General features: G+C 73.3%; 43 protein-coding genes (1 of these 43 running past the window's edge). 23 read left to right on the top strand and 20 right to left on the bottom strand.

Going from position 1 to position 57,671, the window contains the following annotated elements; all coding sequences use genetic code 11:
• A partial coding sequence (locus IH45_RS01000000143465; RefSeq protein ID WP_199810655.1) for an amino acid adenylation domain-containing protein occupies positions 1–3,162 on the bottom strand: 3,162 nt, incomplete at its 3' end.
• A gap of 148 nt (positions 3,163–3,310) precedes the next feature.
• On the opposite strand from IH45_RS01000000143465, the gene IH45_RS0111600 reads away from it, so the two are divergent.
• Positions 3,311–4,540, top strand: coding sequence for an amidohydrolase (locus IH45_RS0111600; RefSeq protein ID WP_030665619.1), 1,230 nt, complete (start codon positions 3,311–3,313; stop codon positions 4,538–4,540).
• 99 nt (positions 4,541–4,639) lie between these two features.
• Here IH45_RS0111600 and IH45_RS0111605 read toward each other — a convergent pair whose 3' ends face one another.
• The gene (locus IH45_RS0111605) at positions 4,640–5,641 is read right to left on the bottom strand and encodes an ABC transporter substrate-binding protein (RefSeq protein WP_030665621.1); all 1,002 of its coding nucleotides are present in this window, start codon (positions 5,639–5,641) and stop codon (positions 4,640–4,642) included.
• Between the two features lie 169 nt (positions 5,642–5,810).
• Between IH45_RS0111605 and IH45_RS0111610 the strand changes: the two genes are divergently transcribed.
• Positions 5,811–6,605 (top strand): ABC transporter ATP-binding protein, encoded by a 795-nt coding sequence (locus tag IH45_RS0111610; protein ID WP_030665624.1) that lies wholly within the window; start codon positions 5,811–5,813, stop codon positions 6,603–6,605.
• 78 nt (positions 6,606–6,683) lie between these two features.
• Here the strand turns inward: IH45_RS0111610 and IH45_RS0111615 are convergent, their stop codons facing one another.
• On the bottom strand, positions 6,684–7,904 hold the full coding sequence (locus IH45_RS0111615; RefSeq protein WP_030665627.1) for a glycosyltransferase: 1,221 nt from the start codon (positions 7,902–7,904) through the stop codon (positions 6,684–6,686).
• A 378-nt stretch (positions 7,905–8,282) separates the two neighbouring features.
• Between IH45_RS0111615 and IH45_RS0111620 the strand changes: the two genes are divergently transcribed.
• From IH45_RS0111620 to IH45_RS0111630, 3 genes are all read left to right on the top strand, one after another.
• Positions 8,283–9,050, top strand: a complete 768-nt coding sequence (locus tag IH45_RS0111620) for a 2OG-Fe dioxygenase family protein (protein ID WP_107058622.1) — start codon at positions 8,283–8,285, stop codon at positions 9,048–9,050.
• A 174-nt stretch (positions 9,051–9,224) separates the two neighbouring features.
• Positions 9,225–9,887, top strand: coding sequence for a HemK2/MTQ2 family protein methyltransferase (locus tag IH45_RS0111625; protein WP_030665632.1), 663 nt, complete (start codon positions 9,225–9,227; stop codon positions 9,885–9,887).
• Entirely contained in the window at positions 9,868–10,158 is a 291-nt protein-coding gene (locus IH45_RS0111630; protein WP_030665634.1) for a CDGSH iron-sulfur domain-containing protein, read from the top strand. Before IH45_RS0111625 ends, IH45_RS0111630 begins: the two co-directional genes overlap by 20 nt.
• A 60-nt stretch (positions 10,159–10,218) precedes the next feature.
• On the opposite strand, the gene IH45_RS0111635 is transcribed toward IH45_RS0111630, so the two are convergent.
• Entirely contained in the window at positions 10,219–11,196 is a 978-nt protein-coding gene (locus tag IH45_RS0111635) for an iron-containing redox enzyme family protein (RefSeq protein ID WP_030665637.1), read from the bottom strand.
• A 230-nt stretch (positions 11,197–11,426) separates the two neighbouring features.
• Positions 11,427–12,620 carry an FUSC family protein gene (locus tag IH45_RS0111640; protein WP_050514755.1) on the bottom strand — a complete coding sequence of 398 codons (1,194 nt, stop codon included), beginning with the start codon at positions 12,618–12,620 and terminating at the stop codon, positions 11,427–11,429.
• Between the two features lie 337 nt (positions 12,621–12,957).
• Here IH45_RS0111640 and IH45_RS0111645 point away from each other — a divergent pair, with 337 nt between their 5' ends.
• Together IH45_RS0111645 and IH45_RS0111650 are read left to right on the top strand one after the other, a co-directional pair.
• Positions 12,958–13,200, top strand: a complete 243-nt coding sequence (locus tag IH45_RS0111645) for a hypothetical protein (protein ID WP_030665643.1) — start codon at positions 12,958–12,960, stop codon at positions 13,198–13,200.
• A gap of 139 nt (positions 13,201–13,339) precedes the next feature.
• A complete protein-coding gene (locus IH45_RS0111650; RefSeq protein WP_030665646.1) occupies positions 13,340–13,996 on the top strand; it encodes a hypothetical protein in 657 nt (218 codons plus the stop codon).
• An 85-nt stretch (positions 13,997–14,081) separates the two neighbouring features.
• On the opposite strand, the gene IH45_RS0111655 is transcribed toward IH45_RS0111650, so the two are convergent.
• Together IH45_RS0111655 and IH45_RS1000000150990 are read right to left on the bottom strand one after the other, a co-directional pair.
• Positions 14,082–15,146, bottom strand: coding sequence for a cytochrome P450 (locus IH45_RS0111655; protein ID WP_030665649.1), 1,065 nt, complete (start codon positions 15,144–15,146; stop codon positions 14,082–14,084).
• 49 nt (positions 15,147–15,195) lie between these two features.
• Positions 15,196–15,276, bottom strand: a complete 81-nt coding sequence (locus IH45_RS1000000150990; RefSeq protein WP_226048792.1) for a tryptorubin family RiPP precursor — start codon at positions 15,274–15,276, stop codon at positions 15,196–15,198.
• Positions 15,277–15,671: 395 nt separating this feature from the next.
• On the opposite strand from IH45_RS1000000150990, the gene IH45_RS0111665 reads away from it, so the two are divergent.
• The 4 genes from IH45_RS0111665 (at position 15,672) to IH45_RS0111680 (ending at position 20,336) form a co-directional block, all read left to right on the top strand.
• Positions 15,672–17,114, top strand: coding sequence for an MFS transporter (locus tag IH45_RS0111665; RefSeq protein WP_030665651.1), 1,443 nt, complete (start codon positions 15,672–15,674; stop codon positions 17,112–17,114).
• Positions 17,115–17,329: 215 nt separating this feature from the next.
• Positions 17,330–17,557 (top strand): hypothetical protein, encoded by a 228-nt coding sequence (locus tag IH45_RS0111670; protein WP_030665656.1) that lies wholly within the window; start codon positions 17,330–17,332, stop codon positions 17,555–17,557.
• Between the two features lie 563 nt (positions 17,558–18,120).
• Complete coding sequence (locus IH45_RS0111675) at positions 18,121–19,095, top strand: tryptophan dimethylallyltransferase family protein (RefSeq protein ID WP_030665658.1); 975 nt, start codon at positions 18,121–18,123, stop codon at positions 19,093–19,095.
• A gap of 5 nt (positions 19,096–19,100) precedes the next feature.
• Positions 19,101–20,336, top strand: a complete 1,236-nt coding sequence (locus tag IH45_RS0111680) for a pyridoxal phosphate-dependent aminotransferase (protein ID WP_234440508.1) — start codon at positions 19,101–19,103, stop codon at positions 20,334–20,336.
• Between the two features lie 39 nt (positions 20,337–20,375).
• Here the strand turns inward: IH45_RS0111680 and IH45_RS0111685 are convergent, their stop codons facing one another.
• The 8 genes from IH45_RS0111685 to IH45_RS0111720 all read right to left on the bottom strand — a co-directional run bounded on the left by IH45_RS0111685 (position 20,376) and on the right by IH45_RS0111720 (position 27,914).
• Positions 20,376–21,839: a cytochrome P450 gene (locus IH45_RS0111685; RefSeq protein ID WP_030665664.1), complete on the bottom strand. Its 1,464-nt coding sequence runs from the start codon at positions 21,837–21,839 to the stop codon at positions 20,376–20,378.
• Positions 21,836–22,459, bottom strand: a complete 624-nt coding sequence (locus IH45_RS0111690) for a GTP-binding protein (protein WP_030665666.1) — start codon at positions 22,457–22,459, stop codon at positions 21,836–21,838. Before IH45_RS0111690 ends, IH45_RS0111685 begins: the two co-directional genes overlap by 4 nt.
• Entirely contained in the window at positions 22,440–22,811 is a 372-nt protein-coding gene (locus tag IH45_RS0111695) for a DUF742 domain-containing protein (RefSeq protein WP_030665680.1), read from the bottom strand. The genes IH45_RS0111690 and IH45_RS0111695 overlap by 20 nt, the downstream gene beginning before the upstream one ends.
• The gene (locus IH45_RS0111700) at positions 22,808–23,194 is read right to left on the bottom strand and encodes a roadblock/LC7 domain-containing protein (RefSeq protein ID WP_030665683.1); all 387 of its coding nucleotides are present in this window, start codon (positions 23,192–23,194) and stop codon (positions 22,808–22,810) included. Before IH45_RS0111700 ends, IH45_RS0111695 begins: the two co-directional genes overlap by 4 nt.
• Before the next feature lie 54 nt (positions 23,195–23,248).
• Positions 23,249–24,721, bottom strand: a complete 1,473-nt coding sequence (locus tag IH45_RS0111705; protein ID WP_158813013.1) for an ATP-binding protein — start codon at positions 24,719–24,721, stop codon at positions 23,249–23,251.
• Positions 24,722–25,188: 467 nt separating this feature from the next.
• A complete protein-coding gene (locus IH45_RS1000000149260; RefSeq protein ID WP_234440509.1) occupies positions 25,189–26,130 on the bottom strand; it encodes a DUF2637 domain-containing protein in 942 nt (313 codons plus the stop codon).
• An 80-nt stretch (positions 26,131–26,210) separates the two neighbouring features.
• Positions 26,211–26,405: a hypothetical protein gene (locus IH45_RS0111715; RefSeq protein WP_030665691.1), complete on the bottom strand. Its 195-nt coding sequence runs from the start codon at positions 26,403–26,405 to the stop codon at positions 26,211–26,213.
• A gap of 645 nt (positions 26,406–27,050) precedes the next feature.
• A complete protein-coding gene (locus tag IH45_RS0111720) occupies positions 27,051–27,914 on the bottom strand; it encodes a helix-turn-helix domain-containing protein (protein ID WP_030665693.1) in 864 nt (287 codons plus the stop codon).
• 419 nt (positions 27,915–28,333) lie between these two features.
• Here IH45_RS0111720 and IH45_RS0111725 point away from each other — a divergent pair, with 419 nt between their 5' ends.
• Both IH45_RS0111725 and IH45_RS0111730 read left to right on the top strand, forming a co-directional pair.
• A complete protein-coding gene (locus tag IH45_RS0111725; protein ID WP_050514741.1) occupies positions 28,334–29,236 on the top strand; it encodes a helix-turn-helix domain-containing protein in 903 nt (300 codons plus the stop codon).
• A 191-nt stretch (positions 29,237–29,427) separates the two neighbouring features.
• Entirely contained in the window at positions 29,428–30,147 is a 720-nt protein-coding gene (locus IH45_RS0111730) for an ATP-binding cassette domain-containing protein (RefSeq protein ID WP_078897468.1), read from the top strand.
• A gap of 40 nt (positions 30,148–30,187) precedes the next feature.
• On the opposite strand, the gene IH45_RS1000000145175 is transcribed toward IH45_RS0111730, so the two are convergent.
• Positions 30,188–30,838: a hypothetical protein gene (locus IH45_RS1000000145175; RefSeq protein WP_050514742.1), complete on the bottom strand. Its 651-nt coding sequence runs from the start codon at positions 30,836–30,838 to the stop codon at positions 30,188–30,190.
• A gap of 591 nt (positions 30,839–31,429) precedes the next feature.
• Positions 31,430–31,864 (bottom strand): hypothetical protein, encoded by a 435-nt coding sequence (locus IH45_RS0111745; RefSeq protein WP_050514743.1) that lies wholly within the window; start codon positions 31,862–31,864, stop codon positions 31,430–31,432.
• A gap of 292 nt (positions 31,865–32,156) precedes the next feature.
• On the opposite strand from IH45_RS0111745, the gene leuC reads away from it, so the two are divergent.
• The 5 genes from leuC to IH45_RS0111770 are packed head-to-tail and all read left to right on the top strand — an operon-like array spanning position 32,157 to position 37,729.
• Entirely contained in the window at positions 32,157–33,557 is a 1,401-nt protein-coding gene (gene leuC, locus IH45_RS0111750; RefSeq protein WP_030665706.1) for a 3-isopropylmalate dehydratase large subunit, read from the top strand.
• Between the two features lie 14 nt (positions 33,558–33,571).
• Positions 33,572–34,198 (top strand): 3-isopropylmalate dehydratase small subunit, encoded by a 627-nt coding sequence (gene leuD, locus IH45_RS0111755; protein WP_030665708.1) that lies wholly within the window; start codon positions 33,572–33,574, stop codon positions 34,196–34,198.
• Positions 34,198–35,409 (top strand): pyridoxal phosphate-dependent aminotransferase, encoded by a 1,212-nt coding sequence (locus IH45_RS0111760; RefSeq protein ID WP_032917238.1) that lies wholly within the window; start codon positions 34,198–34,200, stop codon positions 35,407–35,409. The genes leuD and IH45_RS0111760 overlap by 1 nt, the downstream gene beginning before the upstream one ends.
• Entirely contained in the window at positions 35,406–36,434 is a 1,029-nt protein-coding gene (locus tag IH45_RS0111765) for a TauD/TfdA family dioxygenase (protein WP_158813017.1), read from the top strand. The genes IH45_RS0111760 and IH45_RS0111765 overlap by 4 nt, the downstream gene beginning before the upstream one ends.
• On the top strand, positions 36,431–37,729 hold the full coding sequence (locus tag IH45_RS0111770; protein ID WP_158813019.1) for an MFS transporter: 1,299 nt from the start codon (positions 36,431–36,433) through the stop codon (positions 37,727–37,729). The genes IH45_RS0111765 and IH45_RS0111770 overlap by 4 nt, the downstream gene beginning before the upstream one ends.
• A 44-nt stretch (positions 37,730–37,773) precedes the next feature.
• Here the strand turns inward: IH45_RS0111770 and IH45_RS0111775 are convergent, their stop codons facing one another.
• The 3 genes from IH45_RS0111775 to IH45_RS0111785 form a co-directional block, all read right to left on the bottom strand.
• On the bottom strand, positions 37,774–38,160 hold the full coding sequence (locus IH45_RS0111775) for a tautomerase family protein (protein ID WP_030665717.1): 387 nt from the start codon (positions 38,158–38,160) through the stop codon (positions 37,774–37,776).
• 143 nt (positions 38,161–38,303) lie between these two features.
• A complete protein-coding gene (locus IH45_RS0111780; RefSeq protein WP_030373232.1) occupies positions 38,304–38,948 on the bottom strand; it encodes a LuxR C-terminal-related transcriptional regulator in 645 nt (214 codons plus the stop codon).
• A complete protein-coding gene (locus tag IH45_RS0111785) occupies positions 38,936–40,192 on the bottom strand; it encodes a sensor histidine kinase (RefSeq protein WP_030665720.1) in 1,257 nt (418 codons plus the stop codon). The genes IH45_RS0111780 and IH45_RS0111785 overlap by 13 nt, the downstream gene beginning before the upstream one ends.
• Before the next feature lie 339 nt (positions 40,193–40,531).
• On the opposite strand from IH45_RS0111785, the gene IH45_RS0111790 reads away from it, so the two are divergent.
• The 5 genes from IH45_RS0111790 to IH45_RS1000000145185 all read left to right on the top strand — a co-directional run.
• A complete protein-coding gene (locus IH45_RS0111790; protein WP_050514757.1) occupies positions 40,532–41,290 on the top strand; it encodes an ABC transporter ATP-binding protein in 759 nt (252 codons plus the stop codon).
• Positions 41,291–41,294: 4 nt separating this feature from the next.
• Complete coding sequence (locus IH45_RS0111795) at positions 41,295–43,874, top strand: ABC transporter permease (RefSeq protein WP_030665725.1); 2,580 nt, start codon at positions 41,295–41,297, stop codon at positions 43,872–43,874.
• Positions 43,875–44,147: 273 nt separating this feature from the next.
• The gene (locus IH45_RS0111800; protein ID WP_158813034.1) at positions 44,148–45,455 is read left to right on the top strand and encodes a serine hydrolase domain-containing protein; all 1,308 of its coding nucleotides are present in this window, start codon (positions 44,148–44,150) and stop codon (positions 45,453–45,455) included.
• Positions 45,456–45,528: 73 nt separating this feature from the next.
• On the top strand, positions 45,529–52,062 hold the full coding sequence (locus IH45_RS1000000145180; RefSeq protein ID WP_078897472.1) for a non-ribosomal peptide synthetase: 6,534 nt from the start codon (positions 45,529–45,531) through the stop codon (positions 52,060–52,062).
• A 3-nt stretch (positions 52,063–52,065) separates the two neighbouring features.
• A protein-coding gene (locus IH45_RS1000000145185) for a non-ribosomal peptide synthetase (RefSeq protein ID WP_050514748.1) crosses the window boundary here: on the top strand, positions 52,066–57,671 show its 5' portion. It continues 6,919 nt past the right edge of the window; the window shows 5,606 of its 12,525 coding nt (coding positions 1–5,606); it begins with the start codon at positions 52,066–52,068; its stop codon lies beyond the right edge, outside the window.

A 57,671-nucleotide genomic window follows, 5' to 3' on the forward strand; every position in this document is an offset into this window, starting at 1 on the left:
CCCGGCCCCCTCAGCCGCCCCACCACACCCGTCCGGACCGGCAACTGCCACCCCGACACGCCCGCCCGGACCGGCAACTGCCACCCCACCACACCCGCCCGGACCGGCAACTGCCTCCCCGACACGCCCATCCGGACTGGCAACCGCCTCCCCGACACGCCCATCCGGACCGGCAACCGCCGCCCGCAGCACCGCATAAGCCTGCAACCGCTTGCCCTGAGGGGTGTCCCGGGCGATCACCGCGGCCTGCGCCACGGCCGGATGCCGGGCCAGGACGGCCTGGATCTCGCCGAGTTCGATGCGGAAGCCGCGGATCTTGACCTGGTCGTCGGTGCGGCCGAGGAACTCGACCGTGCCGTCCGTCCGGCGCCGCACCAGGTCCCCGGTGCGGTACATCCGGGCGCCCGGCTCGCCGTGCAGCGCACCGTACGGGTCCGCGACGAAGCGTTCGGCGCTCAGGTCCGGCCGCCCGAGGTAGCCGCGGGCCAGGCAGGCGCCCGCCACGTACAGTTCGCCGGTCACGCCGTCCGGCGTGGGCCGCAGGCAGGAGTCGAGGACGTAGACCCGGGAGCCGCGCACCGGCCGTCCCTCGGGGGCCCGCCCGGTGGCACCGCTGCCGGCCAGGTCCCCGTCCCCGGCTCCGTCCCCGGCTCCGTCCCCAGCACCGCCCCCGGCCTCAGGCGCCGTCCAGTAATACGCGTCCACGGTCGTCTCCGTAGGCCCGTAGAGGTTGACCGCGTGCAGCCCCTCGGTCGCGGTCAGCCGCTCCCACAGCGGTACGGGTACGGCCTCCCCGCCGACGACGAGCACGGCCGGGTGGTGCCGGCCGTCGTCCAGCAGGCCCTCGGCCAGCAGGGCTTCCGCGTAGGAGGGCGTGACATCCAGGTAGTCGATGCGGTGCTCGTCCACGTACCGGGCGAGCGCGGCGGGGTCGCGGTACGCCACGTCGTCCAGCAGGTGCAGCTCGTGCCCGTGCACCATCCACAGCACCGGGTCCCAGGACGCGTCGAAGGCGAACGACGCGCTGTGCGCGACCCGGAGCCGTTCCCGGCCGGTGCGGGCGACGGCGGGTGCGACGTGGTCGCCGCCGTGCCCCGCGTACAGGTTGGCGAGCGAGGCGTGGCCGACCACGACGCCCTTGGGGCGCCCGGTCGAGCCGGAGGTGTGGATGACGTAGGCGGCCTGGCCGGGCGCGGGCGGCGAGGCGGGCGCGTCGGCGGGCTGCGCGGCGAGCGAGGCGGCCGTTCCGGGGTCGTCCAGCGTGACGACGGGCAGGCCGTGCGCCGGAAGTCCGGCGAGCGTCGCGGCCGTACCGATGACGCACACGGGCCGGCCGTCTTCCAGTACGGCCAGTGTCCGGGCCGCCGGGTGCCCCAGGTCGAGCGGCTGGCAGACGCCGCCCGCCTTCAGAACGGCGAGCAGCGCCGCCATCATGTCGGTGCCGCGCGGCAGCGCGAGGGCGACGGGCCGCTCCGGTCCGGCGCCGAGTCCGGCCAGCAGATGGGCCAGCCGGTTGGCGGCGGCGTCCAGTTCGGCGAAGGTCAGCGCGCTGTCGCCGGTGCGGACGGCCACCGCTCGCGGGGTGCGGGCGGCCTGCTCGGCGAAGTACTCGGGGAGGGTACGGGTGGCCGGCGCCTCGGTACGCCCGGCCGTGACCCGGCGCACTTCGGCCGGGTCCAGCAGATCGACGGTACCGATGGGGCGGTCCGGGTCGGCCAGCAGGAGGTCGGTGAGACCGTCGAGGTAGCGCAGGAACGTCGCCTGGTGTCCGGCGAGTTCGGCGGGCGCGTACCGGTCCGCGTGGGCGTCGAGGCTGATGCGCAGCCCGCCGTCGGCGGCGGGTACGGCGGTGACGGCCAGGTCCTCCACCGGTCCGGCGGCGAGGTTGTGGACGGTGCCGGGCAGCCCCGCGAAGTCCAGGTCGCCGTCGAACGGCTTGATGTTGACCATGGGTCCGGTCAGCGGCGTACCGGCGGAGGAGAGCGCGAGGTCGCGGCGGATGCCCGCCTGCGGGTAGCGCTGGTGGCGGCGGACCGCGCGGAATTCGAGGACGACGCGGCGCAGTAGTTGGGCGGCGGTGTCCTGGGGGCGTACGGCGATGCGCAACGGCAGCACATTGACGGTCATGGCCGGGGTGCGCAGCGCGGCGGGGCCGCGCCGGTTGGTCAGCGGCAGGCCGAGGACGACGTCCTCGGTGCCGGTGGCGCGGTGCAGGTGGCCCGCGGCCGCGGCGACGATCAGTTCGGCCCAGGTGGCCTTGGCCGCTTCGGCGGCCCGGGTGAGCCGGTCCAGGGTCGCGGCGGGCAGTCCGGTACGGGCGCGCAGCACGTCGCCCGCGGCGATGGCGTCGGCGAGGGAGGCCGCGGCGGCTTCCGGCGTACCGGCGGCGGCACCGGCCGTACGCCCCTCCCTCTCGCTCTCCCCGCCGCCCGGCACCCCGCCCGCGAGCGTCACCGGCTCCGGCCGCCCCGCCATCCGTCCGGCCCAGAACTCCCGGTCGGCCGTGTACTGCTCGCTGTCCAGGTACCGCTGCTCGTCGGCGACCAGGTCGCGCAGCGGTGCAAACCGGGTGGCCGGGGGCTCCTGTCCGGCGGCGAGGGCGGTGTAGACCTCGGCGACCCGCTGTCCGACCAGCTGGAGGGCGTACGCATCGACCGCGATGTGGTGCACGCGCTGGTACCACCAGTACCGGTCGTCGGCGACGCGGAACAGCGCCTGCGTCATCAGCTGTCCGGCCTCGCCCGGGTCGGCGGCGCGGGTGAGGTCGTCGCGCATCCAGTCGCGTGCCGTGGCCTCGGCGGGCCGGTTCCCGCCGCGCAGGTCGGCACGGTGCAGCAGTTGGTCGGCGGCGGGCGGTACGACGTGCTGCGCGGGTACGCCGTCCGTCTCGCGTACGCAGACGCCCAGCGTCTCGGCCTCGGTGACCGTGCGCAGCAGGGCGCGCTCGAACAGCGCCTCGTCCAGCGGCCCCTGGATCTCCACGACGTCCGCGGTGTTCAGCGCGGGGCTCTTGGGGTCGAGTTGACTCGCGTAATGAATGCCGGCCTGCGCGGTGAGGAGGGGGAACTCCTCGGGTCCCGCGGACCCGGGAACGCCCGGCGAAGGGGTGCCGGGGCGCGGCGTCGCCGCGGGGGCTGCCTGGTCGAGCGGACGCTGATGCATGTGTGTGACAACTCCCGGGGAGAAATCCGACCTCCGCGCACCGGCCGGCAGCCCGCGCGCAAACTTAGGGAAGCCTAAGTTATTTTTTACTCTTCTGTGGTGCCGCCGACCGCCGCGGGCACCGGCCACCGAGCCCGAAGAGGAGACGATGACGTCCGCCACCACCCCCACCCCCGGTCCCGCCGCCGCAATGGACGCCGTGAAGGGCGCTGCGAAGGACACCGCGAAGGACTCCGTGAAGGACACCGTGAAGGACGCCGTACGACGGCACATCACGGACCGGCGCGACGCCCTGCTGGACCTCAGCCGCCGCATCCACGGCCATCCGGAGACGGCCTTCGCCGAGCACCGCGCCGCGGCCTGGTGCGCGGAGCTGCTGCGCGAGCACGGTTTCGCCGTGACCGCGCCCGCCCACGGCCTGGACACCGCCTTCGTGGCCACCGCCGGGGCCGGCCCGGTCACGGTGGCGATCGCCTGCGAGTACGACGCGCTGCCGGACCTCGGCCACGCCTGCGGCCACAACCTGATCGCCGCGGCCGGTGTCGGCGCGGCGCTGGGCCTGGCCCCGCTCGCGGCGGAACTGGGCCTGACCGTACGGGTCGTGGGCACGCCGGCCGAGGAGCGCGGCGCCGGCAAGGCGCTGCTCCTGGAGGCCGGGGCGTTCGACGGGGTGGACGCGGCGATGATGGTGCACCCGTGCCCGTTCGAGATGTCCGACTTCCGGTCGTTCGCGCTGGGCACGCTGTCCGTCACGTACACCGGCCGCACCGCCCACCCCAGCCTCAACCCGCACGAGGGCCGTAACGCGGCCGACGCGCTGACCGTCGCCCAGGTCGCCCTGGGCCTGCTGCGGCAGCAGTTGCCGCCGCAGTGGCGGGTGCACGGCATCACGACCTCGGCGGGCTCCGCGCCCAACGCGATACCGGACCGCGCTACGGCCGAGTACGAGATCCGCGCGGAGGCCGCCGAGGACCTGCGCGAGCTGCGGGAGCGGGTGGAGGCCTGCTTCCGGGGCGGCGCGCTGGCGACCGGCTGCGAAGTGACCCTGGAGCGCCCGGAGCCCGACTACCTGGACTTCCGCGGCGATCCCGGGCTGATCGCCCTGTGGGAGGCGAACGCGCGCGCCCTGGGCCGGCCGGAGCCGGTCGTACGCGGGCCCTTCGCCTGTACGGACATGGGCAACGTGTCGCACGTGGTGCCCTCGATCCATCCCGTACTGGACATCAGCGGGGGCGCCTGCGGGCCGCACGAGCCGGAGTTCGCCGCGGCGGCGGTGTCACCGGCGGCCGAACAGGCCCTGCTGGACGGCGCGGTGGGCCTGGCCTGGACGGCCGCGGACTTCGCGTACGGCAGGAACGCGGGCGCGGCCGGGGCGTGACGGAGCGCCGGTGGCACCCGGGGGTGTCACCGGCGTCCGGACGGACGGCCCGACGGCCCGACGGCCCGACGGCCCGACGGCCGGACGGGCCGCCGCCGCTCAGGACTTGGTCAGCGCCTTGCTGATGTCGTTCATGACGACATCGCTGGCCAGCGGGCCGCCGCGGGTGGACCAGACGGAACCGTCGACGGTCGCCACGTGGTTCTTCCCGACCGCGCCCAGCTCCTTGTAGGCGGGCTTGGTCTGCACGTCCTTGAGGGCCTTCTCGCCGTCGGAGGTCAGCGTGGACAGGAACAGCCAGTCGCCGTCGATCTCGTTGATCTTCTCCAGGCTGAGCGACGGGGTGTGCGCGTTGCCGTCCTTGTTCTGGTTGGCGGGCCGCTTCAGGCCCATCTCCAGGGCGACGCCACTGGCGAACTGCTTGCGCTCCATCCAGCTCGGGCCGTCCTGGTTCCAGCGCACGATGGAGACGGCGGCGCCCTTGTTGGCGCCCAGCTTCTCGCCCGCCGCCTTGGCGGCCGCCTCGTGGTCGGCGATGACCTTGTTGGCGTCGTTCAGCTTGTTGACGGCGTTGCCGATGCCGCGGAAAGAGATCTTCCAGTCGTCGGTGGGCGCCATCGTCACCAGGGTGGCGGGGGTGATCTCGCGCAGCTGCTTGAGCACCTGCTCGTCCTGCATGTCACCGGCGAGGATCAGGTCCGGCTTGGCCGCGATGACCTTGTCCATGACGGGCTTGAGCAGGCCGCCGACGACGTCGATGCCCTTGACCTTGTCGGCCAGGTAGGCGGGCGGCTTGTCCAGCCCCTGCCCGTTGGTGATGCCGACCGGCTTGATCTTCAGCGCGAGCACCGCGTCCAGGTCCTCCTGGGTCAGCGTGACGATCCGCTGCGGGTGGGCGGGAACCTGGACGACCTTGCCGGTGGCGTCCTTGACCGTACGGGTCTCGCCGGACGCCGCCGCGTCCTTGCCGTCCTTGTCCTTGGCGTCCGCGCCGGCGTCCGAGCCGCAGCCGGTCAGCAGCAGCGCCGCGGCCCCGAGGCCGGCGACGGCCGCGGCGGCACGGCGTCGGGTGGTCAGAAGTGGGCGGCGGGACACGGTCATCGGGGACTCCGGGTTCAATGGGACACACAGTGCGGACGGCGTACAACGGGCTGCCGGAGGCAGCCCCATCTTGGCCGATTCGCGTTAAGGTTAGCCTTACCTTATGACAAATTGGCAAGAGGTGTGACCTGCCTGTGACCACCCTTGCCCCGGAGAAAGGCCGGCCGCAGTGGAACTCCGCGTCGAGCAGCTCACCGCCGGATACGCCGGACACCCGGTCGTCGACCGGGTGGACCTGACGGTCGGGTCGGGCACGGTGGTGGCGGTGGTCGGCCCCAACGGCTGCGGCAAGTCCACTTTGCTGCGCTGCATGGCCCGCCTCCACGAGCCGGAATCGGGGCGGGTGTTCGCGGGCGACGCGGACGTGTGGCGGCTCCGGCAGCGGGAGGCCGCCCACCGCATCGCCCTGCTCCCCCAGTCCCCGCAGGCTCCCGAGGCGGTCACCGTCGCCGGGCTCGTACGATACGGACGCCACCCGCACCAGGGCCTGTTCCGCCAGTGGTCGCGCGAGGACGAACGGGCCGTGACCCGCGCCCTGGAGCAGACCGGCACCAGCGGCCTGGCCGGCCGGCGCCTCGACCAGCTCTCCGGCGGCCAGCGCCAGCGCTGCTGGCTGGCCATGGCGCTCGCCCAGGAGACCCCCGTCGTCCTGCTGGACGAGCCGACCAGCGCCCTGGACATCGGCCATGCCGTGGAGGTGCTGGACCTGGTGCGCGAGGTCGCGACGGGCGGGCGCACCATCGTCATGGTCGTCCACGACCTCGCGGCGGCGGCCCGCTACGCCGACACGGTCGTCGCGATGCGCTCGGGCCGGGTGGTCGCCGCCGGCCCGCCGCGCGAGATCATCGACGCCGCCCTCGTGAAGGAGCTGTACGGCGTGGACGCGGAGATCCTGGCCGCGCCCTCCGACGGCTCCCCCGTGGTCGTACCGACGGCCCGCGCGGTGGAACCCGTACGGTCCTGACGGAGCGGCCACGGCCACGGTCACACACGGACGGGCCCGCCGTACGGCGGGCCCGTCCGTGTGTGACCGGAAAACGCCTCAGGCCACCAGCTTCTCCAGGTCGGCGACGACCTGCCCGATGTCCGGCAGGGCGAGGCTGGCGAGCTGCGCCCGACGGCAGCGCGCCGCCGTCTCGCGGTCGGCCAGCAGCTCCCGGCACACGGCGGCCACGGCGTCCGGGTCGGTGTCGGTGAGGTGCCGGCCGAGTCCCAGTTCCTGCACGCGTGCGGCGTTGGGCAGTTGGTCGCCGAAGTTCGGCAGCACCGCCATGGGCGTGCCCGTGCGCACCGCTTCGCGGATGCTGTTGTAGCCGCCGTGGGTGACGAACAGGTCGGCGCATTCCAGCAGCAGCGGCTGCGCGAGGCGGTCCGTCAGGTGGACGTGCGGCGCGGGCTCGACGCCGCCGGCCGGCTCGACGCCGCCGGTCGCCACCACGGCCGTGCACTCCAGCCGGGACAGACCCGCGACGATGGTGGCCAGCAGCTCGGCCGGGTCGGTCATGCCCACCGGCAGCGGGGCGCCCGGGGGCAGCACCTCGCGGAACATCGGCAGCGCGGTGCCCAGCGCGGCGAACACCAGCGGCCGGTCGGCGGGGAGTTCGGCGACCCAGCCGGGCAGTCCGGCGGTGCGGTCCACCACGGTGGTCTGGCGGTAGGCCAGCACGGTGGCCGGGAACTGCGCGAAGGAGTACGCGGCGGGCAGGTAGTCGAAGCGGCCGTGCGGGTAGAGCGACCCGGGCTCCTCCTGTACGGGCAGCCCCAGCTCCTCGCGCAGCCGGTTCAGCGCCGGGAGCAGCGCTGCCGGGTCGAGGATGTTGACGGTGCCCGCGGGAATGGGCAGCTGCGGGATGCCGAGCTGTTCGGCGAGCAGGCAGGCGCCGACGTCCATGCCGTCCCGGATGATCGCGTCGGGGCGGAAGTCCCGGGCCAGCTCCGCCAGGACGCGGTGGCATTCCAGGGCCAGGTCGCCGGTGAGGCGGTCGACCAGGATCTGCAGGTGCGCCTCGGGGTCGCCGTCCGGCGTGTCGGCACCCGCCGCCTCGGCGGCCTCGGCCGCCTCGGCCGAGGCCTGCCCCATCGCGCTGAAGTCGATGCGCGGCAGGATGGCCTCGACCGTCACGGCGTCGGCGGCGAAGACCGGCGCCACCTCGGCCGTCGTGACGACCGTGACCTCGTGCCCGGCGGCGGCCAGCGCACGGGCCAGCGGCAGCAGGGCTCGGCCGTGCGAGGGGGATCCGGTGGCGGTGCACAGGACGCGCATGGTGTTCCTCATTTCTGGGCCGGGGGGAGGTTCGATCACCGTAGAAAGCCGCGAAAACGCGTGTCAAAGACGGGTGACGGTATTCGGCGACATTGAGTCATTCCCGGGAGAAAGGGCTTGTGAAAGTGGGGTCGGTGTGAGCAATGGCGTACCGGGGGCGGGGCCGTCCCGCGCTCCGGAACGGCCCCGCCCCATGCCCCGCCCCGGGCTCGGTCCCACGCTCCGCCCCATGCCCCGCCCCGGGCTCGGTCCCGCGCTCCGCCCCATGCCCGGCCCCACGCTCCGCCCCCCGCAAGATGCGATCAGCGGCGGCCCGCCACACGATGGGACCACGCAGGCGCCGCGGCGCACGGCCGGCAAGGAAGGCGGACATCCGACGTGGAGCACATCGAAGAGCGCTCGGCGCCGTCCGGAACCGGCGGAGCGGCCGGGGCCGCGTCCCCGGTCGAGGCCGCCCGCTCGTGCCTGACCCACTCCGCCGTCTGCCTGATGTCCCCGGCCTCGGTACGGGAGCAGCTGGGCGCGGACGAGGAGGCCTGGGCGCGGTTCGCCGCGCACTGGGACGAGCTGGGCGAGGACCGGTACGCGGCCGAACGCGGCACCCGCAGGCTGCGCCGCTACGGCCAGTTCTCCCTCACCCCGGCCACCGGGGAGCTGGAGCGGCTGCCCCACACGCCGTTCGTCCAGCCGAAGGACACCAACCCGCTGTACGAGACGGTGGACCGGAACTTCGAACCGCTGACCGACGCGTTCGCCGCCGACCCGCTGCTGCGCCCGCTGTTCGACCTGCTGGCGCAGGCGGCGGCCGCGCTGGACGGCGCCGGGCGGTGGATCGTCAAGGTGCACCCGTTCCGGGTCGTCGCGACCGCCGACGACCCGGGCGACCCGACCCCGGAGGGGCGGCACAAGGACGGTGTGACGCTGGTGTCCTCACTGCTCGTCAACCGGGAGAACGCGGTCGGCGGCCAGAGCTGCGTCTACACGGACGACGGGCGCGAGTTGCTGTGCACCACCCTGCACCGGCCGGGCAGCCTGCTGCTGTCGGACGACCGGGACTCGCTGCACTGCGTCTCCCCGATCCAGCCGATGGACCGCTCGGAGCCCGCCTACCGCGACGTGCTGGTGACCACGCTCACCGCCGCATAGCCGGCACCTGCTGCCGGCCGGGGTACGTCCTCGTAACCTGTACGTCCTGGTAGCCGGTACCTCCTGCGGCCGGTACGCCCTGGTAAGCCGGTACGTCCTGCCTTCCCGCCCCGCGCTCAGCTGCGGCTTCATTCCGCGCTGCAAGAAAAGGTGTGACGGGGGTACCCGTGGCGGGTGTTCTTCATCAGACCGCCGGGCGTGTACGCGCCGCAGGAAGACACCGGGATGCTGGCCGCGGCACTCCGGCGGGAGACCCTGCGTCCGGGTGCGGAAGTGCTGGACGTGGGGGCGGGCAGCGGGGCCCTGGCGGTCGCCGCGGCCCGGCACGGGGCCGGGCGGGTCACCGCCGTGGACGCCGCGCTCGCCGCCGTACTCACCACCCGGTTGAACGCCTGGTTCGCCGGGCACCGGGACCGGGTGCGCGCGTACCAGGGCGACCTGCTGCGCCCGGTGGCCGGGCGCACCTTCGACCTGATCATGGCGAACCCGCCGTACGTGCCCTGCGCCAGGCCGGACCCGCCGCGCGGCGGCCGGGCGCGGGCGTGGGACGCCGGACCGGACGGCCGGGCCGTACTGGACCGGCTGTGTGCCCAGGCGCCCACGCTGCTCGCCCCGGACGGCGTGCTGCTGCTGGTCCATTCCGGCATCTGCGCTCCCTCCCGGACCGTGGAACTGCTGGCCGGGGCCGGGCTGAAGGCCGCCGTCACCGACCGGCGGTCCGTCCCCTTCGGGCCCGTGCTGCGGCAGCGCGCGCCCTGGCTGGAGGCCCAGGGGCTGACGGCTCCGGGCCAGGACAAGGAAGAGCTGGTGGTGATCCGTGCCCAGCGCCCCTCATGAGGAGCAGGAGCCGGTACGTGAACGCGCGGACGGCGGGCGCCGGGACGCGCGCCGGGTCGTGCAGGACCCCGGGGGCCCGGTGCTCATCGAGGGCCCCGTCGAGGTGGAACTCGACGACGGTACGACGGCCCGTTCGGACCGCCCCTTCGTAGCGCTGTGCAGGTGCCGCCGCAGCCGCTCCTACCCCTGGTGCGACACCAGCCACCGCGGGCGCAAGCGGCCTGCGGGGACACGCGCCCGGACCACCGGAGGCCCGGAAGGCAGCGGTTAGCCCCGCGTCACCACCCCGTCGCCACCCCGCGTCACCGACGATCAGGACACGCTCAGGGCATCACAGCGGGGCGAACAGCGAGGACTCCCCGGCCGCCCACGCGCCGAGCAGGTGCTCGCCCAGCCGCTCCTCCAGCAGGTCGGTGGCGGCGATGCCGAAGGCGACGTCCGGTGCGAGGGCGGGCTCCTCGCGCAGCAGCCCCCGTACGACCTGGTGGCGCACCAGCTGTTCGTGCACGGCGTCGGCCTCGACGTGCTCGGCGTAGAAGTGCACAGCGGCCGGTCCGGCGCCCAGCCGTTCCAGCGCCTGCGCGAGGCGGCGCGAGCCGGGTGACGAGGTGACCTCCACCCAGGCGAAGTGGCCGACCAGGGAGCCCCGGTGCGCGCGGTGCAGCCCGAAGAGCGACATGAGGTTGTTGACGGCGAGCATCTGCCGCGGACAGACGCCCAGGTAGCGGCCGTAGGCGGGGTCCAGGCCGAGATCGGCCAGAAGATCGGCGAAGAGCCGGGAGTGCACCCGCTCCGCGCGGCCCGCCCCGAACTCGTCGTACTCCACCGCCATCATCCCGGCCTTGGCCTGGCCCCACAGGCGCGGCACCACCCACAGGTGGGGGTCGGCCTCCTTGAGGTGGTACAGGGACCGCTGGGCCGCGTACTCGCGCAGGTGCCACAGCTCGCCCTCGTCGCGCAGGAAGTACGAGACGCCGGTACCGTCGGCCGGCTCCACCAGCAGACCGTCGAGCAGCTCGGTCACTTCGCCCGGCCGCGGCAGGTCCGCGCGCAGCGCGCCGAGGAAGCCCTTCTCCAGGGACGCCCGGAAACGCAGCAGCTCCGGGTCCCACTCCCAGGTGTCGGGCACGGCGTCGAAGCCGCGGTAGTGCAGCTCGTAGCAGAGGGCCAGGGCGAGGTGCAGATCGTCGCCGTACGGATCGGCCGCGGCCACCGTACGGGCGTCCGGCAGCCGTACGGTGCCGGGCAGCCGCTCCAGCGCGGAGACGACCGCCGCCGACAGTTCTCCGCGTGCCGGAGGGCGTTGCACGTCGCGGTCCTTCCCTTCACCCGACCGGGGGCACGGTGTGCGCGGTGTGGCCGTGGGCCGTGGGCCTTCAGGTGGCATGCCGTCGGGCCGTGTGCCGGATGCCGTGTGGCTCACGGGTGCCCCGGGCGTTCCGGGGAAAACGCGGGGCCCGCCCGTACGCGCGACGGGTGACCTGCCCGTACGCGCGGCAGGTGCCCCTCGCCCGCCTCGCCTCCCCTCCGCCGCGAAGGTCACCCGGCCCGCCGCTTCTCCTCCTCCAGTTCCCCGGACACGTCCGTCCGGGCGAAGTTGGTCAGCTCGTACAGCAGCTGCTTCATCTCCACGAGCAGTTCGCCGCCGGCCGCGGCGGCCGCGGGGTCGCCCAGCCGCCGGAACTCGTCCGCCAGCTCGTCGTACAGCTCCTGGGAGCGGCGGCGGGCCGCGCGGTAGCGCTTCACCGCTTCCGCCCGCTCGTGGTCGGCGAGCAGGTCCGCCTCGGCCTCGCAGAGCGTCGCCGCCTCGTCCGCGAGGTCGGCGTAGCGCCGCAGGAACACGGCGCCGGGCGTGGTCAGACGGGCCCGTTCCCCGGAGGTGCCCGACAGGGTGCGGGTGATGGCCGCGAGGTGGTCGGTGGCGCGTTCCCACACGGTGTCGGCCTTCTCGGGCGGCGGCGGGGGCGGTCCGGTACGGCGCAGCCGGAAGCCGGGGTTGAAGCGGGAACTCTCGGCGTTCCACTGCCGCGCGCTGGCCAGCGCTTGCAGCACCTGGCCGAGGCGGCGCGCGCGGTCGTGCCAGCCGGCCGCGTCCGTCGCGGTCCACTCCCCGTCGCGCAGGCCCCCGGCCATCGTCCGCAGCAGCGCGGCGGACTCCCGGGGCAGGCGCCGGAGCTGGTCGTGCACGTTGCGCAGGTGCACCGGCGGCAGGACCAGGGCGTTGACGGCGACGCCGATGACCGCGCCGATCATGGTCTCGACGAGCCGGTGGCCGACCTCGGTCAGGGAATAGGCGCCGTAGGTGATGACGAACAGGGCGGTGGTCGCCCCGTAGATGCCCTGGGCGCCCAGTCTGCGGTGGGTGCCGGCCAGCGTCATCACCGGCAGCGCGAGGAGCATGGCGCCCAGCGTGCTGCCGTCCGTCGCGGCCATCGCGGCGGACGCGAGCAGCGCGCCGAGCACGATCATCACGAGCTGCTGGAGGCCGGACCGCAGCGAGCGGTAGACGGTCGCGTCGACCAGCGCCAGCGCCGTCCAGGGGGCCATCAGGGCCAGCGGCGCGTTCAGCCACCAGCCCGTCAGCGCCCAGGCGACGGTCGCCGCGCCGGCTGCCTTCAGCGACTGGACGACGGTGTCCCGCTCCGGCCCGGAGTGCCGTACCGCGGCCCGCACCGTCCGGCCGACCGCCGTCACCTCCCACCACAGCCACTGCCACGCGGCCGCGCCCCGCACCTTCGCCAACTCCGCCTCCCGGGCCACTCCCGCGCTGGTCAGGGCCGGGCGGCGCCCGGCGGTACGGCGCGCTGGGTACCCATGATCGGCGGGAGTAGTCGTGCGGCGGCGCCGCGCGGACGCGCCGCCTTCGAACACGTCCGCCGCCCTCTCGGCCGCCCGGGTGATCCCCCGCCCCCGTAAGGGTGGTCACACGGACCGGAGCGCTTCGCGAGCGCGTCCGTCCGCATTGACTTGGGTGCGCACCCACCGCGCTCCCGTTTGCCCGCCTCCCGCCTCCCGCCTCCCGCCTCCGTCTCCGTCACCCGTCTCCGACCCTCGTGGAAGTCTCGTTCTGATGCGTATTCGTTCCGCCGTCATCACCGCGGTCGCCGCGGCCGGTGCCGCCGCCCTGGTTCCGCAGCCCGCCGTCGCCTCCTCGGCTTCGAGCCCGGCGGTCTCCTCGCTGACCGACTCCAAGGCCGTGCAGCTGCTGCGCATCCCGTTGAGCGAGCGCAACGTCGAGCTGGCCCTGGACAGCGTCGAGACGCTCGCCCGGCCGCTGAACATGGAGAAGGGCGCTTCGTTCACCGGGCGGTGACGTCCGGCGCCCGCAGGGCGCACACACGTACGAGTCGCCGCGCGCGTGTGCGCCCCCGTCTGCGCCTGTCCGCCCCCTCGCCCCGGCGGGACCGTGGTGGACGAGACCGGTTCACCGGCCCGTCGACGAGGAGAGCGAAGTGATCCACATCAGTGAGACGCTCATGCTGCAGACGGTCGAGGAGTTCTTGACCACGGAGGAGATCTCCCGGCTGGTCAAGATCATGGACAGCGAGGCGGCCGGCTGGCGGCCCCGCCACCAGGCCGAGGTGCTCGTGGCCCCGGCGACCGCGCACGAGGTGCTGGCCGAGGCCACCCTGCGGGCGCTGCCCGCGATCCGGCGCAGCATGCCGTCGATCGCCGGGTCCGGGCACTGGGGATACACCGAACTCGCCGTGGGCCAGGGCGTGCCGACCCACCTCGACGGGATCAGCAGCCCGCGGACCCCGCCCCGGCGCATCGGCCGGATCGGTGTGACGATCGCGGACGCGACGGAAGGCGGCCGGTTCTACATCGAGACGACGTCGGACAGCGCGCCCTGGACCGACACGCTGCTGGGCACGGCCGACGGGTACGAGCCGGGCACGCCGCTGAGCCGCAGCCTGCCGCACGGCCCCGCGGCCCACGAGGGGACGCCGCAGTGGCTGAGCGCGCCGCGCAAGAGCCGGTGGCTGACCGACGCCGGGCCGGGGGTGGCCGTCGCGTACGGGGCCCAGGTCATCCACGGCGTGACGCCGGTGCTCCGCGGCCGGGTGCGCAAGTTCGTCACCGATCTGGTGGACACGGCGGCGGCCTGACGGCACACGGTCCGGGTGCGTGCGGGTTCGCGGAGCCCGCACGGGGCCGCTCCAACGACCGGTGCGGGGCCCGCCGTTCGCCGGTTCAGCGGCGTACGACCGATACCCGCGACACCCCGAGCAGGCCGGCCAGCGGCACCTCCGCGGACTTCTGCTCCGGGCTCACCGCCAGCCCCTGCTCGCGCACCATGTCCAGCAGCCGTTCGGCCAGCGGCATGACCATGTGCCGTCCCCAGCACCGCTCGTTGGCGTGCCCGAATGGCAGGTAGCCGGGCTGGTCGTCGGCGTCGAGGGCCGCCCAGCGCTCGGGGCGGAACTCGTCCGGCGCGTCCCACAGGCGCGGATCGCGGTGGCTGAGCAGCGGGAGCAGCAGTACGTCGTCGCTCGCGCCGATCCGGTCGTCGAGGGCCGCGAACTCCGGTGACGCCACGCGCAGCAGGTTCCACGACGGCGGCAGCAGCCGCATGGACTCGTACAAAATGTGGCGGTTCGGTATGTGGTCCTCGAAAGGCGAGCCGAGCCAGAGCGCGTTGGCGACGAGCGTGGAGACGGTGAAGCACACCGGTGCCGCCGCACGCCGGTACAGGCCCATCGCGTACCGGCGGTCCCCGTAACCGGCCGCGGCGGCCGCGAGCCCGGCCAGCCGGGACACCGGCGCGCCGGCCCCCGGGCAGCCCGGCAGCGCCGCGCCCGCGGCGATCACGGTCCAGGTCAGTTTGGGCGTCCATTCCAGCTTGCGGTCCACGAGCACCCGCAGCCGCATGGGATCGGACCCGAAAACCAGGTCCCGCAGATAAAGGTGCGCCGTCCGCGGCCATTCCCCCGACAAGTCGGCGGCTGTGCCGCCTTTCCCGTCGGGCCCGGCCGGCTTTTCCAGTGCCGCGCGCACGTCCAGGGAAACGGCGCGCATGACCGCGGAGGATTCGGGGCGGCTGATGGGCCGGCCCTGGAGGGGTTTGAAGGTGGGCCGCTCGGCGGCGTTGGCCGGTCTGCTGCGCAGCACGGCGTCGATCAGCGCGGGTCCGGCGACGCCGACCGTGTCGGCCTCCAGCCGGAAGACGTCCGCGCCGCGGTGCTCACTGAGGAGCCGGCCGAGCCGCGGTGTGAAGACCGTGACCCGGTCGCTCCGTTCCGTACCGTACGTACGCATCGGCGGCCTCCGAGAGCCTGGATGAGGGAACTACCGGGTCACGTGCCGATCAGTACCAGATGTACCAGGCGTAGGCCTTCAGGCTCTTCTCCGCCTTCATCTTCTTCTTGAGGGAGTTGATGAGCTTCATGACAGCACCTCCGGGACGGGCGAACCGACGGAACCGAACACTGACTCCTGCGGACCGGCATGCGGAAAAACACTGCTCCACCGCTGAATCCGGCTTTCCGCTTTTCGTCAGGGGAAAGTGAAGCCCAGCGGCGAAAGGTACGTCAATGTGGTCAAGGTCACCGTAAATTCGGGGTATTGGGGGTTTCGTCGGCGATCGGTGCGGAAGGGCCGGGGCGTACGGAACGTGCGCCCGCGCGTGGGAATTCGCCGCCGCGACCGCCTCCGGAGGCGGATAGCGCCACTTCACCGGCGATGACTGTCACCTCCGGGCGCCGCCTTCCACGCTGATCCGCGACCGGCCCCGGGCTGTCCGCCCAGGGGCCGGGGTGTCGACAACGGTGGAGGGGATGTCCGATGACCGCTGAGCGTGTGCTCGTGCCGCCCGTGACGGCGTACCGATGGCGGTGGTGGGGGCTCGCCGCCCTGCTGCTCGCCGAGGCGATGAATCTGCTGGACGCGACCATCGTGCAGGTCGTCGCGCCGGCCGTACACGCCGGCCTGGGCGGGCCGGTGTCCGACGTCCAGTGGTTCACGACGGCCTACACCCTGCCGTTCGCGGTGCTGCTGATCACCGGGGGGCGCCTGGGTGACATCGCCGGGCGGCGGCGGGTGTTCGTGCTGGGCGTCACGGGCTTCCTGCTCGCGTCCGTCGCCTGTGCCCTGGCGCCCGGCACCGGTCTGCTGATCGCCTTCCGCGCGGTGCAGGGGGCAGCGGCGGCCGTGGTCGTTCCGCAGACCATCGGCCTGATCAAGGCCATGTTCGCCGGGCCCGAGCTGGCGCGCGCCCTGGGCAGCGTCGGCCCGGTGATGGGGCTGGCCGCCGTCTGCGGGCCGGTGCTCGGCGGATTCCTCATCCACGCCGATCTGTTCGGCTCGTCCTGGCGGGCGGCGTTCCTGGTGAACGTCCCCCTGTCGCTGCTGGTCCTCGCGCTCGCGCCCAAGCTGACGGAGAACCGCGCCCCGCGCCGCCCCGCCCTCGACGTGACCGGCACGCTGCTGGCCATGGCGGGCGTCGGGCTCGTCGTCCATCCGCTGATCGGGGCCGGCCGCGCCGCACTGTCCGCGGGGAACTGGGCCTCCGTCGGTGCCGGGCTGTTGCTGATGGCCGTTTTCGTACGGCACCAGCGCGGCGCCGTCGCCGCCGGGCGCAGCCCGCTGGTGGAGCCGAGTCTCTTCGCGCGCCGTGGCTTCCCGGCCGCACTGGTGGCCTCGGCCTCGTTCTTCGCGGTGACCAACGGCCTGCTGATGGTGATCGTCCTCCAGCTCCAACTCGGGTTGCACATCGACGCGTTGCACGCCGGTCTCACGCTCGCTCCGTGGTCGGCCGGTCTGGCCGTGGCGTCCTGGGCGGCCGGTGCCCGCCTCGTCCGGCGCTTCGGGCACCGGACGATGCCTCTCGGGCTCACCGTGCTCCTGGCCGGTGCGCTGGCCTCCATCGCCGTGTACCGCACCGCGGACCCCGCGGCGTACCCCACCCTGCTGCTTCCGGCGCTCGCGGTGGTCGGCCTGGGGGCCGGCCTCTTCACCCCCGCGTTCTTCACCACCGCACTGCAGCCGTTGCGGCCGCAGGAGACCGGCTCGGCCGCCGGGCTGCTGAACGCGGTCCAGCAGCTGGGCGCGACCCTCGGGGTGGCGGTCCTCGGCAGCGTCTACCTCCACGCCGCCGGGCCCGGTGGCGCCGCGGCCTCGCTGCACGCCGTGCAGATCGCGTTCTGGGCCGCCTTGGCGCCGGCGGTGGTCAGCCTGGTGGCGGCCGGGCTGATGACCGGCGGGCCGGGGGACGGGACGGTGCGCTGATCCGGCCCGTACGGCGGGCGTCGATCCGACCGGTTCGCGTGAACCTCGCGCCGCAGGCGGCTGATCCGCGTACGGAACGGCGTTTCCCGGGACGTATCGGCTCGTTGGGCGTGAACGAGCCTTGTCCGGCGAACCGGCCTCCGCCGGCCGCGGGAGGGCTCTCGCGTCCGGGGCGCTGGGCTCCGGCGCCAGAGAGAGGACGACCTGTGCGAAAGATGAGCTACGCCCTGGCCGCGGCCGTCGCGCTGAGCGGCGTGCTGTTCACGGGAGCGGCCACCGAGGCCGCCGCGACCGCCCGCCCGCAGGCGCAGCCGAGCGGCCCGCCGTTCCCGTACGCCGACTGCGTCAAGGAAGTGAAGAGGCAGTACAAGGGCAAGAAGGACCCGAAGGCCACCTGCGACGCGCTGGTGCGCAAGGGCTACATCAAGCGGCCGGGCACCTGATCCGGCCGCTTCTTCCCGCGCCGGGCCGCGCGCTCCGGGCTCCGTGCCCTGGGCGCGGGGCCCGGCCGGGCGAGAGCTCCGCAACGGGCCCGGTCCGAGCGCCCGCGCGTACGTCTGTCAGACGGTGGCGCGCGCCACCCTACGACGAACGCCGCGCACGCCCCTTGTGCGCCGGTGGCGGCCGGAGCAAGCTTCGTTGATGGTAAAAGCAACCCGGTTCTGAGAAACGGCCGCAGCTCGCGAGGATAAGGGACAGTATCCGGGCGGCCTGTTGCATGACGCTTAGCGGACCGGGAGCGCGGGAACGACTCCTCCTTTCGTCGATTCCCTTGTGGACGCATGGCGTCCTGCCCTGTTGGTACCGGCCGACCGGCCGGCGAGGAAAGCGCGCAGTACGGCGAGACCCGGTACGGGATTGGGGAAGGGGTTCCATGTCGTCTCTACGATCGGTTCCACCGGTTTGTGGCGGCGCGACGTTCAGGGACTACGGAATTTCCACCGCCATGCGCCTTCTGCGCAGTGCGGGCCTGAATGTCGAGCAGGGGGCGAGGGTGCTGCGCAGGATGCTGACACCATGGGGAAACAGGCGAATAGGGACGCGTCCGGACTGGCGTTCCGATGTCTGCGCCGACGGTTCGCCGATAGAGTTCTCCGCCGCCTTTTCGCGGGAGTGCACGCAGATACGGGTGCTCGTGGAAGCCGTACCGGACCGGCCGAGCACCGCGGCCGCACAGGAATCGGCGCTCGGCCTCACCCGTGGGCTGGCCGAGGAGTTCGGCGCCGTAGACGACCGTCCGGCGGCGGTCCAGGACCTGTTCCTGCCGGACGGGAAACCGGCCGGATTCGCGATGATGCACGCCGTCGTCTTCTCGCCGGACGGAGAGCCCGAGTTCAAGGTCTATCTGAACCCGGACGCCGACCGGCGCATGACCGCCGCCGAGCGGACGCGGGCGGCGCTGGACCGTCTGGGATTCGGCAAGGCGTGGGCCGCGGTCCGCGCGTACGCCTCCCGGGGATTCGACCTCGACAGGATCGTCTACCTGGGTCTGGACCTGCTGGACGGCCCCCAGTCGCGCGTGAAGGTGTACTTCCGCCACTACGACATCCCCCCGGCGGAACTCGACGCCCGCATGGGTATATCGCTCCAGCACGAGACCGGATTCCTGGCGGAGTTCTGCCAGGCGCTGACCGGCGACGGCGGTGCGGCACGGCCCCAGCCGCTCGTCAGCAATCTGACCTTCACGGCGGACGGTGAGCACGTACCCGTGTCCGCCACGCTGTACGTCCCGCTGTGGGTGCACGCGGAGAGCGACCGCACCGTACGGGACCGCATCAGCTCCCTCATGGCCCGTATGGGCCTGCCCGCCGGCCGTTACCGGGCACTGCTGGAGCAGGTGGCCCGGCGCCCGCTGTCGGGCGGCCGCGGCATCCACACGTACGCGTCGGCACGGCTGCAGCACGGCCGTCCGCGGATGACCACGTACTGGTCCTCGGAGCTCTACGACCGGTATCCGCCCGCCCGATACCAGCGGGGGTGATCAGCGTGCCGCGGCACGACGCGCTCCGTTCGCTGTTCGACGACGCGCAGGTGCGCCCCGACCTGCTGCGGCGGCGGTCGCCGGTCCGTTGGGGCGCTTTCCCGCCCGACGTCATTCCGCTGACGGCCGCCGAGCCGGATTTCCCCGGGCCCCGGGAGGTCCGGGACGCGGTGATCGAGGCGGTCGCCGACGGCTATTTCCCCTATGCGTCGCCCATGGGCCCGGAAGAACTCCGGGAGGCCTTCTCGGAAGTCGCCGAGGCCCGTTACGGAATCGGCAACCACCCCGACCGCGTGGTGCCGGCCCCCGGCACGGCGGCCGCGTTGTGGGGCGTGGTGCGCCTGCTGTGCGGAGAGGGTGACGAGTGCATTGTGCTGGACCCGGTCGACCTGCTCTTCGGACAGGCCGTCGACGCCGTGGGAGCCCGGCGCGTGCACTGCCCGGTGGACAAGAGCACGGGGCAGCTGGATACGGACCGGCTCGCGTCCTTGGTGACTTCGCGGACCGCGCTGATCTGTCTGTGCAATCCGCACAATCCGCTGGGTACGGTCTTCACCGGGACGACACTCCGGGCCGTGGAGGACATAGCCGCCGCCCACCGTGTCCCGATACTTTCCGACGAGGTGTGGAACGAAATCGTGTATCCGCCCAGGGCGCACATCAGCATGGCGAGCCTGGACACCGGGAACAGCTGGCGCGTCTACACGGTGACCGGCCTTTCCAAGACGTTCGCGCTCCCGGGGCTGCGCATGGGCTTCGTCATCGCCCCGACCCCGCGGGCGGCGGACGCTTTGCGGCTGGCCTTCCAGCGCCTCGGCGCCACGTACAGCATGACGCCCTGCACCCAAGCCGGCGCCCTGGCCGCCCTGCGTCACGGCTGGCCCTGGCGGGACGCATTCCTGGAGCACCTCCGGAAAATGCGGGACTACTGTGTGGACCGGCTGAACGCGATGCCCGGCATTTCCTGCGGCCGCCCGGACGGAACGTACGTCCTGTTCCCCGACGTGTCCGCCCTCGGGCTGACCAGTCAGGCGATGGGCGCATTCCTGCTGGCGAAAGCACGGGTGGCCGTGGTGCCCGGCACGGCCGAGTGGTTCGGCCCGGCCGCCGAGGGCAATGTCCGCATCAGCTACGCCACTTCGCGGGCGGTGCTGGAAGAGGCGCTGGACCGTGTGGCGAGCGCCGTCGAAGAACTCGTACCCGGTGGACCGGCCGCGCTCCGGGCCACCGGGACGCCGTAACAGACGTAACAGGCACAACAGCGTGCCGCCCCGCGGGCATCAGCCGCGCAGCCAGGCCTTCAACGCGGCCCACCAGGACGTACGCCGCTCGGGGACGGAAACCGGCGGGGGCGGGGCAGGCGGGGACGGAACCGGCTGCTCGGCTGCGGGCAGGGAGCCGCCGTCCGGGGGCCACAGGGGGCGCTCCGGGGACGGACCGGCGGACGCGCCGGCGCGCGCGGGCCGGGAGGCGGTGAACGTCACCGGGAGACTGGTCAGATGGCGCGTCATCCAGCCCGAGCTCCAGCGCAGCTCCTCCTCGGGAATGCGCAGCCGTACATCGGGCAGCCGGGCCATCAGCGTGTCGATGCCGGAGTCGGCGATGGCCCGGCCGATGTTCTGGCCGGGGCACTCCTGCGGGCCGCTGCTGAAGGCCAGGTGCGAACGGTTGCCGAGCAGCGGGACCGAGGGGTCCGGCCGGACGGCCGGGTCGTGGTTCCCGGCGGCCAGGCTGAGCAGCAGCATGTCCCCCGCCTCGATCTTCTGGCCGCCGACCTCCGTGTCCACGGCGGCCCAGCGGCCGGGGATGGTCATCAGGGGCGGTTCGCTCCACAGCACCTGCTCGACCACGTCGGGCAGCGTCATCTGCCCGCCGGCCAGCGACGCGTGGCACCGGGGGTCGGTCAGCACCATCCGCAGGGTGCTCTTGAGCAGGTTGACCGTGGTCTCGTTCGCGGCGATGAGGACGACCCGCAGGTGGTTCCACACCTCCTCGTCGGTCAGCCGGGAGGAGTGGTCGATCAGCCAGGACGTGATGTCGTGGCCGCGGGTCGTGTGCTTGCGCCGTACCAGCTCCGTGAGGGTCTCCACGATGAACGCGTTGCTGGCCACCGAGGTCGCGGTGCCCGCCACCATGTCCCGGCTGGCCGCGACCAGCCGGGGCCCGTACTCGTCGGGCATGCCCAGCAGCTGCGTCAGCACCAGCATGGGCAGGTGTTCGCAGAACTCCGCGGCCAGGTCCGCCTCCCCGCGCTCGGCGAAGCCGTCCACCAGCTGGTGGGTGAAGCGGGTGATGTGCCGCCGGATGCCCCGGCGGTTGAAGCGGTCCAGGCTGTCGGTGACCGCCACGCGCAGCCGGTTGCGCTCCTCCCCGTCCAGGAACAGGCAGACCGGCTGCCAGGCGATCATCGGGAGCAGCGGTGAGTCCGGCGGCACCCGCCCTTCCCGGAACCAGCGCCAGTTGCGCGAGTCGCGGCTGAACCGGGCGGGCGTGCCGGCGACCTCCAGGATCTCGCGGTAGCCGAGGACGAGCCAGGCGGGCAGGTCGCCGTCCAGCAGGACGGGCGCGACGGCGCCGTGCCGGGCGCGCAGGCGCTCGTACAGGCCCATGGGGTCCGCGGCCGCCTCGGGGCCGAAGAGCCGCGCCAGTCCGTCCGGGGCGCCGAATCGGGCGTGTGCCGGACACCCCGGAGGCGGTGTGGCGGCCCATGTGGTGCCGTGCTGTTCGGGGGAAGGGAAGGTCACCGTCGCTCCGGAGTCGTGGTGGTGAGGGTGTGCAGATAGCGCATGAGGGTCAGCAGGCCGTCGCGGCTGGAGCCGCGTTCGCGGGCGTCGCAGTCGATCACCGGCACCTCGTCGGGGATGTCCAGGGCCTGCCGGAGCTCGGAGACCGGGTACGAGGGGGCGTCCGGGAAGGCGTTGATGGCGACGATGAAGGGCACGCCGCGTTCCTCCAGGCGGCCCATCACGTCGAAGCTGTCCTCCAGCCGCCGGGTGTCGATGAGGACGACGGCGCCCAGCGCGCCTTCGAAGAGGCCGTTCCACAGGAACCAGAACCGCTGCTGGCCCGGGGTGCCGAAGACGTACAGCACCAGTTCCTCGTTGAGGGTGATGCGGCCGAAGTCCATCGCCACGGTGGTCTCGCTCTTGCGCTCGACCCCGGCGAGATCGTCCACGCCGGCCCCGGCCTGCGTCATGATCTCTTCGGTGGTGAGCGGTCTGATCTCGCTGACCGAGCCGACCAGGGTGGTCTTGCCGACGCCGAAGCCGCCGACGATCACCACCTTCACCGCCGTGGTGACCGAGGCCGGCAGGACGTCCTCGCCCCGCGGGCCGACGACGGGTTCAGAGATTCTGTAGTCCATGCATCACCGCCTCCAAGAGTTCGATGTCGGGCAGCGACTTGGCCGGGACCGAGGCGCGGGCCTCGACGTGGCCGCTCGCCAGGAGCTCCGTGAGCAGTACGGTGACCACGCTGACCGGCAGGTGGAGGTACGCGGACAGCTCGGCGACGGACAGCGGGTAGTCGCAGATGCGGACGATGGCGGCGAGTTCCGGCTGCATGCCCGGGCCGGCCTCGCCGCGGCTGACGATCAGCGTGACCATGTCGAGGGGCGTCTGCCGTTCGGCCTCTTTCCGGCCGGACGTGAGGACGTAGAGCCGTTCGGGACCGCCCTCTTCCCAGGCCCGTCGTTTCTCCTGCTCCGGGTCGCTCATGGGATCTGCCGGTCGGCCCGTGGCGGACTGGAGAGGTGCTGGCCGATCCGGGCGACCAGGTCCCGCATCCGCTGCCCCATCAGGCCGGCGTCCACGTCGTCGTCGGCCAGCACGGCCAGATACGCCCCGGCGCCGGCCGCCATCAGGTAGAAGAAGCCGCCGTCGACCTCGACGACGACGAGTTTCATCCGGCCGTCGCGGTGCGGGAACTCGGCGGCGATGGCCGCCGACAGGCTCTGCAGCCCGGCGCAGGCGGCGGCGAGGCGGTCGGCGGTGTCGGTGTCCGTACCGCACTGCGCCATGCACAGGCCGTCCGAGGACAGCACCACGACGTTGCGGGTCTGCGGGACGCTGGACGCCAACTCCTCCAGCATCCAGTCCATGTTGAACCGCTGCTTTGTGGCCACTTGCTCACTCATCCTTATCTGCTGGCTCAGTCACTGCTCGGGCTCCGCGTCGTCCGGGCCCTCGGGGCCGTGCGCCGGGGCCGCGCCGGAGGCGCCGTCGAGGAAGGCGGACATCCACAGCCCGGCCGGAGGGGCCGGGGGCCGGGGTTCGGCGGCGGAGGGGGCCGCCTGCCGGGGGCCCGCGGACGGGAACAGGGGGCGGGTGGTGCGCCGCCTGCGCTGCGGGAGCCCGTTGGTGGTGCGCGGGGCGTCGGCGGGCACCGCCTCCTCGGCGGCTGCCGTGGCCCGGTGCTTCGGTCCGCTGGGGTAGCGGGGCGGCGGCAGGCTGGGCGCCTTGGCGATGGCTCCGCCGGGCGCCGGGGTCACGGTGATCAGTTCGGGCGGTACGACCAGGACGACGCGCACGCCGCCGTACGCGGACACGCGCAGCGACACGGTGAAGTGGTTGGTGTGGGACAGCCGGCCGACCACCGCCAGGCCGAGCCGGGGCGACTCGCCCAGGTCGTCGAGGTCCAGTCCGCTGGTGGCGTGCTGCGCCAGGGACCGTTCGGCGCGGATACGGGCCTCGTCGGTCAGGCCGAGACCGGCGTCCTCGATCTCGACGGCGACCCCGGTCTGGACCTCGGTCGCGGTCAGGTGGACCCGGGTCTGCGGCGGTGAGTAGCGCGTGGCGTTGTCCAGGAGTTCGGCCACGGCGTGGATCAGCGGTTCGGCCGCGCGGCCGAGGATGCCGACGTCGGCCACCGAGTGGAGGTCGACGCGCTGGTAGTCGGTGATCCGGGACATCGCCCCGCGCAACACGTTGAACAGCGGGATGTCCTTCTGCCACTGGCGTCCCGGCCGGGCGCCGCCGAGGACGGCGATGCTGTCCGCGAGCCGGCCGATCAGCGCGGTGCGGTGGTCCAGGTGCAGCAGGTCGTGGAAGACGTCCGGGTCGTTCCCGTGCTTGTCCTCCAGTTCGCGCAGTTCCAGGGCCTGTTGGTGCACGATGGCCTGCACGCGCCGGGCGATGTTGACGAAGGCCCGCCGGGCGGAGTCGCGCAGGTCCTCCTCGGCGTCGACGGTCATCAGGATGTAGCGCACCACCGCGTGGTGCGCGGCCTCGAACCGGGGGCCCACCCGGGACACCGGGCCGGTGGTGCGCATCACGTCCTCGATCGACGTGCCCTGCTGGAGCCGGGCCAGGGCCGCGGGCAGGGTTTCCTTGGCCAGCCGGATCGTCTCGGTCTCCTGCTCGGCCAGTTGGCGTTGCAGGAATGCCTCGCGTTCGGCGTACTGCCTGCGCAGCGCGTCGATCGCGCGGCCCCGGCGGGCCGCCTCCGCGGCCGCGACGGCCACGGCCGCGGTCGCCAGGACGCCGATCCAGGCGGCGTGGGCGCGGGCCGCCGGCGGCAGCAACGACGCGGCCACGGCCGTACATATGGCCAGAAGGGCGGGTGGCAGCAGCCACGGTGCGGTGGCGGCCGGCCCCGGCCTCCCGGGTGGCGAATCAGCACGAGCCATCGGCATCCTCAGAGCACTAATGGAAGGGACAGGGCGTCATACGCGGCGTTCACGGGTGAAGAAAAGCAGCGGGCAGACAAAAGGCGGCGTTCCGCGCGCGGAGCCGGGTCCCAGGACGCCCGTGCTCTCGTGCGGCGGCGGCTTCGCGGCAGCCGTCAGCGGCCTGCCGCAGCCGTCACAACTCGCTGCGCGGCAGAGAGCATAGTGCGGGCGCAATGGCTCTGCGGGGCATGTGCATACGCCACATGAATGTACTCACGTACGAAATTCAGAAGAATCGTTTGGCGCTGGCCGATCGCCGAAAACGCGAAAAGCGGGCACCGTTGACCTGCACCGATGGGAATTCTGCGGTTTGTACGCCGGCAGGCGGAAAAGAGAGGAACACCCGCACGCCGGGGAAAGCGTGCGGGCTCGGGTTCTTCCGGGGCGCGCCGGTGGATCTCACCGCCGGGCGGCCGCGGACCGTCTCATCCGCCGGACCGGTGCCGGTGCTGCCCCCGGCTGCTCTGCGCGTGCCGGGCCGCGGGCTGGGGGGCGTTGGCGAGGTCGAGTTGGCGTACGAACTGGTGGAAGCAGAGCAGCACGGTCAGCGGCGGCAGGCCCGCCACGGCGATGCCGGACGGCGAGGGATGGACGTGGGCGATGCACAGCATCATGGCGACGGCGGCGAAGAAGATGACGACGGCCCAGGAGTGCAGGGTGCGGCGCCGGTGGACGCGGGCGCGCAGGATGGACAGGGTGGCCACCACCCAGGGGCCGTAGATCAGCAGCGGCCACAGCACCGCGACGTCCGCCGGGGCCACGCCGTCCGCGATGGCACGCAGCGGCGGGTAGGAGGCCACCGCGCCCAGCGCGGCGACGGCGACCGCGATGACCGCGGTGAGCAGCACGGACGACGCGCTGAGCAGCCGCCGCCAGGGCCAGGGGGCAGGTCCGGTGTCCGGCGTCGCAAGCGCGTCGGCGGGCGGCGGGCGGCGGGCCGCGGGCTCGGCGGGCCGGTGGGCGGTCTCGGCATACGGATACGCGGCGTCGGCTTGCGGGTGCGCGGCCTCGGCGTGCGCGTACGTGGCCTCGGCGTGCCGATATGCGGCCTCGGCGTGCGGGTACGCGGTGTCGCCGGGGCAGTACAGGGCCTCGACGGGCGGGAACACCGGCTCCGGGCTGTCGGCCACAGCCGGCTGCTCGGCCGTGTCCCACAATTCCGCCATCTCGGGACCGAGTTCCTGCACGACGGCGGCGTCCCACCCGTCGTATGCGATCTCCTGTTCCAGAGGCAGATCGTGCGCGAACGGCACGCCCGCGCCACCGGGGTAGGGGACGGCCTCGTCCCTGCTCTGACGTGGCAGCCGGTGCCGGCCGGTACCGGGAGGCACGGGGACCCGCGGGATGTCGTTCACTACAGCTCTCACTGGAATCGGTGTGGCCGGTGGGGAAGGGGCCGGCCGACGCGCCGCCCTCGAAAGGGGCGGCGGGCGCCGGGAGTGTGCCGTTACCGGTCGTCGTCGCTGCCGTCGAGGGTGGCCAGCAGCTGTTCCAGCAGGTCGCCGGTGTACTCCAGCCGGACGCTCTGTCCGGCGCGCAGCAGGTGGACGTCGGGCCGGACGCCGGGGGTGGCGCGCGGCACGGTCGCGCGCAGCTGCCAGGCGCCGAGCTGACGGGTGGGGGAAATGCTCGTCTCGGTCATACGTCGTCAACGAACAGGTGTCGAGGCGGGTGACTGCGGCATACGGGCGAATCAGAATTAAGATAACTAATTCCTCATAACGGTGCTCCGGGACGAACCGGAAGCAGTCGCACCGCCATGAGTCGACCAGATGCCGGGCCGCACGGCCGCCTCATCGGGCCGCCACCCGCCCCTGCGCCGTTGACCAGCACCAATACCATAAACGGAGAGTTACGGACATAACGCCAGGAACCCCGGCGACTCCGGCGTGTTTCCCGGCCCACCCGCCACTGCGACGCCCACCGCGTACGCACAGATGGACAGCACCACAAGTTTCCTTCACCGCAGTTGAAACGCGCCAACCGCCGGGCTAGGGTTCCTACGCCGCGCCTCAACCGTGCCGAACGTCCAAACCACCGGATCCGACGCAGAGTTGACACCGGCGGTACGAGCCCCCACGCGACCGCCGGGCACCCCGGCCGAGGTCTCCCCCACCGGCGGCCCCTCCGGACGACACGCACCGGCGGGGGCCGCGGACACTGCGCCACCCTTGCACCGGAGCCGATCTGTCAGCAGCGGGCGAAAGGAAGAGCGACGACCATGGAGTTCCGCGCCCTGGGACCGGTCGGACCCCGCGCGCGCCCGGGCATCACGAAGGGGCGCGCCTCATCGGCCCGTTCGGCCGGCCGGTTCCGCCGGGAGGTCCGCGGTGCCACCGGGCGGAGCCGGCGCGTCCGCCTGTGCGCGCAGGACGCGCGCGGTGTGCTCGTCGAGGGGGAAGAACAGCTCGATCGCCAGCTCCGAGAGGGTCACGTCGGCCGGTGCGCCGAAGGTGGCGATGGTGCTGAACAGCGCCAGCTCGCCGTGCGGGGTGCGGAATCGTATCGGCACCACCGCCTCGCTCGGGACGTGCTCCCGCAGCGGGGCCGGCGCCTCGCCCGCGGGCACCTCGTAGGCGCTCACCTCGTCGTAGAGCGCGCGCAGTCGGGGGTCGCCGGTCGTCCGGACCTGTTGCAGCAGCCCGCCGAGGAGGTACGCGCGCACCTCGCCGTAGCCGACCGCGTGCGCCGGAAGCCCCTGGGGGTGCAGAGCCAGCCGCATCACGTTCGGTTCGCCCGCCAGCAGCTCCGGCGGGGCCACGCCGAGCAGCACGTCCATCGCCCGGTTGGCGCGGACCATGTTCCACAGCCGGTCGACGACGACTGCCGGGTACGGTTCGTGGCCCCGCAGCAGCATGTCCACCGCCGAGCGTGCCGCGCCCATCTCTTCGCCCTCCAGGGGCCGTTCGCGGTACACGGGCGCGTAACCGGCCGCCATCAGCAGGCTGTTGCGCTCGCGCAACGGCACGTCCAGATGGCGGGCCAGGCGCAGCACCATCTGCTGGCTGGGGCGGGCCCGCCCGGTCTCCACGCAGGACAGGTGCCGTGTCGAGGTGTCCGCGCGCAGGGCCAGTTCCAGCTGGCTGAGCTTGCGCCGCAGACGCCATTCGCGCAGCAGCGCCCCGGCCCGCGGCAGTTGACCGTCTCCCATGCGGCCGACCCTACCGAGGCCCCCGCAGACCGGCCGTGACCACCCGGGCCGTACGGACCGGCCGATGCGTGCCGCACGGCACCCGGAAATGGGTGACTTCGCCTTGCGCATATTCATCCGACCGCCATCGGAACGCAACATGAACGGCGTCCGGAAGGGGGTGGTTCACGGCATCCCGTTCGGTATTACGGCCGCCGCGTACAGCCGTCGCGACACCCGTACGACCGAAAACGGAAAACCACCGGAGCCGCTTTATTGACACCTTGTCGAACCGCCTTTTCATGATCTTTACGGGTCGCCCGTACGGGTGATTCCTGTGCTACTCTTTCGCATGCTGCCCGGTAATGGCCAGCTCGCTTTCCACGGCATTCCAGAACGCCCGGCCCGACGAAGCAGCTCCACCATGTACATCAAGGGGGATGATTGTGCAGCGGATCGTTTTCACGCCGGAAAGCCTTGCGAAGTTACGGCTGGCGCCCCGCCCCGAGCAGTTCCGGGAGACCCTGTTCGCCCTCGGCATGCTCAGCACCGGCAGCGGCGGCGCCCCGTTCAACGCCTGGCGAAGACGGGTGGGCGCATGGGCCGGAGCCGGCGGGATCGTCGGACTGGCCCGTACGGTACGCACCTTCCCCGACCTCTACCGCGTCGCCGAAAAGGCCTCCGCCGAGGACGCCTCCGCCCGGACCGCCACCGCGACGGTGCCCGCCGCTTTCAAACCGCGGCTGCTGAAGGACCTGGAGGCCTTTCACCGGGTCGCGGTGGCGCCCTACTGGTCGCGGATAGCCGGCCATCTGGAGGCGGACCGCAATGTCCGCGGGCAGATCACGCTGAGCGGCGGCATCGACCAGTTGCTCGGCACCCTGCACCCGGCCATCCGCTGGGAGCCGCCGGTCCTCGAAGTGCCCGGCGAGGGCGAGGACCTCAAGCTGGAGGATTCCGGACTGCTCCTGGCGCCGGCCTTCTTCCTCTTCTCCCGCGCCCCCGTGCTCATCGAGCAGCGCGGCGGCCTGCCGCCCCTGCTGTCGTATCCGGTTCCGGTCAAACAGGACTGGAGCGACGAGCCCCAGGGCGCGAGCGCCGGCAGCGACCAGGCGCTGCGCGCGCTGGTCGGCCGGACCCGTGCGGCGGTGCTCCAGACGCTGACCCTGACCTGCACCACGACGCAGGTCGGCGAGCGGGTCGGGATCTCCACGGCCGCCGCCAGCCAGCACACCGCCGTGCTGCGCGCCGCCGGACTGATCAGCACCCTGCGCACCCTCAACAAGGTCCAGCACACCCTCACCCCCCTCGGCGGGGCGCTCCTGCGGGGCGAAATGACCTGATCCGCGGCTGGCGGAAAAGGGCCCGGAGGCTAGCATTCCGGGCCCATATCGGGGGTGAAGGTTACTGCACCCTCTCCCTGCTGCCAGCATCATGGTGCTTAACGGCCGCCGCATTGTAGTTTTGGTCCGTGGGCCTGGCAGGGCCCCACGCCGACGAAGGCCGGGGGCCGGATTGTGCGGGTGAATCAGTGATGGGGGGATTCGAGGGTTCTCCTACTCCTTTTGAATATCAGGATTACGCGGTCACACTCGACAACGTGTCGAAGAGATACCCGGACGCGGACCCGGGTCGTTGCGCTTTGGAGGATCTTTCGCTGGGGGTGCGGAAGGGGCGGTTCTGCGCCGTGATGGGGCCCCCGAAGTCCGGGAAGACCACCCTGCTGCAATGCATGGCCGGTATCGTCCGCCCGTCCTCCGGAACCGTCCGGTGGGGCGACGCCGAAGCGGATTCGATCGGTGTCGTGCGCACCGACGACCTCCCGCATTCCGGCTCGTCCGTACGTGACTTCGTCTCCGCGCGGCCGGAGGGCCCGCAGCGCAGCGACCGCGACGTGCGCAACGCCTGCCGGGTGGCCCGGCTGTGGCCGCGGCGGCGCGATGTCCGGGAACTGACCGCGGTCCAGCTGAAAAAGGCCACGCTGGCCCGCGCGCTCGCCGACTCCCCCCTTTTACTGCTGGTGGACGAACCGGCTTGCCGGCCGGGGGAAGAGCATTCCCGGGTGCTGGGCGACATCGTGCGCCGGGCCGTACGGACCCTGGAGGTCACGGCGGTGATGGCGACGGACGATCCGCTCGCCGCCTCCCGCGCGGACAGTGTCGTCTTCCTGCGGGACGGCCGCCTGGTGGACGCGATGGCGAAGGCATCGGTCGACGAGATCACCGACTGTCTGCACTTCCTCGACGAGCGCTGAGACGCGGGCGGCGGGGCCCCGTGCGGGCGTACGGGGCCGGTCAGCCGCCGAGCGCGCCCGCCGGGGCCGGGTGTGCCGGCACCGGCTCGCGGTCGGAGCGGATCGGGTAGAAGAGCATCGGGCCGGGGCGCAGCGGGGTCTGCCGGATGAGCACGGTGATCCCGGGTGGGAGGAAGAAGGACGGGGCGATCGTCAGGCCCACCCGGTCCAGGGTCAGGTTGCCGCCCTGGCCCGGGACTTCGAGGCCGGCGGCGGACCAGAAGACCTTCGGGTGCAGGCTGCCCAGCAGGCCGTCGGCGCCGTGCTCGCGCAGGACGGTCATCCGGGCCGCGCGGTCGCGCTCCAGGCTCCGGTCGATCTGGTCCCAGTGGGGCGCCACACAGGCGTGGTGGAAGTGCCGCAGCGCCTCGGTCACCCGGTTCACGCGGGCGCCGGCCGGCGCCGCCCCGCCCCAGTGCTCACGCTGCACCATGCGGTCGATGTCGGGGAACGGGCGGATGACCCCGGCCAGTTCGGTCAGGCGCCGGGCCGGCGGCCGGTGGCCGACCGCCCGGCGCCAGCGCTCGACGTCCGGTCCCCCGCCGCCCGAGGCGAGCAGTTCCAGGGCGAAGAGGGTTTCCCGGATGGGATCGGCCTCGGGCAGGATGCGGGTTCTGCGGAGGCTGTCGGTGGTGAAGTGAAGGTGCGGCACGGGTCCCCCATGAACTCGGTCAGCGTCGGCACCGCGGTCCCGCGGGGGGAGGGTGAGGGGTGTCCGGGGGCCGGGGCCGATGCTGTGTTGCCGGTGCGCCGAGGCCGGGAAGTGGACGACCTCAACAGGAACGACGGTACGCGGCGGTCCGGTGGGCAGCAGTAGAGCCCGTGCCCGTTCGCTGGTGCAGTTCTCTGCACCTTGTCCCCGCGCCATGCGGAACCGCCCCCGGGCGCGCCGCAGGGCCCGGCGGCGCCACCCCCGTCTCACGGTGCGGGGGTGGGCCGGCCGGCCCCGGAGCGTACGGCCGTGCGCGGGTGGCACCTGGCGGGGCCGCCCTCAGATGGTGATGATGACGTTGATGACCACGGCCACGGCGACGATGGCGGCCACCACCCAGGGCCACATCGGGCGCTCCTGGGACGGCTTCCAACCGGTGGACTCCGGCATGACTGCTCCTGACGCTGGTTCGTACGGTGATGAGGGGTCCGGGCCCCTCGGGTGACGGGGGGCACCCAAGGGGCCCGGCGGTGAGGCTCTGGTGGCACAGGCACTCATGGGGGGTGCCGCCGCCGAGCCCGGTTCGGAGGTCTACTTGTAGTCGTCGCGGTCCAGACAGGTTTTCCGGAGGTCTTCGAGCAGGTCGTTCTGATCGGAGATGTATCCGATCACGGTCCGGCTCGAACCCTTCCCCTTGACTTCCGCGGCGCGCATTTTGCGGGCGGTTTCCTTGATGGCCGTACGGAGTTTCTCGTCCGACGCCTGTCCGGCCATGGAGTCCAGTTCGTCGGCGCGCTGCCGGATTTCCTTCTTCGTCTTCTCCACGTCGTCCGGGAACGGATTGGTGAAGGTCTTGCCCACGATCCGCGCGCACAGTTCCACGCGGTTGGCGGTCTTGGTGCTGACGTCCTGGCAGCCGCCGGCACCCATGGTCAGCGCCGCCGCGGTGAGGACCGCGGCCACCGCGGCGCCCGTCCGGGTCCGGCGTCGGCCGCCGCCTCCGGCACTCGGTTCCTTCGGTATCACCTGCCGGCCTCCCTGTCGTGGTCCAGCGCGGATGGCGGACCTTTCTGTGATGTCTCCATGCTGCGCCGCCGGGCGCCGCCGCACAGTGGGACAGACTCCCCAATCGAGGTGCAGAGAACTGCACCAGGGCGGCCGTGCGTACCGCCGGTCCGGGGCCGGTGCCATGGCCCCGGACACTCACGGCCAGGCGTATTTCGCGTCCGCTTAAAGACGTGGTGATCCCGGGTTCCAGGCCGCAGGCTGGGGACCGGCCGCGAATGCGCGGCCTTTGAGGTGACGGAGGAGAGGTTCCATGGGTTCACCGATGACTCTGGCGGCCAAATTGTGGGAAAGCCACGTGGTCAGCTCGCCGCCCGGTGGACCGGACCTCCTGTACATCGATCTGCATCTGACGCATGAGGCGACCTCGCCGCAGGCATTCGACGGCCTGCGGCTGGCCGGACGGTCCGTACGGCGGCCGGAGCTGACGCTGGCCCTGGAGGACCACAACGTACCGACCAGCCCGCTGGCCGTCGCCGACCCGGTCAGCCGTACGCAGCTGGAGACGCTGCGCCGCAACTGCGAGACGTACGGCGTCGAGCTGTACTCCCTCGGGCACCGGCGGCAGGGCATCGTCCACGTCGTCGGGCCCGAACTCGGCCTGGTGCACCCCGGGATGACCGTGGTGTGCGGCGACAGCCACACCTCGACGCACGGCGCCTTCGGGGCGCTGGCCTTCGGCATCGGCACCAGCGACGTGGAGCATGTGCTCGCCACCCAGTGCCTGGAGCTGCCGCGCCCGAAGACGATGGCGGTGGACTTCGACGGCGGGCTGCCCCGCGGGGTGGGCGCCAAGGACCTGGTGCTGGCCCTGATCGCGGAGATCGGCCCCAACGGCGCGCAGGGGCACATGGTCGAGTACCGCGGCGCGGCCGTGCGGGGCCTGTCCATGGAGTCCCGGATGACGCTGTGCAACATGAGCATCGAGGCGGGTGCGCGGGCCGGTCTCGTCGCGCCGGACGCGACGACGCTCGCGTACCTCAAGGGCCGGCCGTACGCGCCGGACGCCGCCCACTGGGACGCGGCCGCCGCGCACTGGGCGACGCTGCGCAGCGACCCCGGAGCGCGCTTCGACCGCTGCGTACGGATCGATGTCTCCGCGCTCACCCCGTGGGTGACGTGGGGCACCAACCCGGCCCAGGCGGCCCCCCTCGCCTCCGAGGTGCCCGCTCCGGACGCCTTCGCCGACCCGCTGGACCGCGCGTCGGCCCAACGCGCCCTGGGCTACATGGACCTGGTCCCGGGCACGCCGCTCCGCGACATCCCCATCGATGTCGTCTTCCTCGGCTCGTGCACCAACGGACGGCTGGAGGACCTGCGGGCAGCGGCCTCCGTGCTCCAGGGCCGCAGCGTCGCCGACGGCACCCGCCTGCTCGTCGTCCCCGGCTCCATGGAGGTCCGCGCGGAGGCCGAGGCGGAGGGACTGCACGAGGTGTTCCTGGCGTCCGGTGCCGAGTGGCGCTCCCCCGGCTGCTCGATGTGCCTGGGCATGAACACCGACCGGCTCGTCGGTACGGTGCGCAGCGCGTCCACGTCCAACCGCAACTACGAGGGCCGGCAGGGCGCCACCGCGCGCACCCACCTCGTCTCGCCGGAGGTGGCCGCCGCGACGGCGGTCACCGGCCGGCTCACCGCCCCCGCCGACCTGGCATGAGAGGTACCGAGCCCGTGGAACCCTTCACCGAGCACACCGGCACCGCGGTGGCCGTGCGCCGCGACGACATCGACACCGACCAGATCCTGCCCGCGGAGTTCTGCAAGCGGGTGGTCAAGTCCGGTTACGCGGACGCACTGTTCAAGCGCTGGCGGGAGCGGGGTGACTGTGTCATCGACCGGCCCGAGCACCGCGGCGCGACGATCCTGCTGGCCGGCAAGGACTTCGGCATCGGCAGCTCCCGCGAGCACGCCGTCTGGGCCCTGCGCGACGGCGGCTTCCTGGCCGTGGTGGCCACCGGCTTCGGCGACATCTTCCGGCGCAACGCGCTGAACAACGGGCTGATCCCGGTCGACCTGCCGGCGCCGGTGGTCGAGGGGCTGATGGACCGGGTGGAGGCCGACCCCGGCTTCCGGCTCACCGTGGACCTGCGGTCCTGCCGGCTGCGCTGGGCGGACCAGGGCGCCGATTTCGTGATCGACGACCGGGCGCGCCGGATGCTGCTGGAGGGCAAGGACGCCATCGAGCAGACGCTGCTGCGGCGGGACGCCATCGCCGCGTACGAGGCGCGCCGCGCGCCCTGGATGCCGGCCGTGCCACGGGGCGCGTTCGACGCCGCGTCCGCGACGGCGGCCCGGTGATGGCCGCCGTCGTCCAGGGCGTGCGCGACGCGCTCGGGGCCGCGCGGGTGCGGCAGTTGCCCGGCGGCGGCCTGGCCGGTCTGCTGCGCGAAGGCGTCCCGGCCGGCACGGTGAACCTCGCGGTGGGCACGCCCGCGTTCCCTGACACGCCCCCGGAGCTGGTGGACGCGGCCTGTGCGGCGCTGCGCGCGGGCGTGCACCAGTACCAGGACCCGGCCGGTGTGCCGGCCCTGCGCGAGCGGATCGCCGCCGGGCTGCCGGCGGCTCCCGACCCGGACGCCGGGATCACCGTGACGGTGGGCGGCAGCGAGGGCCTGTGCGTGGCGCTGCTGGCGGCCGTCGATCCCGGTGACGAGGTGATCGTGCTGGAGCCGTGCTACGAGAACTTCCTCAGCGCGGTGGCGCTGGCCGGCGGCCTGGTGCGTCCCGTACCGCTGCGCGCGCCGGACTGGAGTCTGGACCCGGCGGAGCTGGCCGCCGCCATGGGCCCCCGGACCCGGGCGATCATCCTCAACAGCCCCAGCAACCCCACCGGACAGGTGCTCGGCCGCCAGGACCTTGCGGTGATCGCCGAGTTGTGCGAGCGGTGGGACGTCACGGTCGTCTCCGACGAGGTCTACGCCGACTACGTCTACGACGGGCGGCAGCACTGCTCGGTGGCCGAGGTGCCCGGCCTGGCCGAACGCTCCATCGTCGTGGGCAGCTTCTCCAAGAGCCATGCGATCAGCGGCTGGCGGCTGGGCTTCCTGCGGGCCCCGGCGCGGTGGACGGAGCTGCTGCGCCAGATCCACGTCGCCACGACGGCGGGCGCCCCCGCCGCCTTCCAGCACGCCGCGGCTGCCGTGGATCTGCACGGCCCCGGCCGGGAGCAGCGGTCGGCGGCCATGGCCGCACGGCGCGACAGCGCGGTGGCCCTGCTGCGCGAGGCCGGTTTCCACTGCGCCGAACCCGCCGGCGGCTGTTACGTCCTGGCGGGCATCGACGGCCTGACCGACGAGCCGAGCCCGGACTTCGTGCGCACCCTGCTCCAGGAGTCCGGGGTGCTGCTGGCCCCCGCCACCTCGTTCTTCGCCGACCCGCGGCGCGGTGAGCGGCATGTGCGGGTGGCGTTCAACCGGCCGGCCGAGACCCTCGACACCGCCCGGCGACGCCTGCTCGCCCGTACGCGCGCCGGCCTCCCGCACCGCATTCAGGAAGGTGAACGAACGTGACAAGCACGATGGATCTGGTGACCGCGCCCCGGCACGGCGGCCTGGTGCTCGGCATCGAGGCCGCGTCCCCGGGCAGCGCCCTGACCGAGGTGGGGGCGCGGCACGGCGAGCGCATCCGCGAGGGCGTGATCGAGCACGGTGCGGCCCTGCTCAGCGGGTTCTCCTGGGCCGACTGGCCGGAGCTGGACGCCTTCGTCAACAGCGTCGTCGGCCGGCCGCTGGACTACACCGAGCGCTCGTCCCCGCGGACGGAGCTGCACCCCGGGGTGTTCACCGCCACCGACCACCCGCCGACCGAGGAGATCTTCCTCCACACCGAGCAGTCCTACAACCTCAACGTCCCGCGCCACCTGTTCTTCTTCTGCCGCCGGGGGGCGCCCGAGGGCGGGGCCAACACGCTCGCCGACTGCCGGGCCCTGCACGACGCGCTGCCGCGCCGGATCGCCGACCGCTTCGACGAGGAGGGCTACCTGCTGGTGCGCAACTTCCTCCCGGGGCTCGGCCTGTCCTGGCAGGACGCGTTCGGTACGAAGGACCGCGCGGAGGTGCAGGCGTACTGCGACGCCAACGCCATCGAGGTGGAGTGGGTGGACGAGGACCATCTGCGCACCAGGCAGCGGCGCTGGGCGGTGGCCACGCACCCGGTGACCGGCCGGCGCTCGTGGTTCAACCACCTGACGTTCTTCCACGCGCGCACGCTGCGCCCCGAGGTGGGCGAGTTCCTGCTGGAGGAGTACGGGCCCTGGGGCATGCCGACCAACACCTTCCACGCCGACGGCTCGGAGATCCCCGACGAGGTGGTGGCCGGACTCCAGCAGGCGTACCGGGACCACGCGATCGAGGTGACGGCCCGTACCGGCGAGGTGCTGATCGTGGACAACCTCGGCGTGGCGCACGGCAGGCTGCCGTTCGTGCCGCCCCGTGAGCTGTTCGTGAGCATGTCGGACGCGCTGCCGTGGTCGGCGCTGCGTCCGGTGGAGCAGACCTCCGCCCCCGCGGGCGGGGTCACGGCGCCGGCCGGATGAGCGCCGGCGCGGACGTGGGCTCCGGGAGCGGCGCGGCACCGGCCGTGACCGCCCCCCACGCCGTCCGGCCGCCCCGCCCGCTCTCCCGCAACCGGGAGTACAACCTGCTGTGGAGCGCCAACATGGTCTCCCAGCTGGGCGCCCAGGCCACCTTGATCGCCTACCCGATGCTGGTCCTGGCGCTGGGCGGCTCGGCCTTCCAGGCGTCGCTGGTGGAGTTCGCCATCGGCACCTCACGGGCGCTGGCGGCGGTGCCGGCCGGGGCCCTGGCGGACCGCTGGAACCGCAAGACGGTGCTGCTGGCCGCCGAGCTGGGCCGGGCGGTGGCCCTCGGGCTGCTCGCGCTGACGGTCGCGCTCGGGCCGGGAAGCTTCGGGGCGATCCTGGCCGTGGCGGTGGTCGAGGGGGTGTGCACGGCGCTGTTCACCACCACCGACCAGGCACTGCTGCCCGGTGTCGTCCCGCGCTCCCAGCTGGGCACGGCGGTGGCCCGCAACACCGCCCGCTACCACCTCGCCACGGTGGTCGGCCCGGGCCTCGGCGGCGTCCTGTACGGGGTGCACCGGCTGCTGCCCTTCGTGGGCCAGGCGGTGGCCTCGCTGCTCTCCTTCGTCACGCTGCTGTTCCTGCGGGTGCCGCGACGGCCGTCCGGCGAGCCGGAGGCGCGCGAGGGAATGGCGGGCGCGATGCGCTCGGGGCTGCGGTGGCTGGCCGCCAACCGTCCGGTGCGCACCACGGTGCTGGTCGCCACGGTCTTCAACCTGGCCTTCAGCGGGCTGCTGCTGGTGGTCGTGGTGATGGCGCAGCAGGCCGGGCGCCCGGCCGGTGAGATCGGCGCGATCGGCGCGCTGCTGGGGGCCGGCGGGGTGGCGGGCGCGGTGCTCGCGCCCCGGCTGCGGCACCTGCTCACGCCGTACGCCGCCCTGATGCTCCTCACGTGGAGCGCGGCGGCGCTGGTGCCGCTGCTGGCGGTGGTGCCGCTGGGGTACGCGAGCGGGCTGGTGCTGGCCGGTGTTGCCCTGCTGGCGCCCACCGCGAGCGCGATCGTGACGACGTATCAGATGCTCGTCACGCCCGACCGGATGCGCGGCCGGCTGGCCGGGGTGATCGGCATCTCCATGAGCGCGGCCTCCGCGCTGGGGCCGCTGATCGGCGGTGTGCTGCTGGAGACGGCGGGCGGCACGGCCACCGTCCTGGCGTGCACGGCGGTGTTCGGGGTCCTCGCGCTGGTGGTGTCCTTCGCCCCGGCCGTACGGACCTTCCCGCGGCCGAAGGAGCTGGACGGGGCCGGGTAGGCGTCGCGGCCCGGCCGCCGTTTCCCGGTGGCGAGCGGTCACTGCTACCGCTGGAGGTACTGGGCCTCGCCGTTGCCGAGCGACCAGTCCCCGTTCGCGTTCTCCGTCAGTACGACGAACATGTTGCGCGGCTCGGTACCGGCGTATTCCTCGGCCAGTTCGGATATGCGCCGGTACAGCGCCTGCTTCTGCGCGTCCGGGCGGCCGGCTCGCAGCGTGATGACCACGTACACGATGCCGTCATCGCGCTGCACGCCGAGGTAGGTGCCGTGGCGCAGCACGCCCTGCCGCCCGTCGTGGCCGGTCAGGATCTGGAAGTGGTCCTCGTCGGGGAACCCCATGGTCTCGCCGAGCGCCTCGTGGACGGCCCGCCCCAGGGCCTCCAGCCGCGGTGTGTCGCAGTACATGGCGTCGATACGGACGAGCGGCATCTCGGGTGCCTCCTCAGGTCGGTCTGAACGGTGCTCCCGCCACTGTACATACCAGTAGGTACAACCGCTGCGCCGTGGCGCGCGGCGCTTCGCGCGCCGTCACGCACACAACAAGGGAGTCAGGGGCGATTCCCGTGGACGGCCTACGCCCGCAGGTACGTCAGCACCGCCAGCACCCGCCGGTGGCCGCTGGCGGAGGTGGGCAGGTCGAGCTTGGTGAAGATGCTGCCGATGTGCTTGTTGACCGAACTCTCGGCGATGAAGAGGGACTTGGCGATGACCGGGTTGCTCTGCCCCTCGGCCATCAGCGCCAGCACCTCGCGCTCGCGCTGGGTGAGGGTGCTCAGCGGGTCGTCGCCGGCCCGGCGGATCATCAGCTGGGAGATCACCTCCGGGTCCATGGCGGTGCCGCCGGCCGCGATCCGGTCCAGCGCCTCCAGGAACTCCTCGGTGTTGCCCACCCGGTCCTTGAGCAGGTAGCCGACGCCCGAGGCGCTCTGGGCGAGCAGTTCGCCCGCGTACGCCCGTTCCACGTACTGCGACAGGACCAGGACGGGGAGTTCGGGGATCTGCCGGCGGGCCTCCACCACGGCGCGCAGGCCCTCGTCGCGGAAGGACGGGGGCAGCCGGACATCCACCACGGCGGCGTCGGGGCGGTGTTCGAGCAGGGCGGGCAGCAGGTCGGTGCCGTTGTCGACGGTGGCGCAGATCTCGTGGCCCTCGCCCGCCAGCAACAGGACCAGCCCCTCCCGGAGCAGCGCGTTGTCTTCGGCGATCAGGATCCGCATGGAATCTCCACTCTGAGTACGGTCGGGCCCCCGGGCGGGCTGACCAGTTCTGTCGTGCCGTCGAAGGCCGCGACCCGGCGGCGTACGCCCATGATTCCGCTGCCCGCGTGTTCGGAGGCGCCGCCGCGGCCGTCGTCCTCCACGTGGATGGAGATGCTGCGCGCGCCGATCCGCAGCCGTACCAGCGCGCTGTCCGCGCCGCTGTGCTTGGCGACGTTGGTCAGCGCCTCGGAGACGACGAAGTACGCGGCCGCCTCCACGGCCGCGGGGGCGCGGGGCGCGGCCGCCGCGTCGTCCTCGATGTCGATCGAGGTGGGCACCTCGTTCAGCGCGGTCAGCGCCCGTACGGCGTCGATGAGGCCGCGGTCGATCAGGACCGGCGGGTAGATGCCGCGGACCAGCTGGCGCAGCGACTCCAGGGCCTGCTGGGCGAGTTGCTGGGTGGCGTCGACCATCTCGGGGACCTGATCGGGCCGCGCCTTGAGCGCCCGTTTGATCATGCCCAGGCGCAGGGACACCGCGACGATGCCGGCCTGCGCCCCGTCGTGCAGGTCCCGTTCGATACGGCGCAGCTCCGCGTCGTGCGCGTCCAGCGCCTCGGCGCGGGTGACCGACAGCTCCTGCACCCGCTGCTCCAGCGGCACCCGCGCCCGGGTGACCAGGACTTTGCGGGAGCCCAGCGCGTGTACGCGGGCCAGCGCCACGACGATCCCGGCGGCCACCGCCGCGTAGACCACCCCGACGAACATGGCGCCGATCGCTTTCGGCCAGGAGTCGACGGTGATGATGATGACGGCGTCCCGCTCGCGCGGCGCGAGGCGCCACCACAGCGGCGCGGACAGCCAGTTGACGGCGCCGCCGCAGGCGCTGATGGCGGCGACGCACAGGGTGGTGCCCAGGATGCTGTGGGCGAGCAGCCACACGATGTCCTTGCGCACGGCCGGATCGCCCATCGACAGCCGCGGGCGGCGGGTGTCGCCGTCCACCCCCCGGTAGTGCGTGACGACTTCGGTGCCCAGGATCCGGGAGACCCGGCGGCGGTGGAATTCGGCCACCCGGCGCAGCAGCCGCAGGACGAGCGGCAGCAGCAGGAAGCCGGTGCCCACCAGGCACAGGGCGAGGGTGACGACGAGCAGGTAGAAGAGGCCGAGACCGGCCAGGCCGGTGCCCAGGCAGAGCACGACGTAGCCGATGGCCTGCGGGAAGCGGCCGAACAGCCGACGCGAGAGCTCCCGCGCGGGCATCCGTCGCAGTGTCGTGAACAGCGGTAAGGACATGGCTGAGTGAACCCCCCGACGCAACGGCGCGATCACGGTACCACCGGGGGTGACGCCCGGACCGGGTCTCCGGGACCTGCCGGGAGGGCCGTCCGGGGGTCTTCCGGAGGCCGCGGGGGCACTTATCTGCACCTTTGAATCTCCAGTTCACGTGGTGGTCCCCCGGGTGACCGAAGATCTAGCGTGCTGGAGCAGGAGAACCGAACACGGACTGCGCAGCGAGGGGTCGACGTGGGCAGAAGGGACCGGGCGGCACGGGGCGCGACGGAGGCGGCGCCGCCTCCGCGGGCGGACGAGGCCACGCCCCTGGGCAACGGAGACAGTCGGCGGGCGGGCGACGGCCCGGTGGTCAGCCTCAGCGGCGTCCGCAAGACCTACGGCAGAGGCGCCGGTGCGGTGCACGCGCTGCGCGATCTGTCCCTGAGCTTCACCCGGGGCTCCTTCACCGCGGTGATGGGCCCCTCGGGCGCGGGCAAGAGCACGTTCCTGCACTGCGCGGCGGGCCTGGACCGGCCGGACGCCGGGACCGTGGTGCTGGGCGGCACCGACCTCGCGAGCCTGAACGAGGTCGAGCTGACCATGCTGCGCCGGGAGCGCGTCGGCTTCGTCTTCCAGGCGTACAACCTGATGTCGGCGCTGACCGTGGCGGACAACATCAGCCTGCCGCTGATGCTGGCGGACCGCCGGCCGGACGCTGCCTGGCTGGACCGGGTGGTGGCGCAGGTGGGGTTGAGCGACCGGCTCGGGCACCGCCCGTCGGAGCTCTCCGGCGGCCAGCAGCAGCGGGTGGCCATCGCCCGCGCGCTGGCGCCCCGCCCCGAGGTGGTCTTCGCCGACGAGCCCACGGGCGCGCTGGACACCCGTACCGCCAAACAGGTGCTGCAACTCCTGCGCGACGTGGTCGACTCGACGGGACAGACCGTGGTCATGGTGACCCACGACCCGGTCGCCGCTTCCTACGCGCACCGCGTGGTCTTCCTCGCGGACGGGCGGTACGCGGAGGAGATGACGCGGGCGACGCCGGAGCTGATCGCCGAGCGGATGACCCGGCTAGGAGAGTGGTGATCCCGTGTTCGCCCTCGTGCTGAAGACGGTCAAGGAGCGCAAGAGCGGCTTCGTGGGCGCGTTCGTCGCGCTCCTCGGGGCCTCCATGCTGATCACCGCCTTCGGCATCATCCTCCAGTCGGGCATCGACTCCGGTGTCCCGGCGCAGCGCTACCGGGACGCCGCGGTGGTGGTGGCGGGCAAGCAGGAGTTCTCGGTCACCGAGGGCAAGAGCACCAAGACGAAGGCGCTGGACGACGCCGTCGGGGTACCGCGTTCGCTGGTGGCCAGGGTCGCGGCGGTGCCGGGGGTCCGGCAGGCCGTGGCCGACCTGCGCTTTCCCACCCAGCTGGTGGACAAGGACGGCGGTGTGCTCAAGGGCGAGGACGGCGAAGGGGCGCTGGGCACGTCCTGGCCCGGCTCCGTCCTCGGCCCGTTCCACCTGGTGGGCGGGCGGGGTGCGGAACGGCCCGGTGAGGTCGTGCTGGAGAAGTCCCTCGCCGAGCGGGCCGGGGTCAAGGCCGGTGGCACCGTACGGCTCGCTACGACACAGGCCGCCGCGCGCTACACGGTGGCCGGCGTGGTCGAGTACCGCGGCGGTGACGACGGCGGGGACGGGCTGCGCACCCCGCCGGTGTTCTTCTCCGAGGCGCAGGCACGGCAGTTGTACGGCCGGGACGACCAGGTCTCGGCGATCGGTGTGCTGGCCAAGGAAGGCACCGATCCCGACGAGTTGGCGGAGCGGATCGAGGGCAAGCTCGGCGGCACCCCGGCGGACCTGTACACCGGGGAGGCGCTGAGCAGTGTGGAGAACCCGGACGTGGCCTCCGCGCGGGGCAGTCTGAAGGAGCTGGCGGGTTCGCTGGGCGGCACGGTCATCCTGATCACCCTGATGGTGGTGAGCAGTACGCTCGCGCTCGGCGTCCACCAGCGGCGCCGCGAGCTGGCGCTGCTGCGCGCGGTGGGGGCGACGCCCAAGCAGATCCACAAGATGATCGCCGGTGAGGCGCTGGTGATCTCCCTGCTGGCGTCGGTCGTCGGCTGTCTGCCCGGTGCGCTGGCGGCCGGGGTGCTGCGCGGGGCGCTGTCGGTGATCGGCGTGGTGCCGGACGATTTCACGTTCTCCTACGGGCCGGTGCCGATGGTCGCGGCGGTGGCCATCGGGGTGGCGACCGCGCAGATCGCGGGGTTCGCGGTGGCCCGCAAGGTGGTGGCCATCCGCCCGGTGGAGGCGCTGAGCCAGTCCCGTACGGAGGAGCCCACGCTCGGCAGGGCACGGAAGATCTTCGGCGTCATCCTGCTCGTGCTGGGTCTCGGGGCCTCGTTGCTGCCACTGTTCTTCGGCTCCATCTTCGCGGTCGCGGGGGCGGGCAGCGGCGGTCTCATCATGGTCATCGCGATCCTGATGCTGGCGCCGCCGGTGGTCGGGCGGGCGACCCGGCTGCTGGCCCGGCCCTTCCAGCGGCGGTTCGGCACGCTGGGGTACCTGGCGGTGGCCAACACCCGGGCCAACGCCCGGCGGCTGGCCGCGGGCATCGGTCCGCTGATCCTGGCGATCGGCTTCGCCTCCGTCCAGCTGTTCATCCCCACCACGACCTCCGAGGCGGCCAAGGACCAGGCCGCGGCGGGCGTGGTCGCCGACTACACGCTCGGCAGCGACCTCGGCGGGGTGCCGGTGGCGGCCGCCGGGGACATCGCGCGGCTGCCCGGCGTCTCGGCGGCGGCCGGGGTCGTACGGACCAAGCTGTTCGCGTCCCGGAAGCTGCTGGACTCCCCCGAGGTCTTCCCCTACGAGGCGCAGGGCGTGACACCGGGCAAGCTGGACCAGCTCTTCGACCTGGAGGTGGCCGAGGGCGACCTGAACGGCCTGGGCGCCTCGCCGGACGCGGTCGCCCTGAGCAGCGGCGCGGCGAGCACCCTGGGCGCCGGTGTGGGCGACCGGGTGCGGCTGCACCTGCCGGACGGCGCGCGGCAGGAGTCCAAGGTCGTCGCCGTCTACCAGCGCGGCCTGGGCTTCGGCGATGTGACGCTGCCGCACGACACGGTGATCAAGCACAGTTCCAAACGGCTGGACGACGCGGTCCTGGTACGGCTGGCACCGGACGCGGACCGGGACAAGGTCGCCGACGGGCTCTCCCGGCTGGCCGCGCGCTATCCGGGGCTGAAGACCGCGGACGAGAACGGCGTGGCGCAGGAGAAGACCGCGATGGCGGGGCTGGTCGGCAGCGCGCTGCCCCTGGTGCTGGTCTTCGGCTACATCGCGGTGGCGGTGGCCAACACCCTGGTGATGACGACGCTGGGCCGGATCAGGGAGTTCGCGCTGCTGCGGCTGGTCGGCGCGACACCGGACCAGGTGATGCGCATGATGCGGACGGAGACCCTGATGGTCATCCTGATCGCCGTGGTGGTGGGCACGGTCGTACCGCTGCTGCCGCTGATGACGGTGAGCCTCGGGCTGACCTCCTCCCCCGTGCCCTACATCCCGCCGCTGCTGTACCTGGGCATCGTCGCGGCGACGGCGGCGCTGGCCGCGGCGGCGGTGCTGCTGCCGACCAAGCTCGCGCTGCGCTCGCGCCCCGCCGAAGCCATCGGGATGCGCGAATAGCCCACGCCCGTACGCACGCCGGCCGGCGGCCCCTGGTGGGGCCGCCGGCCGTTCCGCTTCCCGGGTCCCGAACCCCTCCGGTTCGGCAACCTGCGTCATTTGCCTGCTGCTTAACGTCCCTACCTGGCCCAACTCCCCGGTGTTAGCCTGCTTTCACCAACGAGCTTGCACCGACAGGCCTTCACTTTCCCGGGACATTCCGCGCCGCGGGCCGTCTGCCGCGCCTTTCACGAATTCCGGGCCCACTGACCACTGCCTTCTGGGGGATGTGCCGTGGATTCACGACGGCTGGGCGAAATGCTCGGCGAACTGGCGCACCGCCACCGGATTTCCGTGGTGCGGTGCGCATTGCGCGGACCGGGCGGCACCTCCGTGGCGCGGGCCGGTGACGACGACGCGGGGGCGGGCGGTACGGCGGAATCCGTGGCGCTGCCTTTCGCCTCGGTCACCAAGCTGTTCACCGCCACCGTCGCCATGCAGCTGGTGACCGACGGCGACCTGGACCTCGACGAGCCGGTGCGCGCCCGGCTGTCCTCCTGGACCGACGCCGCCTCCGCCGTGACACTGCGGCACCTGCTGAGCCACTGCTCCGGCCTGGTCTGCGACCCGCCGGGCGAGCCCGGCACGGCCGCGCAGGCCGCGGCGGCCACCGCCGCCGCCGGCCTGCTCTTCCCTCCCGGCAGCGCCTTCTCGTACTCCAACGCCGGTTTCACCGTGGTGGGCCGCCTGATCGAGGCGGTCACCGGGATGTCCTGGCGGCAGGCCGTGACCGACTTCCTGCTGGGCCCGCTGGACATCGCGCCCGCGTTCCTCGGCGGGGGCCCGGGCGGCGGCACCGTCCGCGGCGGCCACGTCGTCACGCGGAACGGACCGGTGCGGATTCAGCCGGACGTGCCCCGGGCCGCGGAGCCCGCCGCGGCGCTGGCCGGCCGCGCCGAGGACCTGGCCGCCTTCGGCAGCCTCTTCCTGGACGACCGCGGCGGCGCCTCCCGTGCCCTGCTGGACGACGAGGCCGTGGCCGCCATGCGGCAGCCGCCGTTCGACGCCGCGCCGTTCGGGCTGGCCGACGCCTGGGGCCTGGGCTGGGCCCTGTACGGGGCGGGGCCCGGCCGGTGGCTGGGGCTGGACGCGGCCGGCGCGGGCACCGCCTGCCACCTGCGGGTGCATCCGGCGAGCGGCACCGTGCTCGCCTTCCAGGCGGATTCCGCCGCCGGTGCCGCGGCGTGGGGCGACCTGGTCGCGCTGCTGCGCGCCGAGGGCCTGGCGGTCGGCATGCCGCCGGCCGGGACGCCGGCCGCGGGCACGGCGACCGGCGGCGACCGGGCGCTGCCCGACTGCACCGGCCGGTGGGTCAACGGCGAAACGGTCTACCGGATTTCCCGTACCGCTTCCGGGACCGCGGTGCTGGAGGACGACGACGGAACCGAGTACTACCTCTCCGGTCACGGTGTCCAGGTGTTTTCCGCCCGGCCCGCCGAAAAATCGGACACGGAACACCTGGGGCGATTTCTGACCGACCCGGAATCCGGGCGGGCCACCCTCATGCAATTCGGCGGCCGCTTGCTGCAGCGCGCCGCGTGATCCGTATCCGCGCACCGCGGCCCGGCCGGGCATTTCACCGGCCGGGCGTCCCGCAATCCTTTGGAGAGCAGACGTGACAGCAACAAGTGACGGTTTTCCTCGCGACGTTCCCCGCCCTGGGGTGCGGGAGTCCGCGGGCATCGCGGACGGCACGGCCGGACTCTCCCCCGTACAGCAGCAGCTGTGGTTCCTCAACCGGTTCCAGGAGGGGCGGCCGGGCCAGACCCGCACGCTGTCCGTACGGCTGAGCGGCGCCCTGGACCTGTCCGTACTGCGGGCCGCGCTGGCCGCGGTCGTCCAGCGGCACCGGGTCCTGGGCACGGTGCACCGCGAGGTGGAGGGGCGCTGCCGCCCGGAATTCCGGCCGCCGCAGCGGACCTTCGCCGCGCTGCGCGCCGAGCCGGTGCCGCCGGCCCGGCTCAACCGCGTTCTGGCACAGGCGGCCGGCGAGGGCCTGGACCTCACCGCCGAGTGCCCGCTGCGCGTCCGGCTGCTGGGCGTGGCGCCCGACGACCATGTCCTGGTCGTGGTGGTGCACGAGATCGCGGCGGACGAGCGGTCGCTGACGCTGCTGGCCGAGGAGCTGGCGGGCGCGTACGCGGAGGCCGTACGGACCGGCGGCGCGCCGCGTACCGAGCCCGGACCGCAGTACGCGGAGATCGCCGCCGCGGCACGCGCCGCGCTCGGCGATCCGCAGGAACCGGGCAGCCCTGCCGCTCGGCAACTCGCTTACTGGCGCACCACGTTGGACGGCTCCCCGGAGCAACTGCAACTGCCACTGGACCGGCCCAGGCCGACCGTCACCGACTACCGGAGCACCACGTACCACGCCTTCTTGGACGCCGCCCTGCACCGGAAGCTGGACGGGCTGGCGCGGAGTGCCGGTGTGCCGCTCGACGCGGTGCTGCTGGCCGGTGTCTCGGCGCTGCTGTACCGCTTCGGCGCCGGTACGGACATCCCCCTGGCCGTCTCCCTGCCCGGCCGGCCGGACGCCGGGTCGGCCACGGTCATCGGGCCGCTGGCGAACACCGCCGTCGTACGGACGCGCCCGGCACCCGGCCGCGGCTTCCGCGCCCTGGTACGGGACTGCGCCACGGCCGGTGAGGCGGCGCGGCAGCACGGGACGGTGCCGTTCGAGCAGGTGGTGGACGCGCTGCGGCCCGAACGCGCGCTGAACCGGCACCCACTGGCGCAGGTCGCCGTCGAGGTCCGGGGCGCGGAGGCGGCGCGGCGGCCGTTCGGCCCGCTCACTGCGCGGGTCACTCAACTACCCGCCCAGCACTGCCGGTTCGATTTGCGCTTCGGATTCCGGATGCGGTCCGGAGCCACGGCCCAGGACAGGGCCGGGGCAGCGGACGACGGCACGCACGGCATCGACCTGGTCGTCGACTTCGGCACCGAGCTGTTCACGCCCGCCACCGTGCGGCGGCTGACCGACGGACTGCTGCGGCTGCTGCGGGCCGCCGCCGACGCGCCCGACGACGCATACGCCGCGTACGACGTGCTCGGTCCCGAGGAGCGGCAGCGGCTGCTCACCGACTGGAACGCCACCGCGCGGCCGGTGCCGGGTGCCGGGGTGAGCCGACTGTTCGAGGAGCGGGTACGCCACCACGCCGACCGCACCGCCCTGGTCAGCGGCGCGGCCCGCCTGTCGTACGCGCAGCTCAACGCGCGCGCCAACCAGCTGGCCCGCGCCCTGGTGGACGGCGGCGCACGGCCGGGCACGCTGGTGGCGCTGGCGCTGCCGCGCGGCCCGGAGCTGGTGGTCGCGCTGCTCGCGACGGCCAAGGCGGGGGCCGCCTACATCCCGCTCGACCCGGAGTACCCGGCCGACCGGATCGGCTACATCCTGGAGCACGCCGCCCCGGCCGCGCTGATCACCGACGGCGCCACGGCACAGCGGCTGTCCGGGGCGCCGGACCGGCTGTTCGTCCTGGACGACCCCGCGCTGCGGGACCGGCTGGCCGCGCTGCCCGGCACGGACCTGGCCCCGGACGACCTCCCGGCCACCGCCACCGGCGACGACCCCGCCTACGTCATCTACACCTCGGGCTCCACCGGGCGCCCGAAGGGCGTGGCCGTCGGCCGCCACGCGCTGACCAACTTCCTGGTGTCCATGGGCGACCTGTTCCCGCTGACCGGGGACGACGTGTGGCTGTCCGTCACCACCATCGCCTTCGACATCGCGGCGCTGGAGCTGTATCTGCCGCTGATCAGCGGCGCGGCCGTGGTGCTCGCCGACCGGGAGACGACCACCGACCCCGGTGCGCTGGCCCGGCTGCTGACCTCTTCCGGGGCGAGCATCATGCAGGCCACGCCGAGTCTGTGGCAGGCGCTGTGCGAGGCGGAGCCGCAGGCGCTGCGCGGCCTGCGGATGCTGGTGGGCGGCGAGGCGCTGCCCACCGCGCTGGCGGAGCGGATGCGCGCCCTCGGGTCGGAGGTCACCAACCTCTACGGGCCCACCGAGACCACCATCTGGTCGACCGCCGCCCGGCTCGACGACCGCCCGGGCCCGCCCGCCATCGGCCGCCCCATCGGCAACACCCGCGTCTACGTGCTCGACGCGGACCGGCAGCCCGTCCCGGTGGGCGTCAGCGGCGACCTGTACATCGCGGGCGCCGGGGTGGCGATCGGCTACCTCCACCAGGAGGAACTGACCCGCGAGCGCTTCGTGCCGGACCCGTTCGCGCCCGGCATGGGAGTCCCCCCGGCCGAAGGCCGGGTGGGGGTCCCCCCGGCCGAAGGCCGGGTGGGGGTCCCCCCGGCCGAAGGCTGGGGGAGGATGTACCGCACCGGTGACCTGGCACGCTGGGCCGCGGACGGCAATCTGGAGTTCCTGGGCCGGTCCGACTTCCAGGTCAAGATCCGCGGGTTCCGGATCGAACTCGGCGAGATCGAGGCCGTGCTGGAGCGCCACCCGGGCATCGGCAAGGCGGTCGTGGTGGCCCATGCGTACGGGCCCGGGGACACCCGGCTGGTGGCGTATGTGGCCCCGGCCGGCGCCGATGCCGCGGAGCTGCGCGCCTTCGCGGGCACCCAACTGCCCGCGTACATGGTCCCGGCGGCCGTGGTGGCGCTCGACGCGATCCCGCTGACGCCGAACGGCAAGACCGACCGCGCCGCGCTCCCGGCTCCCGGTGCCGAGGCGGCCCCGCGCGGGCGCGGTCCGCGGATCGCCCGTGAGGAGCAGCTGTGTGACCTCTTCAGCGAGGTGCTGGGCCTGAGCGCGGTCGGCGTGGACGACAGCTTCTTCGACCTGGGCGGGCACTCGCTGCTGGCCACCCGGTTGATCGGTCGTATCCGTTCCGTGCTGGGCGTGGAGGTGCCCATCCGGGCGTTGTTCGAGACGCCGACGGTGGCGGGGCTGGCCGGGCGGCTGGACGGGGCGCGGGCCCGGGAGACCGGCCTGAAGCCGGTGGGCCGGGACGGCGAACTGCCGCTCTCGTACGGACAGCAGCGGCTGTGGTTCCTCTACGACTACGAGTCGCAGGGCAGCGAGTACAACTCCGCGTTCGGCCTGCGGTTGACCGGGCCGCTCGACGTACCCGCCCTGCGGTCCGCGGTCAGCGCGCTGGCGGCCCGGCACGAGACACTGCGCACCACGTTCGGCTCGCGCGGCGGGCAGGGCGTCCAGATCGTGCACGAGCCGGGCGAGGTGCCGGTCCGGACGGTCGAGCTCACGGAGGCAGCTGAAGAGGACCGCGATGCCGCGCTGGAACGACTGCTGCGGACCGCGCTGAGCGAGCCGTTCGACCTGCGCGCGGGTCCGGTGCTGCGGCCGCTGCTGGTCCGGGTCGCCGAGGAGGACCACGTCCTCGTCCTGGACATGCACCACATCGTCACCGACGGCTGGTCGAAGGATGTGATGGCCCGCGAACTGGGCGTGCTCTACGAGGCCGCGCGCAGTGGGCGGCCTGCGGAGCTGGCGCCGTTGCCCGTCCAGTACCCGGACTTCGCCGTCTGGCAGCGTGCCCCACGCGCGGACGCCTACGCGGCCGACCTCGACTACTGGAAGCGGCAGCTGGACGGCGTCGTACCGCTGGAGATGCCCACCGACCGGCCCCGCCCGGCCACCCGCAGCACCCGGGGCGCGGCACACCGCTACACGCTCTCCCCCGGCCTGGTCGACGAGCTGACCGCGCTGTGCCGGCGGGAGGGCGTCACCCTCTTCGCGACGCTGACCGCCGGTGTGCAGCTGCTGCTGTCGCGCTACGCCCGGCAGCAGGACATCGCGCTCGGCACCATCGTCTCCGGCCGCGACCACAGCGAGCTGGAGAACGTGCTCGGCTTCTTCGTCAACACGCTGGTGCTGCGCGCACAGGTGCGCCCCGAGCTGACGGTCGCGGAGTTCCTGGCGGAGGTCCGCGGCACCGTCCTGGACGCCTTCACGCACCAGAACGTGCCGTACGACCGGCTCATCGAGGAGCTGCGGCCGGACCGCGACCCCAGCCGTACCCCGCTGATCCAGGCGGCGCTGCTCCTCAAGCGCCCGCAGGGCCCGGTGCCGGGGCCCGACGGGCTGCGGATGGCGGAGTTCGGGCTGCCCCGGCTCAACGCGCTGTTCGACCTCGGCTTCGAGTTCGAGGAGCGGGACGGGGCGCTGGCCGGGCTGATCGAGTACAGCACGGCGCTCTTCGACGAGGAGACGGTCGCCCGGCTCGCGCGGCACCTGGTGGTGCTGCTGGAGAACATGGCCGCCGGTCCGCAGCGGCTGCTCGGGCAGCTGCCGATGATGGACGACGCGGAGCGGCACCAGGTCACCACCGGCTGGAACGCCACCGGCGCGGCGGGCCGCGCGGACCGTACGACCGTGCACCAGCTGGTGGCCGAGCAGGCGGCCCGCACCCCGAACGCCACCGCCGTCGTCGCCCCGGACGCCCGGCTGACCTTCGCCGAGCTGGAGGACGCCGCCGAGCGGCTGGCGCACCGGCTGCTGGCGTACGGCGTGCGGCCGGGCGAGGTGGTCGCGGTACGCACCGGCCGCGGCGCCGGGATGGTCACCGCCCAGCTCGCGGTGCTCAAGGCCGGGGCGGCCTATCTGCCGCTGGACCCCGCGCTGCCGGACGACCGCACCACGTACATGCTCCAGGACGCCTCCGTACGGCTGCTGCTGGTACGGGACGGGCCGGCGGATGTGCCGGTGCCGGAGGGCGTGGCGGTGCTGCACGTCGAGGACGGGGCCGACGGGCGGCCCACCGGCCCCGTCCAGGTTGCGGTATCGGCCGGTGACCTCGCCTACGTGATCTACACCTCCGGGTCCACCGGGCGCGCCAAGGGCGTGCTCGTCGAGCACCGCGGGGTGGTCAACCTCTGCGACTGGTACCGGGACTACTACCGGATCGGCCCCGGCGACCGGGCGTCGCAGATCGTCGGCCCCGGCTTCGACCCGACGATCCTCGAAGTGTGGGCGAACCTCGCCTGCGGGGCCTCGGTGCACTTCGCGCCGGAGACCGCGCTGGACGATCCGCACGAGTTCGCGGACTGGCTGGTCGCGGAGGGCATCACCGTGACGCTGGTGCCGGCGCCGCGGCTGGACTCCGTACTGGATCAGCGCGCGCTGTGGCACGGCGCGCTGCGGTACGTGCTGACCGGCGCGGACGTGGTGCGCCGCAGGCTGCCGGCCGACGCCCCGTTCACGCTGGTCAACCAGTACGGGCCGACCGAGATCACGGTGCTGGCCACCGCCGTCTTCCTCAAGCCGGAGGAAGAGGCCGCGGCGGGCCGGCTGCCCTCGATCGGCGCGCCGGTCACCAACACCCGTACGTACGTGCTGGACGAGCACCGCGACCCGGTGCCGGTCGGGGTGCCCGGCGAGCTGTACATCGGCGGCATCGGGGTGGCGCGCGGCTACCTGGGACGCCCGGAGCTGACCAAGGAGCGGTTCGTCCCCGACCACTTGGGTCCGGACCCGGAGGGGCGGCTCTACCGCACCGGCGACCTGGTCCGGTGGCTGCCGGACGGCACGCTGGACTTCCTGGGCCGGATCGACAACCAGGTCAAGATCCGCGGCTACCGCGTGGAGCCGGGCGAGGTGGAGACCGCGCTGCTGCGGGAGGAGAACGTCGCGCAGGCGGCGGTCCTGGCCCGGCAGCAGCGCAGCGGCCACTACGACCTGGTCGGGTATGTGACGGCCCAGGGCGGCGGGGCCGTTGATCCCGAGGCCGTCCGGGCCCGCCTCGCCGCCGGGCTGCCCGACTACATGGTGCCGTCGGTGCTCGTCGTGCTCGACGCGTTCCCGATGACCATCACCGGCAAGATCGACCGGCGTGCGCTGCCGCTGCCCGAGGAGCGGGCCGCTGCCGCCGAGGAGAGCACCGCGCCGCGCAACCCCACCGAGGAGGCGCTCGCCCGGATGTGGGCCGAGGTCCTCGGGGAGCCGGTGGTGGGGGTCGAGGACGACCTGTTCGACCTCGGTGCCAACTCCGTGCTGACCCTGCAGATCACCTCCCGTATCCGGGAGCGGTTCGGCATCCGGGTCTCCGTACGGGAGATCTTCACCGCGCGCACCGTAGCCGCGCTGGCGGAGGACGTCCGCCGCAAAGTACTCGACGACTCGCGCCGCGTGCCGGCCGACACCACGGCGCGCGGCAGCGCGCGGGGGGAGTGAACAATGGGTGAGCAGATGAACGGCGGGCAGCCGCTGGGCCCGGATGAACGGCTGGAACGGCAACTGGCCGGACGTGCGGACGCGGCGGGCGGCGGTGCGGGCGGACTGCGCGCGCTGGGCGATCTCCCCGACGCGCCTCTGTCGTTCGGGCAGGAACGACTGTGGTTCCTGCACGAGTTCCAGCCCGGCAGCGTCGAGTACACCTCGTCCATCGCGCTGCGGATGACCGGCCCGCTGCGCGTGGACGCGCTGCGCGCCGCACTCGGCGGTCTGGTCGCCCGGCACGAGCCGCTGCGTACGACATTCGCGACGACGAACGGGCGGGCGCACCAGGTCGTCCGCCCCGCGGCCGTCCCGGAGATCCAGCGGGCCGACCTCGGCGGGCTGCCCGTCGGGGAGCGCGAGGCGGAGCTGGACCGGCTGCTGCGCGCCGAACTCGGCACCCCCTTCGACCTCGCGGCGGGCCCGGTCCTGCGGGTCCTGCTCGTCGCGCTGGGCTGCGGCCCGGACGGCGCTCCGGAGCATGTGCTGTTCCTGAACATGCACCACATCGCGGCGGACGGCTGGTCGAAGGGCGTGCTGCTGGCGGAGCTGGGCGAGCTGTACGCCGCCGCCCTGGGGGGCCGTGACGCGGACCTCGCCCCGCTGCCGGTGTCCTACCGGGACTACGCGGTCTGGCAGCGCGAGCACTGCACCGAGGCCGAGCTGGACGCCCAGCTGGAGTACTGGAAAACCGAGCTGGACGGCGTCCCGGCGCTGGAGATGCCCACCGACCGGCCACGGCCGATGGTGCGGACGACGGTGGGCGCCCTGCACACGTTCGCGGTGCCCCGGGACGTGGCCGAGGGCCTGGACGCGGTGGGTGCCCGGTGCGGCGGCACCCTGTTCGCGGTGCTGACCGCCGCCACCCAGGTCCTGCTGGCGCGGCACAGCGGCCAGCGGGACGTGGCGCTGGGCACCGTATCGGTGGGCCGGGACCGCACCGAACTGGAGCCGCTGGTCGGCTTCTTCGTCAACACCCTGGTGCTGCGCGGCCGGATCGACCTGGAGCTGCCCTTCGACGAGCTGGTGGAGCGGACCACCGACCGGATCTGGGACGCGCTGGGCAACCAGGACATACCCTTCCACCGGCTGGTGGACGCGCTGGGGACCGAGCGCGACCCGAGCCGTACGCCGCTGGTGCAGGCGGCCCTCGTGCTCCAGAACGCCCCCGGCGGCGCGCCCGCCTTCCCGGGGCTGCGGGTGGCCGACTTCCGGCCGCCGTCGGTCTCCTCGATCTTCGACCTGACCGTGGAGTTCGCGCCGGACGCGGACGGCGGGCTGGCCGGGTCGGTCGAGTACAACACCGACCTGTTCGACGCCTCGACCATCGAGGCGCTGTGCGCCCGCCTGCTGGTGCTGCTCGCCGGGATCGCCGCCGACCCCGGCCGCGCCGTCGGCGACCTGCCGCTGCTGACCGACGCCGAGCACGCGGCGCTGACCACGGGCTGGGCCGAGAACCGCGCCGACTATCCCGCCGGTACGCCCGTCCACACCCTGGTCTCCGCACAGGCCGCCGCCACCCCCGACCGCATCGCGGTGACCGGCGCGGGCGACGGGCTGACCTACCGGGAGCTGGACGAGCGCTCCGGCAGGCTGGCGCGGCTGCTCCTGGACCGGGGCGCCGCGCCCGGCGACCACGTCGCCGTCTGCCTGCCGCGCGGCGCCGAGCTGGTCGTCGCCATGCTGGCCACGCTCAAGGCGGGCTGCGCGTATGTGCCGATCGCGGCGGACTACCCCGCCGACCGCATCGCGTTCGTCCTGGAGGACACCGCCGCGCCGCTGTGCCTGACCGAACGGCCGCTGCGCGACCGGCTCCCGGACGGCGGCACCCGGTACCTGTGCCTGGACGAGGAGACCGCGGCCCTCGCCGCGCTCCCGGCCGACGGCCCGCAGGTCACGGTGGGCGCCGACTCCGCCGCGTATGTCATCTACACCTCCGGCTCCACCGGGCGCCCCAAGGGCGTGGTGGTCGAGCACCGGTCGATCGTGCGGCTGATCAGCGGCCCCGACTACGCGCCGCTGGCCGCGGACGACGTGGTGGCCCAGGCCGCCGACGCCACCTTCGACGCCGCGACGTTCGAGGTGTGGGGGCCGCTGGCGGTGGGCGCGCGGATCGCCGTGATCCCGAAGGACGTACTGCTGGAGCCGCGGTCCTTCGCCCGCGCGCTGCAAGAGCACGGCGTGACCACGCTGTTCTTGACCACCGCGCTGTTCAACCAGGTGGTCGAGGTCGCGCCGGGTGCCTTCCGCGGCCTGCGCCACCTGCTGGTGGGCGGCGAGGCGCAGAGCCCACGGCGGGTCGCCCGGCTGCTCGCCGGGGAGCGGCCGGACCGCTTCGTCAACATCTACGGGCCGACCGAGACGACGACCTTCGCCACCTTCCAGGAGATCCACAGCACGGACGGCGTACGGGCCCTGCCCATCGGCCGCCCCATCCGCAACACCACCACCTACGTGCTGGACGAGCGGCAGCGGCCGGTACCGGCCGGCTCCCCCGGCGAGCTGTACATCGGCGGTCCCGGCGTCGCCCGCGGCTACCTGGGCCGCCCCGAACTGACCGAGGAGCGCTTCCTTCCGGCGCCGTTCTCCTCGGTCCCCGGCGAGCGCGTCTACCGCACCGGCGACCGGGTCCGCTGGCTGCCGGACGGCACGCTGGACTTCCTGGGCCGGGTGGACACCCAGGTCAAGGTGCGCGGTTACCGCATCGAGCCGGGCGAGGTCGAGGCCGTCCTCGAAGCCCACCCGGCGGTCGCCGCCGCGCTGGTCGTCGCCCGTACGGACGGCGAGCACAAGCGCCTGGTGGGCTACGTACGCCCGGAGCCCGGCGCGGCCCTCGACACGGCGGAGCTGCGGACGTTCGCCGAGGCCCGGCTGCCCGGCTACGCCGTGCCCTCCGCGCTGGTCACGCTGGACGAGTTCCCGCTGACCTCCAACGGCAAGGTGGACCAGCGGGCGCTGCCCGCGCCCGAGGAGCGGACCGAGGTGCGCGAGGGCTACCGGGCCCCGGCCGACGCCACCGAGGAAACCCTCGCGCAGGTGTGGTCCGACGTCCTGGGCGTGGACCGGGTGGGCGCCACGGACAACTTCTTCGAGCTGGGCGGGGACTCCATCCTGAGCATCCAAGTGGTGGCCAGGGCCCGGCAGGCCGGGCTGGCCATCAGCTCCCGGGACATCTTCTCCCGCCAGACGCTGGCCGACCTGGCACGCGCGGCCACCCCCGTGGCGGAGACCGGCGCTGAGGAGGCCGACGCCGACAACCAGACGCAGGACAGCGGACCAGCGCCGCTCACCCCCGTACAGCGCTGGTTCTTCGACCACCACACCGTCCGCCCCGCGCACTTCAACCAGTCGGTGCTGCTCACCCTGCCCGCGGAGGTGGACGAGCGGGCGCTGTCGCAGGCGTTCCGGCACGTCGTACGGCGGCACGACGCCCTGCGTACCCGCTTCACGACGGTGGACGGCCGACTGGTCCAGCAGGGCCCCGGCCGGGACGCCCCGGAGCCGGACATCGAGCGGATCACGCTCGGCGAGGCCGCGCCCGAGGAGCGCGACGCGGCCCTGCGCCAGCTGTCCGAGGCGGCACAGGCCGGACTCGACCCCGAGCGGGGCGAGCTGCTGCGCTGCCTGCTGTTCGACCGCGACGCCCGGGACCGGCCGCGGCTCCTGCTGACCGTGCACCACCTCGCGGTGGACGGCGTCTCGTGGCGCATCCTGCTGGACGACCTGGAGACCGCGTACCGGCAGGCGGTGAGCGGTGCAGCGATCGACCTCGGCAGGGCGTCAACGCCGTATCTGACGTGGGCGCGGAGGCTGGCGGAACACGCCGAACAGGGTGGGTTCCAGGGCGAGTTGGAGTACTGGGCCGGGGTTGCGGACGTCACCACGGCCGGTCTTCCCACCGACCACGACGGCCGCAACACCTTCGGGGTCACCCGTGAGGCGCACGCGGGGCTGGACGAGCGGCGTACCCGGCAGCTGCTCCAGGACGTGCCCAAGGTCTACCGCACCCAGGTCAACGACATCCTGCTCACCGCGCTCGGCCGCGCGCTGGCCCGGCACACCGGGCAGGACCGCACCCTCATCACGCTGGAGGGGCACGGCCGCGAGGAGGTCCTGCCGGGCACCGACATCTCGCGTACCGTCGGCTGGTTCACCTCGGTCTTCCCCCTCGTCCTGGAGTCCCCGGCGGACCGGCCGTGGCGCGACCTGGTACTGGGCACCAAGGAGCGGCTGCGGGCCGTACCGCACCGCGGCTTCGGTTACGGGCCGCTCCGCTACCTCGCCGCGGACACCGCGCAGCGCGAGGCGCTGGCCGCCGGACCGCGGCCGCAGGTCAGCTTCAACTACCTCGGCCAGTGGTCGGACGGCACCACCGGAAGCGCGCTCTACCGCGAGCAGCTTTTCGACTACGGGCAGGAGCACAGCCCGGAGGAGGAGCGCCCGCACCTCATCGACATCACCGGCGAAGTACGCGACGGGCGGCTGACGTTCACCGTGTACTACTCCTCCGAGCTGCACGACCGGGCGACCGCCCAGGCGCTGGCCGACGGGCTGGCCGCCGCGCTGGACGAGCTGGTCGAGCACTGCCTGCGCCCCGGCGCGGGCGGCGCGGTGCCCGGTGACTTCCCGCTCGTGGCGCTCGACCAGGCCGCCGTGGACACGCTGGTGCCGCCGGGTTCGGCCGTCGAGGACATCTACCCGCTCACGCCGATGCAGTCCGGCATGCTCTACCACGCCCTCAACCAGCCCACCGGCGGCGCCTATTCCGACCAGGTCAGCTTCCTGCTGGAGGGCGTGGACGACATCCGGGCGCTCGGCGCGGCCTGGCAGTACGTGGTGGACCGCAATCCGGCGCTGCGCACCCGGCTGCGGTGGCAGGGCGTACCGCAGCCCGTGCAGATCGTCGACCGTGAAGCCACCTTGGACGTCCGCTACCTGGACTGGACGGACACCGACGCGGCCGGGCGGAAGCGTCGGCTGGACGAGCTGACCGCCGCCGAGCAGCAGGCCGGCATCGACCTGACCCGGGCGCCGCTGATGCGCGTGGTGCTCGCCCAGGAGCGGGCGGGCGCGGTGCGGGTCGTGTGGAGCTTCCACCATGTCGTCCTCGACGGCTGGAGCACGTCCCACCTGTTCGGCGACGTGTTCGCCCGCTACCGCGCGCTGGCCGACGGCGGCACCACCCCGGCAGCACCCGAGCCGCAACGCCCGCCCTTCCGGGACTACGTGGCCTGGCTCGGCCGACAGGACCCCGCAGCGGCGGAGAAGCACTGGCGGGCGGCGCTGGCGGGCCTGTACGCGCCCACCCCCTTGCCGTACGGGCAGAGCCTGCCGCCCGGCCACCAGTCGGAGTCCTCGGCCCAGGTCCGGGTCGAGCTGACCCGTGCCGAGACCGAGGCGCTGACCACGGCCGTCCGCACCCAGCGGCTGACCCTGAACACCGCCGTGCAGGGCGCCTGGGCGATGCTGCTCGCGCGCCACGCGGGCACCGAGGACGTGTGCTTCGGGTCCACCGTCGCCGGCCGCCCCACCGGCCTGCCGGGCGCGGATGCCGTGGTCGGCAACTT

This window comes from Streptomyces rimosus subsp. rimosus, from assembly GCF_000720725.1.
In the GTDB taxonomy this organism is placed as follows: Bacteria; Actinomycetota; Actinomycetes; order Streptomycetales; family Streptomycetaceae; genus Streptomyces; species Streptomyces rimosus_A.

Excerpts from the sequence above, each read along its gene's own strand:
- IH45_RS0111695 (WP_030665680.1), bottom strand. The coding sequence starts at position 22,811 with ATGAGCGACCCGGAGCAGGAGAAACGACGGGCCTGGGAAGAGGGCGGT.
- IH45_RS1000000150990 (WP_226048792.1), bottom strand. The coding sequence starts at position 15,276 with ATGAAGCTCATCAACTCCCTCAAGAAGAAGATGAAGGCGGAGAAGAGC.
- IH45_RS0111725 (WP_050514741.1), top strand. The coding sequence starts at position 28,334 with ATGATTGTGCAGCGGATCGTTTTCACGCCGGAAAGCCTTGCGAAGTTA.
- IH45_RS0111600 (WP_030665619.1), top strand. The coding sequence starts at position 3,311 with ATGACGTCCGCCACCACCCCCACCCCCGGTCCCGCCGCCGCAATGGAC.
- IH45_RS0111775 (WP_030665717.1), bottom strand. The coding sequence starts at position 38,160 with ATGCCGCTCGTCCGTATCGACGCCATGTACTGCGACACACCGCGGCTG.
- IH45_RS0111605 (WP_030665621.1), bottom strand. The coding sequence starts at position 5,641 with ATGACCGTGTCCCGCCGCCCACTTCTGACCACCCGACGCCGTGCCGCC.
- IH45_RS0111690 (WP_030665666.1), bottom strand. The coding sequence starts at position 22,459 with ATGGACTACAGAATCTCTGAACCCGTCGTCGGCCCGCGGGGCGAGGAC.
- IH45_RS0111785 (WP_030665720.1), bottom strand. The coding sequence starts at position 40,192 with ATGCCCGCGCGGGAGCTCTCGCGTCGGCTGTTCGGCCGCTTCCCGCAG.
- IH45_RS0111615 (WP_030665627.1), bottom strand. The coding sequence starts at position 7,904 with ATGCGCGTCCTGTGCACCGCCACCGGATCCCCCTCGCACGGCCGAGCC.
- IH45_RS0111770 (WP_158813019.1), top strand. The coding sequence starts at position 36,431 with ATGAGCGCCGGCGCGGACGTGGGCTCCGGGAGCGGCGCGGCACCGGCC.
- IH45_RS0111780 (WP_030373232.1), bottom strand. The coding sequence starts at position 38,948 with ATGCGGATCCTGATCGCCGAAGACAACGCGCTGCTCCGGGAGGGGCTG.
- IH45_RS0111655 (WP_030665649.1), bottom strand. The coding sequence starts at position 15,146 with ATGCGTACGTACGGTACGGAACGGAGCGACCGGGTCACGGTCTTCACA.
- IH45_RS0111675 (WP_030665658.1), top strand. The coding sequence starts at position 18,121 with ATGCTGACACCATGGGGAAACAGGCGAATAGGGACGCGTCCGGACTGG.
- IH45_RS0111700 (WP_030665683.1), bottom strand. The coding sequence starts at position 23,194 with ATGGACTGGATGCTGGAGGAGTTGGCGTCCAGCGTCCCGCAGACCCGC.
- IH45_RS0111760 (WP_032917238.1), top strand. The coding sequence starts at position 34,198 with ATGGCCGCCGTCGTCCAGGGCGTGCGCGACGCGCTCGGGGCCGCGCGG.
- IH45_RS0111730 (WP_078897468.1), top strand. The coding sequence starts at position 29,428 with ATGGGGGGATTCGAGGGTTCTCCTACTCCTTTTGAATATCAGGATTAC.
- IH45_RS0111670 (WP_030665656.1), top strand. The coding sequence starts at position 17,330 with ATGAGCTACGCCCTGGCCGCGGCCGTCGCGCTGAGCGGCGTGCTGTTC.
- IH45_RS0111705 (WP_158813013.1), bottom strand. The coding sequence starts at position 24,721 with ATGGCTCGTGCTGATTCGCCACCCGGGAGGCCGGGGCCGGCCGCCACC.
- IH45_RS0111645 (WP_030665643.1), top strand. The coding sequence starts at position 12,958 with ATGCGTATTCGTTCCGCCGTCATCACCGCGGTCGCCGCGGCCGGTGCC.
- leuC (WP_030665706.1), top strand. The coding sequence starts at position 32,157 with ATGGGTTCACCGATGACTCTGGCGGCCAAATTGTGGGAAAGCCACGTG.
- IH45_RS0111665 (WP_030665651.1), top strand. The coding sequence starts at position 15,672 with ATGACCGCTGAGCGTGTGCTCGTGCCGCCCGTGACGGCGTACCGATGG.
- IH45_RS0111720 (WP_030665693.1), bottom strand. The coding sequence starts at position 27,914 with ATGGGAGACGGTCAACTGCCGCGGGCCGGGGCGCTGCTGCGCGAATGG.
- IH45_RS0111715 (WP_030665691.1), bottom strand. The coding sequence starts at position 26,405 with ATGACCGAGACGAGCATTTCCCCCACCCGTCAGCTCGGCGCCTGGCAG.